This window comes from Phragmitibacter flavus, assembly GCF_005780165.1.
Classification (GTDB): Bacteria; Verrucomicrobiota; Verrucomicrobiia; order Verrucomicrobiales; family Verrucomicrobiaceae; genus Phragmitibacter; species Phragmitibacter flavus.
The window spans coordinates 115,343-162,494 of the sequence record NZ_VAUV01000014.1 but is presented as its reverse complement, the minus strand read 5'-3'; the positions used below and the strand labels follow the sequence as shown (position 1 = coordinate 162,494).

The following is a 47,152-nucleotide window of genomic DNA, read 5'->3' as shown; positions in this document are numbered from 1 at the left end:
CATCAAGGCGGGGCGGCAGCAAAAGGGTTTCATCGCGGTCATGACCTTGGATATGACTCATGGAGAGTTTAAATCTCGACAAACCCGCCCACGTCAACCCAAAGCCGGGAGTTTTTACACAGTCTGGTATCGTCGGTCTACCAAACCAAAGCGCCAAAGCCTCATCTCTGCATCACTTCCCTGTAGCAGCTGATGTGAGTCCGTTTTAACCTTAAGAGATCATGCGCGACACTCCTGAACTCTTGAGCTTCGCGGCCCCCCCCCCGACCCCCCCCCAGATCCTCGCCTGCGACCCCACCTCCGCAGAGGCCCAATCACTCGCCGCCTTCGCCGCTTCTCACGAAGCCACCCGCTCTCTCTACTTTTTCCAAACCAGCGGCAGCGAAGGCCATGCCAAATGGGTCGGACTCAGCCACGCCGCCCTCGTCTCCTCCGCCCAAGCCGTCAACCATCACCTCGAAGCCACCGCCAACGACCGCTGGCTCATCTGCCTTCCCCTTCACCACGTCGGCGGCTTCTCCATCCTCACCCGTTGCCAGCAAAGCGGCGCCACATTTTTCCACGACACCGAAAAGTGGAACCCCACCCGCTTCGCCCAGCTCTGCGCCGAACAAAACATCACCCTCACCTCCCTGGTCCCCACCCAGATTTTCGACCTCGTTCAGCAAAAACTCGAAGCTCCCTCGACTCTCCGCGCCATCGTCGTCGGCGGAGGTGCCCTCAATTGCCAGCTCGGCCAACAAGCCCAAACCCTCGGCTGGCCCGTTCTGCAAAGTTATGGCATGACCGAATCCGCCTCCCAAATCGCCACCGCTCCCCTTGCCCAACTCCACCAAGGTTTTGATCCTGACAGTCTCGAAGTCCTCCCCCACTGGCACCTCACCACCGAGTCCGATCACCGACTCATCATCCGCGGTCCCGCCCTTGCCGACGGCTACGCCATCTTTAATCACTCAACCCAAACTTGGAACTGGCAGCCCCTCAACGGCGAACTCCGCACGCGCGACTTCGTCCACCTCTGGCACCACGGCACCCGCCAATTCCTGCAAATGCTCGGACGCGAAAGCGCCTTCATCAAAATCAAAGGTGAACTCATCAATCTCGCCATTCTCCAGAAAAAAATCGACCTCCTACTCCCCGGTGCCATCATCTGCCCCCTGCCCGATCCCCGACGCGAAACCAAACTGATCCTCGTCTCGGAAAATCACCAATTCACCTCTGCCCAAATCGAAACCGCCTGGCAACAATACCACGCCGACTCCCCCCCGACCGAACGCCTCCATCAATCCGTCTCCATCACCCAAATCCCCCGCACCGACCTCGGTAAAATCAACCTCCCCCAGCTCCAGCGTGAACTGCAAAGCCTTTAGCCTTTAGCCCTTCGCCTTTATCCTTTCTCCTTAATGCTTTCTCCCTCCACCCACTCGGGAGGAATCGAAATCTGCCTCGGCACTGTCGGCACCCCACGCTCCCGACGCATCATCTGCATCACCAAAAGATCCACCGCCCCCTCCGCGATGTAATCCCTTCGGTGATTGATCGCCGCCCACCCCGTCATGCCCGGCACCCAGTCGTGCACCACTAAGCCGATATCTTCCGGAATCCGCAACCCCATCTTCCTCAGCCACTGCGGCACAAACTGCTCATACGAAATGATTACCTCCGGCCGGTGTTCGCGAATCCACGCACAAAACAAATCCTCATCATGGCGGATGTCATTGTGCGCAAAGTTCAGCATCGGCACACACTCCGCCTGCGGCAGCTCATACTGAAAACGCAACATGCTGCTGCTGTAAATGTTCTGCGTCCGATCATCCACCCACTTCGCAATCGCAATCCCGATGCGCCGATACCCACGCTCCAGCAAACGGTCAAAAACGAACTTCATCCCCGGCACCACATTCGTCGCCGAACGATGCAACGACGGCTCCTTCAACGCATAACCCACCGTCACCGAGGCAAATTTAGAAAAATCCAGCTTCGAACACGGCATGCTCACCGACTGCGGCGACACAATGATCCCCTCAATCCCCCGCGCATGCAAAATCCCCGACAACCGACCCGCCGTCAGCCCGTCTCTTCCCAACCAAAACTCCTCCACGCGATACCCATGACTCTCCGCCGAACGCTGCAAAAACTCCATCGGCATGAAATGACACGCACCATCCAATAAATCGTCCCCCGGGATCTCCTCCCTCACCACCGCAATCACCGCCGCGTTGGTCCGGCTCTTTTTTGACCTCACCAACTGCATGGCCCTCGTAAGGTCTGGATTCGGCGCATACCCCAACGCCTCTGCCGATTCCATCACCTTTCGTCGCGTCTCCTCCCCCGCCCCCGGCAACCGACGCAAGACACGCGACACCGTCATCGCCGTCACCCCCGCGTGTTTGGCAATATCATGAAGACTGACGGCGGACTCAGACATGATAACGTTACTATAACTCAACCCTATATCTTTCAATCCGTCCGATTTCCGCAAATCATCATGCCCCGCTTCCGTTACCCACATCATGAAACGCAAATTCTACCCCGTCGCCCTCGCGTTCCTCATGGCGCAACTCAGCCCCACCACTCTCCAGGCCGTCGTCCTTGCCTCGGAGGACTTCGTCTTCGGTGCCGCTGCTCCTGCCTACACCACCAACACATCCCCCGCCAATCGCTCCGGCACCGACAATCCAGGCTTCACCGGCGCGTGGACCAACAACGGCACCGGCTATTTCAACACCAGCACCACCAACCTCAGCCTCCCTGGCTATGCCAGCCCCGGTGGCAGCATGCTCGTCACCCCCAACTCCAACGGCGAATACTCCCGCAGCATCTCCCGCACTTTCACCGCCGACACCACCGCTTCTACCACCATCTGGACCAGCACCCTCTTCCGTCCCTCCACCCTTGCCTTCGATGCCGGACGCGAAAGCATGATCCACTTCCTCTCGGGTGGGAGCGGGTCCGACAGCCCCACTTCGGTGCTCAGTTCCATGAACCAACCCACCGTTGGGGCTAGTTATGGTGCCCTCTGGGGTGGTCAGAACGGCACTTCCTCCGGTCATCAACTCCAAGGCTTCGGCTACGGCATCTCCACCTTTGCCGACACCTCCACCACCATGTCCCTCAAATATCAGACCGGGGCCAATACCGTTGCGCTCGTCGACACCAACATCAATCTTAGCCTCAACACCACCTATTTCGTCCTCAGCAAACTCAATCTCAACGTCAGCGGCACCTACGACACCCTCGACTTCTGGGTGCTCACCTCGCTCCCCACCAGCGAAGCCCTCCTCGGCGCCCCCAGTTACAGCATCACCGCAGCCGACCAAGTCAACCTCCTCACCGCTTCCAGCAACCTCAACAACGTCGTCTTCGCAGCAGGCACTCTTTTGGACGCTCCCTCGAGCTCCAGCCTCACCAACTTCGATGCCATCCGCATCGGCACCACCTTCGCCGACGTCACGGCCATCCCGGAACCCAGCCGCGCTCTCCTCCTCGGCACCGCTCTGGGCCTCACACTTCTCCATCGCCGTCGCCCCATGACCAACATAACGTTACAATAACGTTCGCCGCCTTTTCTTCATTCGGAAGGAACCTCACCCCACTCACGTCTTATTGTCATCATGAACCGCCGCCGCTTTCTCCAAACCTCCACCGCCAGCCTGGCATTCGCCGGAGTCGCCCGCGCTCAGACCCCGGCCTTCAAGCTCAACTACATCCTCGGCTCCGCCATGTATGGCGAACTGCCGCTCGAAACCGTCATCACCGAAACTCCCAAAACCGGCGCTTCCCTTCTCGACGTCTGGCCCCGCAAACACGGCTCCCAGCGGGAACAAATGGACGAACTCGGCCACGACAAAGTCAAAGCGCTCCTCGACCAACACAACGTCAACATCGGCTGTTTCACCCGCTACGACCTCGGCCCCTTCAACCTCACCGAAGAATTCGCCATCGCCCAAAAATTCGGAGCCAAACTCATCGTCACCGGAGCCAAAGGTCCCAAAGGCCTGCAAGGTCCTGAGCTCAAAACCGCCGTCAAAATCTTCAGCGAAGAACTGAAACCCCACTTCGCCAAAGCCGCCGAACACGACATCGCCATCGTCATTGAAAACCACGGCAACAACCTCGTCGAATCTCCCGATTCCATCCGCTGGCTGCTGGAATTCACCCAGGATCAACCCCTCGGCATCGAACTCGCCCCCTACCACCTGCCTCAAGACCCCGCCCTCCTCGCCGGCCTCATCAAAGACCTGGGCAATCGCATGAAAATGTTCCTCGCCTGGCAATACGGCAAAGGCTGCATGAAACCCATGCCCAAGGACGAAGAGCTCCAGCAAATGCCCGGTCGCGGCCCCCTCGATTTCAAACCCCTCCTGCAAGCCCTCAAAGACATCCAATACACCGGTTATACCCAAATCTTCATGCACCCCACCCCCCGCGGCATCCCCATCCTTCCCACCGCCGAAGCAACCACCCAGGAAATCAATCAGTCCCGCACCTACCTCGACAACCTCGTCTCCCAACTCTAAATCCAAACCTTTTCACTTACCCCTTTTCACTTTTCACTACTCTTATGTCCAAAGGCAAAGTTCTTATCATCGTCGGTGACGCCACCGAAACCGTCGACACCCTCTATCCCTACTACCGTCTCATCGAAGGGGGCTTCGAACCCGTCGTCGCCGGCCAGGAGCGCAAACGCTACCAGATGGTCATGCACGAAGTGAAACCCAACTGGACGATCACCAAGGAATGGGAAGGTTACACCATCGAAGCCACCGTCGCGTTTTCCGAAATCAATCCCGCTGACTACATCGGCATCATGTTCAGCGGCGGTCGCGCCCCCGAATACATCCGCGAAGACGAAGATTTATTAAACATCACCCGCTGGTTCTTCGACCACAACAAGCCCATCGCCAGCGTCTGCCACGGCGTCGAAATCCCCGCCCGTGCCGACCGCGTCCGTGGCCGCAAAATGGCCACCGTCGCCAAATGCAAATTCGACCTCGAAATCTGCGGCGGCATCTACGTCAACGAAGCCTGTGTCATCGACGGCAACATGGTCTCCGGCCGCACCTTCCACGACAACGGCCATTATATCGGACCCTGGATCAAACTCCTCGAAGAAGAAGCCGCCAAGTAAGAAGGAGGAGGGACATTCCTGTCCCTCACTTTCACAACCAGAGGGACAACCATGTCCCTCCTCCCATTTCCTCTCTCATGGCGAATTTCCCGCTCACCACCGCCCTCACCCTGACCCTCGCGTTGCTCACCGCGACCCTCCCGGCGGCTGAGAAATCCCACCCCCTCATCCCCGCCTTCGAACGTTTCTTCTCCCCAGAGCAAACCCAACCCAGTCTCGAAGCCGGCCTCCTTCTGCTTCAGGAATTCAACTGCACCACCTGCCACAGCGCCCCCGAAGCCTGGCATTCCGAACTCGGCCAACGCGCCACCATCTCCCTTGCCAACGTCGGCAACCGACTCCCCGACTCCACCCTCAAAACCTTCCTCTCCAATCCCCACGCCCACAAACCCGGCACCCTCATGCCGCAGCTTCCCCTCAAGCCCGACCAGATCGCCCCCCTCGTCACTTACCTGAGCAAACTCAAATCCAACGACCCCACCAAGACCAAAACCTTCCCCCAAGGAAACCCTCACCACGGTCGCGAAATTTTCCACACCATCGGCTGCGTCGCCTGCCACGCCCCCGACTCCCCGGAAAAATACCACCCCGAAGAAGTCGCCAAAGGTTTGCCCGTCGAAACGCCCAAACTCCCCTCCATCCCCATCCGCCTCGCCCACGACTACCCCGCCCAACAACTCGCCGCCTTCCTCCAGGCCCCGCTCGCCATCCGCCACGCCGGCCGCATGCCCGACTTCGCCCTCAACGACCAGCAAGCCTCCGACATCGCCTCCTATCTCCAGCAAAACACCCAACGTGCCGACTGGTCAAAAACCAACCCTTCCGCCGACCAACTCGCCAAGGGCAAAAAAGTCTTCACCGATCAACGCTGCAACGCCTGTCACGACACCGGCAAATCCGACCCCCTCGCGCTCGTTCCCGCCAAAACCCTCACCAAACTCAATCCCAAAAACGGCTGCCTCTCCACCAGCCCCAACGAAGCCCCCCACTTCTCCCTCAACGCCGCCCAGCGTAGCGCCCTGCAACTGGCCCTCACCACCATCCAGCAAACGCCTGCCCCGGCTCCCCTCAACGCCACGCAAAAATCCGACCGCTTCCTCGCGCAAATGAACTGCTACGCCTGCCACGAATGGAATGGCAAAGGCGGACTCGAAAAAGCCCGCGCCCAATATTTTACTGTCAACAACCCCACCGCCCACTCCCTCGGCGAAATCGGCCTGCTCCCTCCCAAACTCAACCACGCCGGACGCAAACTCACCCGCGCCTGGCTCGAAAAACTGCTCTGGGGCGAAAACGGCGGCGTGCGCCCTTACATGACCGCCCGCATGCCCCGCTTCGGCAAAGAAAACGCCGAATCCTTCATCGCGCCCTTCGCCGAAGCCTGCAAAAGCGATACCAAAATCACCATCGACACCTCCGGGCTGATCCGCCATCAACGCGCCGAAAACGGCCGCATCCTCCTCGGCGTCGGCGAAAAAGACAGCCTCGGCTGCGTCTCCTGCCACGGCATCAAAGACCGCAACTCCCTCGGCGTCCCCGTCATCAATCTCACCCACACCGTCGATCGTCTCCAGCCCGAGTATTTTAAAGAACTTCTCCTTAATCCCCAAGCCGTCCAGCCCGGCACCCTCATGCCCCCCCTGCTCATGGGCCGCAAAAAAGCCGATAACGAAATCGAGCAAATGTGGATCTACCTCAAGGAAATCGACGGTGCCCGCCTCCCCCCCGGCCTCCTCCTCGAAGGCGATTACGAACTCAAACCCAAGCCGGAAGAAAAGCCCATTGTCTTCCGCACCTTCCTCGAAGGCGCCGGCACGCAAGCCATCGCCGTCGGCTACCCTGGCGGCATCAACCTCGCCTTCGACACCCTCGAAGTCCGCCCCGCCCTCGCTTGGAAAGGCCGCTTCATTGATGCCATGACCACCTGGGAAGAACGCGCCATGACCCCCGCCAAACCACTTGGCGACAATCTCCTCACCCTCCCCACCCACATCCCCTTCGCCCGCCTCAAATCCCCCACCGACCCCTGGCCCGACACCCCCGGCAACCGACTCGGCTATCAGTTTAAAGGCTATCGAATCCAACCCGACGGCACACCCACCTTCCTCTACACCATCGACGACCTAAAAATCCAAGAAACCCTCACCCCCACCAAAGACGGCACCGGCATCCAACGCCACCTCGTCGTCGAGAGCCAGGCCAACTCGAAAGGCTGGCACTTCCTCGGCCTCAGCAAAAACGCCAAACCCCAGTCCCTCCAATTCAAAAACAACCGCGTCGAACTCCAAGACCTCATTTCCTGGCCCACCACATGACGACCATTTTCGAAAAAAGCGCCTCCCCCCGTGACACAGGCTTTCAGCCTGTGGGTGAGACAGGCATTTTGCCTGTCATCTCGAACGACTCCACGTCCTCGCTCTCCCGAACCACTCCCACCTCCCAGCCGGGCAACATGCCCGGCGCACCCACAGGCTTCAAGCCTGTGTCACTTTTCCTCCTGATCCTCCTCCTCCTCCTCACCCTCGCCCCCCAACTCCCCGCCGCCTCCCCCTCCGACGACTACTACACCGTCACCCCCTACGTCCTCCCCAACGGCCTCAAACTCGAAGCCAGTGGCCTCGCCCTCCTTCCCAACGGCAAACTCGCCGTCTCCATCCGCAAAGGCGAAATCTGGATTCTCGACAACCCCACCGCCGATCCCACCGACCCCAAAGCCGTCGGCTACCGTCAATTCGCCACCGGACTCCACGAACCCCTCGGCATGTTCTGGCACGAAAAAGAACAAGCCCTCTACACCGCCCAACGCGCCGAACTCACCCGCCTGCGCGACACCAACAACGACGGCATTGCCGACGAATACCTCACCGCGGCCAGCGGCTGGGGCGTCAGCGGCAACTACCACGAATACGCCTACGGACCCGCCATGGACCGCGACGGCAACCTGTGGATCACCCTCAACACCAGCATGGGCGCCGGCGTCAAGATGCCCGGCTTCCGCGAAACCGAAAAACCCTGGCGCGGCTGGGCCATGCGACTCACCCCCGACGGCAAATTCGAACCCATGGCCGCCGGTCTGCGCTCCCCTGCTGGCGTCGGCACCAACGCTGAAGGCGACGTCTTCTGCACCGATCAACAAGGCAACTGGATGCCCACCAACCCCCTCTTCCACCTCCGCAAAGGTGCCTACTTCGGCCACGCCGACGCCATTCCCGACATGGCCCGCCCCGGCTCTCCGGTAAAAGATCCCAGCCCCGTCCCCCAAGGCATCACTGTCGCCGAAGCCGCCAAAACCGTCCCCGGCTACGCCCTCCCCGCCATCTGGTTCCCGTATGTCAAAGCCGGACAAAGCCCCACCGGCCTTACCTGCAACACCACCAACGGCAAATTCGGTCCCTTCGACAACCAGCTCTTCGTCGCTGAATTCGTCCTCTCCGGCGTCATGCGCGTCTACCTCGAAAAAGTCGACGGCGAATATCAAGGCGCCTGTTTCAACTTCGTCAGCAACCTGCAAAGCGCCGGACTCAGCCTCGCCTACCTGCCCGACGGCTCCATGGTCGTCGGCGAATCCAACCGCGGCTGGAACTCCCAAGGCATCCGCTCCTTCGGACTTGAACGCATCCAGTGGACCGGCAAAACCCCTTTCGAAATCCAAAAGATGGAAGCCCAACCCACCGGCTTCAAACTCACCTTCACCCAACCCGTTGACGAAAAAATCGCCGCTGATCCTGCCACCTACGCGATGACCAGCTACACCTATTTGTTCCACCAAAAATACGGCAGCGATGAAATCGACACCCAACCCGTAAAAATCACCAAAGCCCAGGTCTCCGAAGACGCATTCACCGTCCACCTCACCTGCCAGGGCCTCCGCGAAGGTTACGTTCAAGAACTTAATCTCCCCAATCTCCGCTCCCAATCCAACCTCCCCCTCCGCCGCCCCGCCGCGTATTACACGCTGAACAAGATTCCCAAGTGATTATTTAGATTACCCCATCGGCAGCCCCGAATGCGCCTTTGCCAGATCATCATGCAATCGCATCACCCGCTCGGCCTCCAGATGAAGCTGCAGGCTGCCTAATTGCTCAACAAATCGGCACGAAGAAAAAACCGCCGATCTCGCTTCATATTCCTCCACCCATAGTTTCCTGCGCGGCATCAATTCAGGCTTCACCGGCCAGCCCCCACGCTGTGGCGGCAAGTGGTCTTTGATGCCAATCCTCCAAGGCTTCGGACTCACCCTCGCCCGGAAACAATGCTGCCGCCGACACATCCGCACATACACCTCGTCCGCACGGAGCGACTTGAAGCATTCCGCCACCCGTTCATCAACCGGATCAAACACCTCATGCAACACCATCACGCGGAACCCCGCTGGGGTTTCATAAATCCGCAAATGCCAGTCGGGATGGGCGGATGAAAATCGATGCATGCGTTTCCGGGCGCGTTTCGCAGCCCCTCCCGCAAACCATTCATACAAACGAAACAACCAACCCGCCATCCACCATCCCAGAATCAAAGTCCCTGCCACCCCCATCATAAAAGCCGACCAGGAACCCTGCACGAGACCGTAGCCAATTGAAACCAGCAGTAGCACCCCCAGCACCGAACACGACATGGTCCGGGGCACCCCTTCCTGCACATCCACATCAACGAAAAGCACATTGGGCGTATTGATACACAACGCCCCATAACCGTTGCGCGTGATCACCACCTCGCCGTGACGCGAAACGATCTCCTCTCGAATCGGCACCCCTTCCGCCCCGTTGTAAGCCACCTTTGGCTCCCGACGATCAAGTTTTTCTCCCGACCAGATCCGCTGCATCGCTTCCTGCGCCCGCGCATTCGCACGATCCTGCGCTTCTTCCTGGCTCACATCCGACCACCCAAATCGGCGCACCGTCACCTGACGCCCATCCGCCTTGTGCTGAACCCGACCTTCGGCCCAAAATTCTGGAACAATCATGTGGCAATCTACCGAATTTCTTCCCGTTGCGTCCAACCGAATTTGGCATCTCAACAGAATGTCGCGAACTACAACATGCCGATGTGTCTAATACTCAACCACTTCCGCCCCCTCAAAATGCGGCTTAAAATTATTTTAAAAGTTTTCATCAAAAGTTTGAACAACCCATCTCGGAGGGGGACTAAACATAGCGAACAGTGATGCATGAGTTGAGATTCTACATCCTGTGTTTTTGAGAGTGATTGGTTGTTGTCCAATTAGTTGCGCCTGTAAAGCGTAACGTGTGTTGAGGTTGATGCCAGGGCCGGTGGAATGGGAGTTCCACCGGCCCACTTTTTTTGCCCGCGACAAACAAAGTAGAAGGCTCGTCTCGAGCCTTTTCATTTTACAACCAAGGCTCGGGACGAGCCTTCTACTTTCTTGTCCTCGTCACCTGCACCCAGGTCGATTCCCCGCAAAATTTCCTCGTGCTCTCTGCCAGCACCGCCGCATCCGCCTCACTCCGGGCCACCGCAAACATCGTCGAACCTGAACCCGACATCAGCGCCGCCACGGTCTCCTCCTGCTCCAACAACCAGTTCTTCATCGTCGGCAGCCAAATCCATTTCTCAAACACCGGCCGTTCCAGATCATTGATCATTTCCCCCCAAGGCTGCGTCTGCACCCCGTAAAACACCCCCGCCAACTCCTTTGAATCCCGCCAATTCTTGTAAGCCCAAGGCGTCGAGATCCCAAATCCCGGTTTGATCAACACCACCGGCAACTCCCAGTCGAAAGTCTCCACCGGTTCAATCACCTCCCCGCGTCCCGTCGCGTCGCAAGTCCGGCCATACAAAAAGAACGGCACGTCGGACCCCAACTCCGCCGCAATCTCGTGCAAATCCTCGTCGCTCAGCACCCCGCCGTTCAAGCGATTCAACCCCAGCAACACCGTCGCGGCATTGCTGCTGCCACCGCCCAAACCCGCCCCGTGCGGCACGTGTTTTTCCAAATGAATCTGCCAGGCCTGCGTCGTCCCACTGCGTTTTTCATATCCGCGCAACGCCTTCATCGCCAGATTCGATTCATCCACCGGCAGTTCTGGATTCGAACACGTCAGCTTTGCCAGTCCATCCACCGACGGCTCCAGGGTCACCTCATCCGCCAGATCCAGCGGACACATCCGCGTGTCCACGTCATGAAAGCCATCGTCCCGCCGACGCAACACGCGCAGCCACAGATTGATTTTTGCCGGAGATCGAAGCGTCAGGGTCATGATGATTTCAGTCACCCATAAATCGGGACTTCTACTCCGACAACCACAATGCCCGTTCACAAATCGCACGGACAAACCTGCAAAAGGCTTGTCAACCGGCGACTCAATTCTGTAGCTTTGTGGAAATAAACAAACCCGGTCAGCCAAGCCGGACCCGACAGGTTTTTACGCTTTGCCTCTTTCTCCCATGAAAAAATCCAAGCCGTCCGCTTCTTCCAAACCCGTCGCCAAACCTGCGGCCAGCGTCGTCAAAAAAATCGTCAAGCCTCCCGCTCCCGTCCCCACCAAAAAAAGTGCAAGCGCCCCACCGACCACCAAACCTTCCAGCTCAAAAAGTCTGATCGCTGTCTGGCAAAACGATCCCGAATCCGGCCTCAAACCCTCCAAACGTCCAGCCCCTGCCCTCTCCGTCGGCCTCCTCCCCTTGCAAATCGAAGGCACCGCTCCCAAAGCCGGGCTCTTCAACCCTGGCACCCCCCACTTTCGCTACTGGAACTGCGCCGACGCCATCCAACGCGCCAAAAACGTCTGGCATCCCTGTCTCCCCGAAACCCTTCAGTGGCAAACCGGCACCGGCAATCCCCTCGAAGTCGTGCTCAACGGCCACGAAGACCTCAACGCCTTCTACGACCGCAAAACCCTCACCTTCCACCACGCCACCATCAAAGGCAAAACCGTCCACACCGCCGACAGCCCCGATGTCGTCGCCCACGAAATGGGCCACGCCATTCTCGACGCCCTGCGCCCCGACCTCTGGGATGCCGCCCTCGACGAAGTCGCCGCCTTCCACGAATCCTTCGCCGACCTCACCGCCCTGCTTAGCGCTTTGCAAAACGAGACCATCGCCGCCGCCGTTCTCAAAGAAACCGGCGGCATGCTGTATTCGAACTCCATCGTCTCCCGCTTCGCCGTGCAGTTCGGCAAATCCGTTCACGCCGTCAACCCCGCCTCCGCCCCCGCCGACTGCCTGCGCAACGCCGTGAACTCCTTCTTCTACCGCGAACCCATGTTCCTCCCCCCCATGGCCCCGCACTACGAACTCTCCTCCGAACCCCACTCCTTTTCCCGCCTGTTCACCGCCGGATTTTTCGAAGGCATGGCCGCCATGCTCAAAGCCATCTCCTCCAAACCCACGCCCGCCGATATCGTCAAGGTCAGCGTCGATGCCGCAGCACTGCTCGGACGCGCTGTCCAATGCGCCGCCCTCACCGCCGCGTTTTACAGCGAGATGGCCGCCCAAGTCATCTGGGCCGACGCCACCCTGTTCGAAGGCAAATTCGAAGAAGCCTTCCGCAGCGCCTTCGTGCGTCGCGGCCTGCTCAGCCTCGAAGGAGCCCGCAGCCTCAAAGCCGAAGCCGTCCGCGTCTTCGCCACCGGAAAACCCAACGCCGGCGGCGACGATATCCCACGCGGTCGCGACATCATCCTGCGCGCCAGCGCCTATGGCCTGATGGAAGGTGCCCTCGTCGTCCGCACCGCCTCCTTCTCCCGACGCGGACTCATCGCCCCTGCGGCACCCGATACCGGTTCCACCCCCGTTCCCGGTGTCGAACAAGCCACCCAAAGTTTCTTAGAAACCCTCTTCCGCCGCGGCCGCATCGACTTCAGCCAATGCAAACCCGGCCTCTCCAGCGTCCCCCACACCGGCATCAAACGCAAAACCCACTACCTCATTGAACAAAACGGCCAGTATCACCTTCGCCGGCGTTGTTTTGATGAGGGGATCGATTGGTGAGCAGGAGGGTGGACATTTCTGTCCACCTCAGTTTTGGCCCCGCTGCGGACAGGAATGTCCGCCCTCCGTAATGGACCTATACCCTGCCGTCCTCAGAGACACTTTATACAGTGAACACCATTGCCCGGTTCCAAACTCCCGAAGACGCCCATCTATTTCGTCTTTTTTTGGGAAGCCATGAGATCGAAGCCTTCGTGTTCGACGAATTCACCGTGCAAACCGTTTGGAAATTCAGCAATGCCATAGGCGGTGTGCGGGTTGTGGTTCATCACGAGGACGTGCCTGCTGCTGCAACCTATTACCAGGAATACTGGCAGACAGTGCTTTCGAGCTACCATCACACTCCACCTGTTAGAGCCTGGCCACTGATCTTGATCTTGAGCCTGCTGATAGGTGCCCAACCATTCATCGTCTTTGGCCGCCAACCCCTAATTGAGACCGACTAACCTTCTCCAATGCCAGGTAACATTCCACCAACAAACGAGTATCCTGCGTGGCTTTGAGTATTCTTTATTGATACACAATGCAAGCAGGCCGACTCGCCTCACCCTCCGCGCTCACCACTTCATCACACTGCGCCAAAAGTCATCGCCATACTTCACAGCAACCACGCCACTTACAACCGCCATCCCTCCAACCACCAGCCACAAGGTCAGGCCCGAAGCATCAAAATCCCGAAGTGCCACAAGAAGCCCGACCCCAGCGCCCAGAACAAACCCACACACAAAGCGCACGCACTTCTCAAAAAAATCCGGCTCATGGGGCGGAAGAATCATTCGGCATCATTGCACTGACCATCGCCCACCGCAAGGAAAGGCGGTCTCCAGACCGCCTCCAGAAGCGCGGAGAAAAAACGGCGGACTGGAGTCCGCCGCTCTCAAAAACTCCCTACTTCGTCTCCTTCAAAATCACGTCCTTAAATTGCACCACCATCGGCGGGCCCACGTGAATCTGAAAACCCAACAAACCTTCTTTCGGTGCGTTCCCCGCATCTTCATCGGTCACCTCCGCCGTCTTCAGTCCATTGATAAAATGCTGCACATGATTGCCCTTGGCGACAATCTTATACTCATTCCAGTCTTCCGACTTGATCGCCGCTTGAATCGCCGCCGAATCACCCACTGAACCCGTCACTTCCACCTTGAACGGCTTGCTCTTTGGATTCGCCGCATCCTTTTCCTGTGGTTTGATCACCGTTTGCTGACCACGTTCCGCCAAGATCCCGCGCCCTTTTTCTTCATACAAAATCCCGCTGTATTTCGTGCCCGCTTCAAAATCCGCCTGGTAACCACTCATCACCGGCCCCGACTCCCCGGCTTCAAGCTCCTTGCTGCGATACTGCAATCCGCTGTTTCCCCCCACCATGCGGTATTTAAACGTCAGTTCGAAATCGCCCACCTTGCCATCGCGCCAGATGAGGAACGTGTTGTGTTTGATGTGACCTTTTTTCGGATCCGCCTCGCTTGGTTTCGTTTTGCCGGTGATCGCCCCATCTTCCACCGACCACAAATCCGCGCTGCCTTCCCAGCCACTGAGGTCCTTGCCATTAAAGATCGCCTTCCCCTCCTCCGCCTGGGCTCCACCCAACCCAAACGCCAAAGCACCGACAGCAACAATAAAAGAAACGTGTTTCATCAGACCACGATAAACGGAACTCCCCGCCCCTTTCCAGCATTCAATCCAGAAAAAATCTCCGCAGCTCCCTTCCTTCATCCCTCCTCCTTCATCCCTCCTCCTTCATCCCTCCTCCTTCATCCTTCATCCTTTCAAAGACTTACCCACAGGATCTCCGCCGAAGCCGACTCCCCGCGCAACCGCCTCGCTTCTCCCCGCGCCAGGGCTGGCACCAGGAAAAAATCTCCCGCTCGCAGCGTCGTTTCATCAAATGAGATCTCGCCCGACACCACCGCTCCGATCACAAACTCCCCAAACCCCGGTGCCCGGCGCTCCTCAAACTTGCTCACCGAAAACCGGTCCAGCTTAAAATACTCCCAGTCCAAAATCCGCGACCCCACCTGACGCTGCCACTTCACCGGCCCCCCCTCAAAATCGGTCACCTTCATGGCCGCCTCCTGATGCAGCTCGCGCGGTTTCCCATCCAACCCCACCCGGTTCCAGTCGAACCCCCGATACGTCGTGTCGCTGTTCTGCTGAATCTCAAAAATTACCAACCCCGCCCCAATCGCATGCATCACGCCACCGGCGATCGCCACACAACCACCATCCACAGCCTCGTGCACCTGCACCTGCGCAGCCAGCGATCCGTCGCCCATCGCCTTCTCAAACCCTTCGCGAGTCACCCCTTCCGCCAATCCTGCATACAATTTCGACCCCGAGTCCGCCTTCGCCACAAACCACGCTTCGCTCTTCGCCTCACCACTCACCAGCTCCGCATTGCCGTCATTCGGGTGCACCTGAATCGACAGATCCTCCGAAGCATCTAAAATTTTCAACAACAGCGGAAACCGCTCCGCCTTGTGATTCGCAAACTTCTCCCCAAAAACCTCCACGCGCGACCTCATCCACAAATCGTGCAAACTCCACCCCTGCAACGGCCCTTCCGCCACTTCACTCTGCGCCTCGACCCGATCACAAATCTCCCAACTCTCCCCATACGGCGTGCCTTCCTTCGGCAACTGACGTCCATACAACGTTTCCAAACGCCGACCACCCCAAACCCTCTCCTGATACACCGGCACAAAACGCAAAACAGACCAATCAATAGACAACATGTCCCAAACTTAGACAAAGCCACTCCGCGACGCAACCTTTACCACCTGACGGAATCTTCGCATGGTCCGGGAAAACCGCTCACACACCACCTGTCCGGATCAAATCCCACTCGACACTTGAACAAATCTAGAAATTCTGGTAGTCTTATCTGTTCAGCGTTATCAGAATTCTACTTGTGCAGATAATCTGCCATCTTTTCCACTCAGGAGTCTCCCCAGCGATCACCACCAGCACATGCCCGCCCGCGCCCTCAGCCGACCTCAGCGCAAGCTCTCAACCGAGCAAAAGGTGGAATCCCCCCACTGGCATGCCGCCTGTGGGTTTATCTTCTTACTGATCGCCCTCTTCTATTTTCTCGCGCTGATCTCCTACGATCCCGCCGACCTCCCCGCCTGGGCTCCCTGGCTGCCTCTCTCTGACACTCCCACCCCGCTGGCCCGCAACCTCATCGGGCGCTCCGGTGCCGTCCTCGCCGGTTACACTTTTTGGATGTTCGGCGGAGCCAATTACGTCCTGCCCATCTGCTTCACCTGGTTCGGCGTCTGCAAACTTACCTCCCAAATGCGCATCACCCTGCGTGCCTGGATGGGTTTCGCCCTGATGGTCACCAGCGCTGCGGCTCTACTTTATTTGCAAACCCTCTGGGAATGGGACGCCCCACAAATCACCCCGCTCGGTGCTGGTGGCGGACTCGGTTACGTCGTCGGCGGCATGCTCCTGCTCGGCATCCTCGGCGAAGTCGGCTCCATCATCTCCCTCGGCTTCGCCTACCTCATCGGCATGATCTTCGTCACCGGAATGCACCCCATCCAGGTCGCCGTCCACATTCTCAAAAGCAGCCGCGACCAGTTCGTCCAATACTGGATCAACCGCCGCCTCAAACGCGAAGCCGCCGAACGCGCCGCCCTGCAACCCTTCAACGCTCCGCCAGCCGACCTCAGTCGCGGCAAAGGCAGCGCCAGCGCCACTGGCAAACGCAAGGACCTCATCGAAACCCAGCTCGACCTTCCTCCGGTCAACCCGATCCCCAAAATCTACGACTCCACCGTCCCCAAAACCCCCAAACCCAAACCGCTGCTCGCCGAAGTCTGGCAAAAACGCCAGGAACAGAAGGAGCAGCGAGCTGCCTTCGCCAAACCGCAGAGCCTCACCTCCCTGTTTAAAAATTACGTCATGCCGCCGCTGGACATCCTCAGCTGGCCGCCTCCCACCGAGCGCGATCCCGCCGACGACTCGCAGCTCCGCGAGATGCAAAACACCATCATTCGCACGCTTGGCACCTTCGACATCAAGGTCACCGCTGGCGACATCACCAAAGGCCCCGCCATCACCCGCTTCGAGGTCTACCCAAGCGACGGCCTGCGCGTCAACCGCATCGTCAACCTCGAAGCCGACCTCGCCCGTGCCACCAAAGCCGAGCGACTCAACATTCTCGCCCCCATCCCCGGCAAGGACACCGTCGGCATCGAACTCGCCAACCGCGAAAAAATCGTCGTCCCCATCCGCGAACTTCTCGAAGACGACGCCTTCCAGAGCGGCAAAGCCAAAATCCCCATCGCCCTCGGCAAGGACGTCTACGGCAAAGCCATCATTGCCGACCTCGCCTCCATGCCCCACCTGCTGGTCGCCGGCGCCACCGGATCCGGCAAATCCGTGTGCATCAACAGCATCATCACCAGCCTGCTCTGCCGCTTTGCCCCCGATGAACTGCGTTTCATCATGATCGACCCCAAATTCGTCGAGATGCAGGGCTACAAAGACCTCCCCCACCTCGCCCTCCCGGTCGTCACCGATCCCAAACTTTCCCTCCTCGCCCTTCGTTGGGTCGTCAACGAAATGGAAAAACGCTACCAGGTCTTCGCCAAGGAAGGCTGCCGTAATTTTGACGCCTTCAACGCCCGCAAACGCGGCGGCACCATCACCCGCGCCGCTTCCGCTGCCTCTGCCGCCCGCAGTTCCACCACCAGCCGGCTCGGTGCCGGAGCCGCCACTGCCGCCGTCGCCATCGCGCCCCCCATTTCCAAATCCTCCCCTCCACCCACCACAAGCAACAAACGCGGACGCGACACCCTGCCCCATCCCGACAAATACGACAGCTCCAACGTCCTTGATGAACTGGACGCTGAAGACGGCTACAGCCCCGGCGGATTCTGGGAAGGCAACAGCGAACCACCTCCGCGCAAAGAACCCGAACTCGAAGTCCCCGACACCTTCCCTTACATCGTCGTGATCATCGACGAACTTGCCGACCTCATGCAAACCGCCCCCGCCGACATCGAGGGCGCCATCCAGCGCATCACCCAAAAAGCTCGTGCCGCCGGCATTCACATGATCGTCGCCACCCAAACCCCTCGTGCCGATGTCGTCACCGGCACCATCAAGGCCAACATCCCCTGCCGCATCGCCTTTCAGGTCTCCAGCGCCCTCGACAGCCGCGTCATCATGGACCGCAAAGGTGCCGACAAACTGGTTGGCAAAGGCGACATGCTTTATCTCCCCCCCGGCACCAGCCAGCTCATCCGCGCCCAGGGCACCATGGTCACCGACGACGAAATCCAGCAACTCGTCGATTTTGTCTGCGAACAAGGCCAGCCCGTTTTCGAAGCCACCCTCGGTGACGACTCCGACAACTGGGACGACGACGAAGACGAAGGCACCACCACCCCCGAGGACGAAGCCATTCTCGAAAAAGTTCTCGACATCATCTCCGCCGAGAAAAAAGCCTCCACCAGCCTCATCCAGCGCCGGTTGCGACTTGGCTACACCCGCGCCGCCCGGATGATGGACATTTTGGAAGAACGCGGCATCATCGGCCCCGGCGAAGGCGCCAAGCCCCGCGAAATTCTTGTAGAACTATAGGCGCATTCGAAAAGCTTGAAACGTATCACAGTATCTAATAGACTGTTCATCCGCCTAGTTCCGCCCGGTTTCCCACAAACCACCTGCCATGTCCCTCTCCCTCGGTTCCCAACTTCGTCAAGCCCGCACCAAACGCGGTCTGAGCCTGCTTGATGTCGCTCACAAGACCCGCATCCCCGCAGCCCGGCTGCAGGACCTTGAGGACGACAATTACAACAGCCACGGCGGGCTGACCTACGCCAAGAGTTTCCTGCGCACCTACTCCGCATTTTTGAAGGTCGATGCCAGTGCCATTCTCGACCAGCTCCAGCCCCCGCCCCTCGCCGGAGCCAAGGACTACCGTTATCTCGTCTCCAACCTCGGCCCATGGATTCGCTCTCGCCAATTCCGCGCCCGTCGTCCCGAGCGCAGAGGTGCCGCCCGACGCGGCTCCTACGTCACCACGGCGATGGTCACCGGCGGAATCGTCCTGCTCGGCGGTGGTCTCATGTTTGCCAATGCCATGTTCAACTTCGGTGCCAAAACTGAAGAGGCTCCTGTCGCATCCCCTCCATCGGCCTCCGTTCGTTCTCTCCCCGCCATCTCCTCCGTGGAAACCGCCAAAGTCAGCTGGATCGTCCCCGCTCATACCTCCGCTTTGACGATCCCTTCTGAAACGACGGACACGGCTGCCAACCATCCTATCCCGGTCGCCATTCCCGTCGACAGCAAAACTGGAGAGTTGCTTAAACCCAGCCAAATCCTCCCCGCCCCGGTCAAGGCTATTCCGGTCGAAGATTAGGCAGCCTGCACCCAAAAACTGACACCTCCCCGAGTCTCTCACGAGGAGAGTTCGCGCTGGTCATCGCAGTGGAATACTTTTGTATTGGCAAGCCATCAACCAATCGCTAAACTGGCAGACTATTCCCGACCGCAACCTGCTCAACCTCATGGCTTTCAAACCCTCCTCCATCAGCATCTCCATCCTGCGAGCGCTGCTCTTCACCGGACTTGCTTCCGCAACTCAAGCCGCCATCCAAACGCGCGACGGCGACGCCATCACCATCGACCAAGCGGGCGCATGGAGTGGCCTTCCAGGCACCAACGACATTGCCCGCTGGAACAACACCAGTTCTCTCGTTAATGACCTCGCCACCAGCCGCACCTGGCTGGGCATCGAACTCCTCAACACCACTGGAACGGTCGTCATCAGCGGCGTCGGCACGCTCACTCTCGGCGGCGTCAACCAAGGCTCTGCCAGCGGTGGATACCCGAACAACGACTCCACCATCGATCTCAGCAGCGCCGACCTCACCAGTCTTACCATCCAGACCAACCTCGCGCTGCTCGCCAACTCCGGACAAATCTGGAACATCAACACCGGACGCACCTTCACCCACAACAGCGGCACCTTCACCCGCAATGCCGGTGCAACCCTTAACATTCGTGGCGCTGGTTCCGTCATCGCCCCCAACATCGCCGTCGACGCCAGTGGCATCATCGGTCCCTGGGCCACCTTCGGCACCGCAGCCAGCACCTCCTACGCCACCCGCAACCTCACCACCAACCAGATCGAGGCCTACACTTACACCACCGCCAATTCCGCCCTCGACACCCTCACCAGCAGCACCACCAATTACCAGACCGGTGCCAGTGGCGCATTCGGCGCAGCCACCACCTTCAACACCCTACGTTACACCGGCGCAGCCGCCACCATCAGCGGCGACTACACCGCCAACGGCATCCTCAACGGCGGCACCGGCATTCTCACCCTCAGCGGAAATGCCACCATCGGCAGCACCAATGAACTTATCCTCAGCGCACCGGACAGCACCCGCAGCATCGTCATTAGCGGCAGCATCAGCGACAACGGCGTGAACCCCTCCAAGGTGATCAAGGCTGGCGACGGCACCGTCACCCTCTCCAACGCCAACAGCTACACCGGAGAAACCGTCATCAGCCGCGGATTTCTGAACGTCACCCACAGCGAGGCACTCGGCTCCACCGGTGTCGGCGCAGGCACCACCGTTTACACCGCAGGCGGAGGTTTCCTCACGCTCGGCAACAACGTCACCATTGCGGAAAACTTCACCTTTGTCGGCGGCGACCCCACCAATCTCTACGCCCGCATGCTCAGCACCAGCTCCGGCAACAACAACACCATCACCGGCACCATCACCCTCCAGGGCCAGTTGCGCCTCGGCACCGGCGGCTCCGGTCAGGTGTTGAACATCAATGGCGGTGTCACCGGCAATGGCAACCAGATCGTCTTCAACCTCAACAGCGGCACCGTCAATTTCAACACCACCCCCATCAACCTCGGAGGAGGTTCATTCTACAGCGACCAGGGCGGCACCATCAACGTCAATGTCGCGGGCAACATTTGGAACGGCACCACCTTGGGAAGCGGAAGCAGACTCGTCCTTGGCGTCGACAACGCCCTGCCCGTCACTTCGCTGCAAATGGGCGTCAACTACGGAACCGCCGCCTCCACCCTCGATCTCAACGGTTTCAATCAAAGCGTCACCCAGGTCAACCAGGCCAGCATCAATCCCGGCATCATCACCAGCACCGTTGAACGCGCTGGCGGCGGCCCCGCCACCCTCACCATCAACCAAACCAGCACCACCCTTTTCAACGGCACCTTCGCTGGCAGCCTCGCCGTCACCAAAAGCAACACCGGACGCCTGCGCCTCGGCGGAGCGAGCACCCATACCGGCGACACCAACCTCACTGGTGGCGTTGTGGAAATCCTTCAAGCTGCCGGTGCCACCCTCAATGCCGTCACCCTCAGCAACAGCACCAACACCATCAACCTCACCGGCTTCGACGTCTCCGGCCTCTCCGTCGGTCAAAGCATCGCTGGCACGGGTCTGGATGGCAACACCTTCATCACCGCCATCAACTACGGCACCAAAGTCATCACCCTCAGCCGCAACACCCAGGGCACCGCAGCCGCCGAATTGAGAAATCTCACCTTCGGCTCCCTCACCGGTTCCGTCGCCAGCAGCACCGTCAATCTCGCCACCCCCGGCGGCATCGAATTCGGCCACGCCACCACATCCACCAGCTTCGGCGGCCTCAAAGGCAACCAAAACCTCTCCCTCAACAACCTCGCCACCAACGCCGTCGCCCTCACCCTTGGTGCCAACAACCAGAACACCGTCTACACCGGTGCCCTCTCCGGCAGCGGCTCCATCACCAAAGAAGGCACCGGCATCTCCGAATTCGGCGGCAACAGCACCCACACCGGCAACACCACCATCAACGCCGGCACCTTCCTCGCCACCAACACCGCTGGCTCCGCCACCGGCGCCGGCAGCGTTTTCGTCAACAACACCGCCACCCTCGGCGGCACCGGCAGCATCACCGGCGGCAACGCCCAATCCATCAGCCTCGGATCGACCAGCCAGCTCATGATCGGCAGAAGCCACAATCTCCTCAGCGACGGAGCCCAAACCCTCACCCTCGGCAACAGCACCGCCGTCAACAACGTCGGCATCACCGTCAGTGGCGACATCCTCTTCGACCTCTACGGCACCGATAGCGACCAGCTCGACCTCTTCACCACCGGCACCACCGACCTCACCTCCGCCACCATTCTCCTCGCCGGGTTCGACTCCGCCAGCTGGGTCGAAGGCCAGACCTGGAAACTCATCGACTGGTCCGGCACCGCTGAAGCCAACCGCGCCACCGCCGGCATTGCCCTGGGCACCACCGGCCTCAACGGCTTCAACTTCACCCAGGACATCCGTGCCGACGGTTATTACATCACCGCCTCCGCCATCCCCGAACCGTCCCGCGCCCTTCTTCTGCTCGTCGGCTCCCTCCTTCTGGCCTACCGCCGCAAACGCTGAGAAGCCAGCGGTGGAAAATCCCTTGAAAACCACCGCCTCCGCCGACAAACTCCCCCCTCCTATGAAAACATTTCGGCTGCCTCTGCTGGGCTCACTCTTGCTGATCGGCACCATGCTGGCCAATCAACCGTCCCTTCAGTCGGCCATCGTCATTCAGGACGACTTCGACAACAGCAACCCCACCACCGGCGCGACCACCCTGCCCGTTGCCAGTTGGAGTCGATCAGGCAACCTGTCAGAGAGCGGTGGCATCCTCACCATCAGCACCGACGCCATTGGCGGTGGTAGTGCCATGCCCAATCAGTGGAGCGGCAGTGTTCTCTACACCAACAGCGCCCACGCCCCGCTCAATCTCTACCAAAACACCATCAGCGTCGCCATGCGCGAGTTAACCCTGAGCAGCAGTGGTGACCACGCAGGCACCCAGGCCCGCTTTCGTTTCGGATTTATCCCTCGCGACAATCAAACCTACACCAATGTCGGTGCCAACCCCGCCGCAGGTGGCAACTCCTTCGGACAGTTCTATAATAACGGCAACGACGGAATCTCCATCGAGCTCACCAACAACAGTGCCCTCACCGCCACCGTCTTCAGCGTGCGCTCCAAAAAGAACGCAAGCACCTCTGCCACCGACCCCAATGTCGTCGCCCCCAATGGCAGCGGCACCCTCAGCTTCATCGCCACCGGGCTGGACTTCACCGCCACCGCCACCGAATGGAGCCTCACTTTCTACGGCGCCGACTCCGCCACCTCCGTCCACAGCGGCACCTGGTCGCTCGGCGACATGGAAAGCTGGGGCAACGCCACCGACGGCTGGGGCAACTCCTCCTTCATCATGGGCGTGCAGAACATGGGGGCAATCGGTGCTTCGGCCCCTACCGACTCGTTCAATGGCTGGACCACCGCCACCATCGGCAGCCTCTCCGTGACCTCCGTCCCCGAACCTTCCCGCGCTCTCCTCGCTTTTGGCGGACTGCTCCTGCTCGCCGCCCAACGCCGCCGCTGAAGCAATCTCCGTCCGGTCCGGTCCGCCCCCCTTTCCCCTTTCGCGGTTGCCCTTCGCCCAGATTGAGCGACGGTAACTGCCGTGCCCACGTCGTCTTCCCCTTCCCCTTCATCACCCGCACCGATGCGCCTTCCTTCCCAACTGATCGGCCCCATCGTCTGCATCCTCGCCGCCATCGCCGGCCTGGCAGCCCTGGTCAGCTTCAACCCCACCGCGCGCGAGGTGGTGTTGAATACCTCCATCGCCATCTTCACGGTTTTCACCACCCCGTTCATCCTGGAAATCACCAGCGTCATACTCTTCTTCACCGCCCTCCTCACCTACAACAGCTGGCGGCAGCACAAGGACGGCAACGACTGGGTGTATCTCGTCACCCAGGAAACCGAAGACGGCGACCGGCCCCTCTCCCCCTCTGCCTCCCAACGACTGCAAAGCCAGGTCCTCAGCGAGAAACCCGAATTCGCCAGCGAAACCGAAACCGTCATCACCGTTCTCGAAGGTTACCTCGAACTCGGCATGCCCTCCCAGGCCCTTGCTGAACTGCACCAACTTCCTGCGGACAATCCCGACTTCATCCCCCTGCGAGTGCGCATACTCAGCGCCAATTTGCAAACCCAGGAAGCCGTCGACCTTCTCCACCAAACTTTCGAAGCGCACCCGGAAACCTGCCCTCAACTCGTCCAGGCCGCCTTGGAAAACGCCCGCTGGCTGTTGAACCACCTTTCCCGCCGTGACCTCGCCACCCAATGGATCGCCGAGGCCCGGCAACTGCATCCCATCCTCATTTCGCCGGAAGATCCGCTCTTCCCTCTGGCGAACGCGTAACTCATCCTCCAGTTTCCACCCAACTTTTTGCTTTCCGCCGCTTCAATTCTGACTTAACTAACGCTCCCTTACCCATGGCAACCCATCACGACACAAAAGAACAAGAAACCGGCGGCATCTGGAAAGTCATCAACCTCCTCTTCGGCGCAGGATTTGCCATCTTCTCCCTCGTCGCCGGCACCGCTCTCATCTATGGCGGCATCGTCATTCGCAATGGAGGTGACACCGCCCCCGCCAAAGTTGAAGCGCCAGTCGCTGCCGCCGGAGTTGCCGACCCCACCGCCACGGTCGCTGGAGGCACTCCCGTCGTCGACGTCGCCGAAATCCTCATCAAACCGGACACCGTCAACCCCATGGCATTCGACCTGAAAACCTTCAGCGTCAAAGCCGGACAGCCCGTCAAACTCACCTTTGAAAACAAGAGCCCCGTCCCCCTCCCTCACAACTGGGTCCTCGGCGTCTTGGGTAGCAAAGACAAACTCATCGTCGGCGCCAACGCCATGATGGCTGCTCCTATTGAAAAAGGCTACATCCCCGAGATTCCTGAAGTGCTCCACCACACCAAACTACTTCAGCCCGGACAAACGGAGACCATCGAATTCACCGCCCCCGCCGAAGCTGGCGACTACCCCTACATCTGCAGCTTTCCCGGCCACGCCATGCTGATGAACGGCGTCATGAAAGTCGAGTAGCCAGCCGAGCAGCCGCCTCGACTCCCGCTGGCTTTCCCTCTTCCAATTCCGATCGATCTCGATGAACTCGTCCGCCCCTGTTCGCGGTCTCATCTTCGACTTCGACGGTCTCATGGTTGACACCGAGACCGCCATCTACCAGGCCTGGCACGAGCTCTATCAGGAACACGGACACCCGCTCACCATTGAAACGTGGGCCCAGTGCGTCGGCAGCGACTTCGGCCACTACGACCCCGCCGTCGAACTTGAACGGCTCATCCAGCGCACCCTTCCCTGGGAATCCATCACCCAGCGTCGTCGTCAGCGCGTGACCGAACTTCTCCAACATCAGGACACCCTTCCTGGCGTTCGTGAACTTCTCCAACAGGCCTGCGATCACTCCATTCCCTGCGCCGTCGCCAGCAGCAGTTCCTCCAACTGGGTCAACGGCTGGTTGCAAAAGCTCGATCTCCTTTCCTTCTTCCAAAACGTCACCACTCTCGACGACGTCGGTCGCGCCAAACCCGACCCCGGCCTCTTTCTCCACGCCTCAAGTCAGTTAGGCCTTCCTCCCGCCGACCTCCTCGTCATCGAAGACTCCCAAAACGGCCTCCGCGCCGCCACCGCCGCAGGCATGCGCTGCCTCATCGTCGCCGGTGAAATCACCCGCCACCTCGGCTTCGCCCAAGCCTGGCAACAACGCCAATCCCTCCAAGGTTTCAACCTTGAGAGCATCATCTAGGGACCGCGAAGTTTCACTTCGCATCATTCAGTCGCCCCTCACCCATTAAACCAATCCCTCCCCCACCTGTCACAACACCGTCGTTCCTTACCTGCACCACGCAGGAGAACTACCGTGAACCAAAACCTGATCGTCAGCATCGAACAAGCCCTCGCCACCGTTCAACACTTTGCGAACCTCGGATTCTGGCCCGCCACCGCCCTGGTTGAACAACTCGAATGGTGCCTGCGCCGCGCCCGCCGCGAAACCCTCGAACCCTCCCCCTTCCCCCTCTGCATGGCCGCCCTCATGCACCAGCAACACCTCAATCGCGACAGCTACTGCGTGCTCACTCATCAACTGCGCGACATCGAGCAGGAGATGGAACGCTTCGAGATGCAGTCGCTGGAATACGTCGCCCTCTGCGCCTGAACCTCCATTGCATCCTTCCCCCACGGGAGAGGCCCCAATGCAATAGTTTGCAATTCCACGAAAATGGTGGATATAACCCGTCCTACCCCGCCACCACCATTCCCCGCAAAACCTAGTGTCTCCTCATCGTCAAACGGAAGCCCCCGAAAAAGCCAAAGCCAAAAGCAGCCTCTTCGGTCGCATCAAAGCTGGCATCAAGAAACTCACCGGAGGACTCAGCACAAAACCCGTCAGCGAGCCAGCGGCGAAAAAGCCTGCCGAAGCAGCCCCTCCTGCCCGTGAACGCGAACGTGAGCGGGATCGCAGCTCTGATCGCCCACGCGGTCGCAGCGAATCCAGCCGCGCCCCCCGCACCGGTGAACGTGACCGTGAACGCGCTCCACGTCCCGAACGTTCCGAACGCTCCGGTGACCGCGACCGCAACTCCCGTGGCCCGCGCAATGATCGCAACGAACGCTCCGGCCCAAGCTCAGGCTCCGGCCGCCGTCCCTCCCGCAGTAATTCCCAGGACGACATCCCCCGCGAACCCCGCGTCCGTCACGATCCCGAGCCACCCCCACCCGCTCCTCCCGTCCCTGAAGGCCCTTATCCCGCCAACTTCGAAGCCCTCGGTCTCAGCCCCGCCATCCTCGCCGGCATCCGCGACTTCGGTTACGAAAACCCCACCGAGATCCAGGTCAAAGCCGCCCCCATCATCCTCGCCGGCAAAGACCTCATCGGTGCCTCCCAAACCGGCACCGGCAAAACCGCCGCGTTCGGCATGCCCACCATCAGCCGACTCGGCCCTCCCGGCAAACTGCGCTGCCTGATCCTCGAACCCACCCGCGAGCTCGCCGCCCAGGTCGTCGAAAACTTCGAACGCCTCAACAAATACACCGGCCTCCGCACCCTCCTCGTCCACGGCGGCGTTGGTTACGGCAAACAACGTGAAGGCCTCCACAAAGGCGTTGACATCGTCGTCGCCACCCCTGGTCGACTCCTCGATTTCATGGGCGAAGGCGACATCGACCTCAGCGGTCTCGAAGTCCTGATTCTCGACGAAGTCGACCGCATGCTCGACATGGGATTCCTCCCCGACGTGCGCCGCATCGTCGAAAAAACCCCTTCCAACCGTCAGACCCTGTTCTTCTCGGCCACCATGCCGCCACAGATCAAAGGCCTTGCCGACTGGGCGCTCAAAGACCCTTCCACCGTCGAAATCGGCATCCGCTTCTCCCCTGCCGAAACCGTCAGCCATTACCTCTATCCTGTCGCCAGCGACCAGCGCGAAGAACTCATCCTCGAGCTCCTGCGCCGCACCGATTTCCACAGCGTCATGATTTTCACCCGCACCAAGATGGATGCCGACCGCCTGTTCGGTTCCATCCAGCGCGACGGCGAGCACAAAGCCACCGTCATGCATTCCGACATCGGCCAGAAGGATCGCGAAAAAGCCCTCAAAGGTTTCCGTGAAGGTGAATACGAGATCATCGTTGCCACCGACGTCGCCGCCCGCGGCCTCGACGTCAGCGGCGTCACCCACGTCATCAACTACATGGTTCCCGAGAACCCCGAAGACTACGTCCACCGCATCGGCCGCACCGGCCGTGCGAAGCAGGAAGGCGACGCCTTCACCCTCTTCGCCGCCGACGAAATCGGCAACGTCGCCAGCATCGAGCGCCTCATCGGCCAGACCATCGAACGCCGCAAGCTCGACAACTTCCCTTACAAATACACCACCGTCCTCAACAACGAAGACAAAGCCCGCGCTATTATGTTCGGCCGCAAAAAGAAAAGCGGCGGCGGCAAACGCCGTTAGCCCCCATCGGACCACCGACGTGTCGTCGGTCATCATTCATTTCTCTCCCTTCCCCCAGCCACGAGCCCAAGGGACCAGACGCCATGGCATTCGTCTGGGTAATTGCGCCCTCTCCAACGTAGCAGCCGACGTAAGAAGGCTCGCTTTCCCCGGTCGGACCACCGACGTTTCGTCGGTCTCAGCTCTCTTCCTTACCCCCGAATGTAGGAAACTTAAACCCCAATCCTGCCCTCCCACATACTCAATCTGCGCACCCCAAGGGACATACACATGATCTCCCAAATATCCGTGTGGTTTTGCAGGTGAAATCGGATCAGAACTCGAAAAATCTTCAATATTGAAGCATATAGGGTGATATTATTCTTCACAACGTCGTTTTAACCGCCTGTTCGATCAAGAAAATGAAAAGCCACTTCGTCGGAATCTCCATGTGTTTACTGGTTTTCTGTGCTTCGGAACAGGCGCGCGCAGCGACCGACCCTGAACTTGATCGTGTTATCGGAAAGGTCTTTTTGATCTTGGCTGAGCAATACACAGTATCTGGACAGAGCCACGGCCAGCTCAGTCTCTGGGCCAATGCGAAATTAGGGTCAGTGGCCTACCCAGAGTCCAAGGCTAAGGATGCAAAAACAAGATGGGAGACGGAGATGATACCCACAGAATCAGGAATCGTCTTGAAATTCAATCCGCCCTTCAATCCTGATGAAATGCCTATAGAGTGGATGAATTATCATGACGATGAAGCCAAAAAGTTTGTGATTCTCGTTCCCCTTCCAGGGAGAGAAGTCATTTCGATCATGGGAAACTACGGCCCCTCTTTTCCGAGGAAATATGTGGATCAACTGATTGAACTTTCTAAATTCGGTAAGTAGACGAATAAAAGTCGAACAAGACGTGGCTGGCAAGGGCGGAAAAGCCCCCTCGTTCGCTTCGCTCTGTGAGCCATGGGCCGCCGCGCCACCACTTTTGACGTTCGCCCAAAAAACGGAACCCAAAGCCATGAAAACCAACCGATCGGCCATCCTCATCGTCACGGTGCTGCTCGTTATCGCTACAGTCTCTTGCCTTTCGGCGCCGCCACCCGATCCCGCAATCGAAATGAAAGGTTCGGGCATCATCCTTGTCGACGGGACGTCTTCCTACATCTTTGCCAAGGACGGGACATTTAGATCAGACCCACTCGGAATGAGTGGGCGAACTTTCACAGGGAACTGGAAAATTGAACAACCTTCAGCGGGGTCTGCGGCCAAGGTAGTCGTCGAAGCCAAGTGCGGTTGGATCAATGGCCTGAGTCCTAACGACGACTACCGCCGCATCGTATTTTTCATTTATTCAGGAAATACCACCGTATTTGAGCGACCAGAGGTTGTTGGCGGCTGGATGCCACAGAACTATTACAAATGCTATTGGCTGATCGATGAGATGACTAGGCTTACGAAGCCAGCAACTACCAAATAGAAACCATGACAGACACAAACAAGAATGGCGAACAAACGGACGCAGGCTAAGACTTTTAAGGCTTCTGCGCCGTCATCGACACCTCCCGCAAGCCTAGCCTATAGCTCTTAGGAACAACACACTTATGCGCCCTGTTTTTATCCTGTTCCTTCTGTGTTGGGCCCTTAGCCTGCACGCCGATTCCCATATTCCTTCTAAAGCGAAATTTGATGAGGCATTAAAGAATCTAGACGTCAATCCGTCGAAAGATACTTTCAACTCAGCTAAGAAGGAAGTCGACGAATGTATCTGGATAACTGGCGATCAGGGATGGCAGGAGATCCGAGATGAAAAATTAGGACGATGTTCCAAACTTGCTGCTGTTCTGTTCAAGCATTCAGATGTCACCCTCAAGAACAGCATGTCTGCCTTAGAACGCGAAATGATGGCGGTTGGAAGAAATAACATAGACAAATTCAATAGGTTATATGAAAAATATAAGGAGCTGCAGACGAGATTTGATAGGCAACGCCCGATAGAATTGGCTTTAGAAGAGACAATATTCGAAATTAAGTTTAACTTACGGCGATACTATAAATCACCGGAAGACCAACTCGCAGGCATTGAGATAATCGGTCAACACATATCAGACGAGACATTGATGAGGCTTATCCGCAGTGATCAGGGAATTCAGCAACCTGAAAACGAGGTGAAAAATTAGGTTGGGTTGCATTAATACACCCCAAGGGACAGACCCATGATTTACTCACGTTACCAGACTTTTGGAAAGCGATTCTTCGCGGGCATCGTGGATTCTATCGTTTTCATTCCTCTCGTGGTCGCAGACTCATTGATCCTACAGGAAGGTCGCCCTGTTCTTCTGTTGGCAGGATGGACGGTGATTTCATTTATGAGTTACAGTGTGTATTCAGTAATCGTTCCAAGGGACAGACAAATGATTTAGCACCAACTTCCATGCGCTTCCTCATTCCAGTTTTGTTCGTTGCAGGTTCATTGGCCTTCGCAGATTCTCCCGGAGACGCCACCGACACGCCAGACGTTGTCGCCAAGATGGTTCAGGGGCTTGCGGCTTCGAAGCTCGATCACTTGACCTCGAAGACTTACAAAGACGGAGATCGGGAATTTTCGTATCACCTGAAGACGATTGATTACCTTGGCACCGTTCAGCGAGACGAACATCGCTACACGATTGCGGCCGCAAAGTTTCTCCGATCATCAGCCAAGGGCAGTGCGTATCCTCCTGCCAGAGGCCACGGGTTTATTATCGTGTTTGATGAGGCTTTCGATGTCGCCACGCATGGACGGATGGACTTTGCCGACTATTACATGGATGGCCACGTCTTGAAGGTTGGTGAGACCGTAGTCGCTGACTTCGGCAGCACAGATCCAGTGATTCGGCATCATGGATGGCTGCTTGACTCGGCCTTTATGCCTTATCCATTCGCGGACCGGATTTCCGAGGCCGATTGGCAGTCCGGAGCCTTCCGCAAGGAACCATGACGATGACGCCGCCACCCAGACCAAAGGCGAACCCTCAAGTTGGCTTTGGTCGCGAGTTCTACGTAGTAGACAACGCATTTTCAATTGCCATCGCTGAGCCTGGTCATTAACAATTCCAACTCTCATGCGTTTGGTAACCTTTTTCATCGGCACGTTTGTTCTGCTCACGCTTGCCGACGCAGTCACCACCCGCCTTGGAATCCAGGCAGGACATTCCGAATTGAATCCGTATTCTGACACACGATCCCTATGGACATTATTGCGCCCAGAACTCCTGATTGCCGTTATCGGAACTGCCTCGGTCGCCCTCGGTTCCTTTCTTTTGCATCGCAATGCCTTGCTAACAAGCGCCCGGGATTCGCAGACCTTTCGCACCCAGTTCTGGCAGGCATCAAACCTTCCCTGCGCCATTCTCGTTTTTCTACCCATGGCAATCGCTGTCGGTCGCCTGCTTCCCGTCACCAGTAACCTGCTGTTGCTCACATTTGGCTACAGCCCATGGATCTCCTTCATTCACAAGGTTTCCCGCCTGGTCGATCTTCCCCTTCACAACACGATGTTTCTCGTTCAAGGAGTCCTATTCGGCCTTCTCGCGATGCCGCTCACCGAACTCATTCGACGCCTGATGAGGACCGGCTCAAATGTTCAGTGAGATCGCCAAGGGACAACCTCCACCTGTCCATCCCTTTCCAGTCTATTCCCTTTCACAAACTCAAAAATTCCTTGATCGTTGCCACCCGCCACTGCAACGCCCGCACCAGTTCATGTTCAGGAGTTCCTTCTTTACGTCCGGCCTCCGTCCAATTCTCTTCTCTCACCTCCAATTCCTTCCTCGCCTCATCCAGCAATTCGCGAGTGCGGGTCCATAGCTTGCCCTGATCCCGCGTCGATCTCACCTCATCCATCAGCTGGGTCAGCTCCATGATCTGCTGGCGGGTTTCGTGATTTATTCTATCCGCAACACGCCCCGTCGACACATTCATCCACCCCCAAGCCATCCACATAAAAAAGCCGATCCCAACCAAGGTCAGGATCAGCCAACATCTTCTCAATCCGCTCATTTAATCACTTACTTCAGTTCCCAGCAGCCACCTTCGGTGGTGCTGCGGGCAAAGATGCGATTGTAGGCCAGCACCGGATAACTCCACACCTTGCCGTCCACCAGGGTCTCACGCTTCAATTCCTTGTAAGCCTTCGGGTTCGCCTCGATAAACACCACCTCGCCCTTGTCGCTCAGCGCGATCACGGTGTCGCCGCTCAAGATCACTTGTCCAGGACCAAAACCCTTCTCCTGCCACATGTCCTTGCCGGTGCGGATGTCGACACAAGCCACCGGGCCATCGCCATATTCCTTGAAGCTGAACATGCCGTAAAGATAGCCATCCTTCACCACTGGAGTGCTCCAATGATTGAAGCACTCGTTCTCACGACGCCAGATCATCTCGGCACTCAAACCCGTTCCGCTTTTGTTCACCTTGAAAGCGCCCGCTCCCACGCCATAACCGGCCGAGCAATACACGATGTCTTCAAACACCACCGGCGAGGCCGCCGTGCTCACCTTGTAAGGGAAATCACCGCGCCACAATACCGTGCCCTTGGCTGGATCGACGGCCACCAAACCTTTTTGCGTGAAGAAGATGCACTGCCTCACTCCGTGAATGTCCGCCATCACCGGAGTTGCATGAGTCATCTCATCGTCCTCGCCCTTCCACACCACCTTGCCGGTCTTCTTGTCCAGCCCCAGCAAACCTTCGCCCTTGCCGCCGCCTGCCATGAGCAACACGTCACCTTCAATCAATGGCGACGCCGCATTCTGCCAGCGGATGTTTTTACCGCCGTTCTCCTTCATCACCTCGTGCTTCCAAACTTCCTTGCCAGTCTTCGCATCCACCGCCGTGACGACCAGATTGGCATCGATCACGTAAACCATCCCGTCGCTGAAGGCCGGGGTCGAACGTGGACCGTCACCACCTTTGTTGTCCGCCGTGCCTGAATCGCCACCGCCATCATACTTCGTCACAATCGACAAAGGAGCGGCCCACAATTCCTTGCCGGTGCGCACCTCCAACGCCAGCAACACTTCGGTCGGGTTGCCCTCAAGCTCGCGTTTCACCACGGTAAACACCTGCGTTTCTCCAACCGTGAAGGAACTGAATCCCATCGGCGTCTCCACCTTCCACACTTCACTCAACTTCGCCTTGGACACGTCCGAGACCGTCAACGCAGGCGCAATGCCATTGTTCACGCCACGAAATCCCGGCCAGTCGGCCACCGACTTCGATGGCAACTCCGCCATCAAAAACGACGAAGAAGCAGAAGATACCAAAACACTCGCAGTCACAAGACCGCCCAGCAATGAGGATTGAACCGATCGCGAAAACATGGTGATTAAAAAATTTACAGGGTCTTTTATTCTATCTAACAACGCAACAACACCCGACAAACTTAGATCTGGCAAGGTCGTTTCAGGCAAACAAATCGCCTCTTTTTCTGCCAGCAAGGTGGGCTGCTGGCAATACAAAACGCCCCGCTCTCCAGCTTTCTATCCCTGGCCTGCCTCCGCCCAATGTTCTTCATTTTGTCACCTCATCGAATAATTATCTGCCGGGAAAAAAGTAAATCCACCACACCTTTTCATCCGAATCACTCCCGCGCCCCACCGCTTCAATGGAACCACTTGCTGGCACTGCCCCCCAAATGCCCGCAAACACCTTATCAAAAACCAAACAAAACAAACACAACCATGAAGCTAACCACCTCTCTTGCGGCGTTCACCTCCCTGCTGGTCGCCTCGGCCATCAGCACCACCACCTTCGGCGGCGAAACCGCCTCCGCCAAAATGGAAGCCATGACCATGGCCCCCACCGAACCTCCGTTCTCCTGGACCGGATTTTATCTCGGTGTTCAAGTCGGAGCCGCCTTCAACCCCAGCGATGATGACGGCGTCCTCGACTTCGACACCGATCTCGACGGCAGCTACGGCGACCGCATCGCCGCATTTGGCGACAACTTCGAAGGCAACTTCGACGAAAGCCTCACCTTCGGTGCCCATGCCGGTTACGACTTCCAGATCGATCGTTTTGTCATCGGCTTCCTTGCCGACATCAACAAAACCGACGTCAGCCAGGAACAAAGCGGCTTCTCCAGCACCCCCGCCTTCTACACAGAAAAGCGTGAACTCGATTACCTCGTCACCGGTCGCCTTCGCGCCGGTTATTTGATCACCGATCGTTTCCTTGCCTACGTCACCGGCGGTCTTGCTTATGGTGATGTTGAATACAGCTATCTCACCGACACCCCGGCGACCGTTCGTTCCCGTAACGAACCCAGCGACAGCGACAACATCGGTTATGCGTTCGGTGGCGGCCTTGAAGCCCGCATCACCCGCAACATCTCGATGACCGTGGAATACCTCTACACCGACCTCGGCGACAGCGACTACGTCACCAACCTCAGTGGCCCTGCCGCCTTCTCCGCTCGCGCTGGATCAACCGATTCCCGTGGTTCCGACCGCGACTTCGACTTCCACACCTTGCAAGTGAAGTTGTCCTACCGTTTCTAATCAATCACGGAAAGACCACCGGTAATATTTCCCCCAAAACCTACTAAAAACCAACAAGTCGGCGTTCCTCAAAGAGCGCCGGCTTTTTTGTTGTCCAGCCAAGACCGCGAAGTAACTTCTTCGCATCAGTCATTTATCCTCACCCCTCAAACGTCTTCGCGCGAGGCTCACGTTCAATGGTATTCGCATCCATCGGTGACGTTACAAACGGTCCACCTTCCAGCGGTGCAATCCCGGTAAATGCCACTTCCGGCATCTCACTCGCTTTGCCTGCCAGCGGGAACTCCTTGCGCAGCGGGAAGAACGGATAGCCTTCCCACATCAAAATGCGCCGCAGATCAGGGTGACCCGCAAAACGAATCCCCATCATGTCAAAAATTTCGCGCTCATGCCAGTTCGCCGTCGCCCACAAATCGGAAACCGTCGGCACTTCGTGCTCCTCATCCACCAAAGCCTTCACCCGCAAATGCGCGTGATGGGTCAGCATCCCGTAGAGCTCATACACCACTTCAAAGCGCGGCTCCATGTCGCCATGATCCACGCTTGAAGCATCAATCAGAAAATCAAACTCCAGCGTGTTCTTGCAGAAGCTCATCACCTCTTTCAAGCGGCCCAGCTCCACCGTCACCCACTGCTCGCCACGAAACTCGCCCGAAGTCACCATCGCGGGACCAAACTCCTTTTTCAACGCCTCAACCAGTTCTGCAGCGGTCTTCATAACATCACATCAAGTCAGACTTTCAACCATCAACTCAATCTCTAGCCCATCTCCGACACCATCTCTTTTTTCTGTTCCAACAGCGAGCTCTCGCCTTCGATCTTGCGCTGCAAACGAAAGAAGCCTTCCAAAAGCGCCTCAGGCCGTGGTGGGCAACCTGAAATGTAAACATCCACAGGAATCAACCGGTCAATCCCCTGCAACACCGCATAACTGCGATACATCCCGCCGCTGCTCGCACAGGCACCCATGGCAATGCACCACTTGGGCTCCGGCATCTGATCCCAAATCCGCTTTACTGCCAGCGCCATCTTGTAAGTCACCGTTCCCGCCACCACCATCACATCCGCCTGACGCGGTGAAAACCGAAACACTTCCGCCCCAAAGCGCGAGATGTCATACCTCGAAGACGCCGTCGCCATCAGCTCAATCGCGCAACAGGCCAGCCCCATCGGCATCGGCCAAAGTGAGTTTTTGCGCATCCAGTTGATCGCCGCATCCAGCCGCGTAACAACCACGTTGCTCTCGATTTTCGAATCGTAGCCAAAAGGGGTAATCGTCGTTTCAGACATAAGCCGGGCAAGTTTGCAGAGGGTGAGGGCTGCGATCGCATTCTACGCCCTCCCCTCAGGGACCAGCAACCAGTTTGTGAAAATTTTCACAAGCCCGGCACCGAAGGGCCACGAACCTGCACTTCACCTTCTTTCTTCTCCGCATGGTTCGGGACGACCCTTCCACACAATTTCCTCGCTTCACCCCTCGCTGTTTGATAGAACATTTTTTAGCTCATGAATTTTAAAACCGTTCCGACTCGCTTTTTCGTCACCCTGAGCGTTTTGGCGACCCTTCCTTCCCTGCCCGCCATCCCCTACACCTATGACACCGACGGCGTAGGCGCGGGCGTCATCACCGAAGGCAGCGGCACCGGTTGGAACCTCACCGACGCCTTTTGGAACAACGCCGACACCCTCTCCGTGTGGTCCAACCTCAGCACCGATACCGCCATCTTTGGAGGCGGCGCGGCCGGAACTGCGGGAACCGTCACCGTCGCCACGGGCATCATCACCAACGGCATCACCTTCAACACCCCCAACGCCGGTTCCTACACCCTCACCGGCGGCACCATCTCTCTCCAAGGTGCCACCCCCACCATCACCGCCAACGCCACCGCCGTCACCAACAGCAGCCTCCTCGGCTCTGGTGGCATGACCAAATCCGGCGCTGCCAACCTCACTCTTGGCGGCTCTGCCGCGAACACCCTCACCGGCACCACCTTCATCACCGCGGGAACCCTCACCCTCGCCAAAAACACCAGCGTCACCGCCCTCAATGACGACGTCAACATCTCCACCGGCGGCACCCTTGCCTGGAACACCACCAACCATCAGATTGTCGACAGTGCCGACATCACCGTCTCCGGCGGACTCATCAACTTCAACAACCGCTCCGAAACCTTCGCCTCCTACACCCAAACTTCCGGCGGTCTCACCGGCGGGAACGGCGGTGCGGTCACCGTGGACGGAGCCTTCAGCATCAGCGGCGGCAACCAGTTCGTCGTCAACAGCGCCGGCCAGCTCACCGTGAATTCCATGAGCCTCACCGGCGGCAACGGCCTCCTCGTTGGCGGCAACAACACCAGCGTCGTCACCACCGTCAACATCGGCACCGGCGGTCTCACGCTAGGCGGACGCATCATTCAGCTCAACCAGGGCACTGCCGTCAATGCAAAAGGCGCCCTGCTCAACCTCAACGGCACCCTCACCTCCACCGGCAGCAGCTTCATCCAGTCCGACACCCCGGCCTCCCCCACCTTCACCCCCATCGTCAACCTCGGTGCCGACCGCACCATCGACGTCACCAATGTCGGCGACATCCTCACCTTCGATGGCCGGCTCGACATCACCGGCACCGGCACCACCCTCAAAACCGGCGCCGGCACCCTCAATCTCAGCGTCACCCCTGACACCAACTCCATCAACTTCACCACCCTGCAAATCGCCGCAGGCATCGTCAGCCTCGGCGACCACGGCCAGCTCGCTGATACCACCGCCATCACCAACACCGGCGGCCAGTTCACCGGCAACGGCAGAACCGAAACCATCGCCAGCTACACCCAAAGCGGTGCCACCAACGGCATCACCTCCGGCCTCAACGGCAACCTCACCATCACCGGCACCACCGCGCTCTCCGGCACCGGCACCGGACTCGTCGTCAGCAGCGGCTCCACCTTCACCACCAACACCCTCGACACCAGCGGCTTCAGCACCAGCCCCGCCGTCCTCGTCGGCCAGAACAGCACCACCGCCGTCACCCGACTCAACATCGGCAGCGGCGGCCTCATCATGAACGGCCAAAACATCACCCTCAACCGCGCCACCACCGCAGGCACCTTTGGCAACGAAATCCTCCTCAACGGCAACGTCACCACCAGCGGCATCAATTCCATCGCGTTCAACACCGACGGCACCCTCGTGGACAACGCCATCGGCCAGCTCAACCTTGGCAACGCCACCCGCACCTGGAACATCACCGGTGCAGTCACCGACGTCACCACCCTCAGCCTGCCGGTCGTCGGTCTCGGTGGCCTCACCAAAACCGGCACCGGCACCCTTCGCCTCGGCGGCGTCAATGCCAACACCTACAGCGGCGACACCAACGCCAATGAAGGCAAAATCAGCCTCGCCAAGTCCAACAACGTCAACGCCATCGCCGGCGACCTTTTCATCAACAACGGCGGTGCCGTGGAATGGATCACCAACGAGCAAATCGACGACCAGTCCGACATCACCCTCAGCACCGGCGGCTTCATGAATCTTGCCGGCAGGAACGAAACCTTCCAGAACTTCACCAAAACCGGCGGCACCATCCAAAGCACCGGTGGCTTCATCAACATCACCGGGCTCATGGCCATCTCCGGCGGCGGCAGCAACTCCTCCACCGTCATCGAAACCGGCTTCCGCTACATCATCAACTCCAGCGGCGTCACCACCGCCCACACCTCCACCTTTTTTGGTGCCGGCAACGATGGACTCTACCTGGGCGGCAACTCCGCCACCCGCATCACCCGCTTCATCGCGGGCAACGGCGGCATCACCCTCGAAGGCAAAAACGTCCGCCTCGACCGGGCCAACGCCATCGCCAACCAAGGCAGCGAATTCGTCCTCCAAGGCACCCTTACCGCCTCCGGCAACACCAACTTCATCATCGGATCCAGCCTCCTCGGCATCTCCAACTTCAACCTCAATGGCGCCGAACGCACCCTCAACATCACCAGCGGCACCACCACCATCAACCTCAACATTGTCAGCAACAACCTTGAGGAAAAAGTCGCCGACATCACCGCCACTGCCACCCCCGGCGGCGTCCAAAAAACTGGCACCGGCACTCTCGCCCTCAACAATACCAACACTTACACCGGCAAAACCACCGTCGAACAAGGCACCCTTCGCCTTGGCACCGCCAGCTACGGCACCGCCCCCGACATCGTCAACACCAGCGGTTCCATCGACGACTCCATCTGGCTCGATGTCCACACCGCCGCCACCTTTCACAACAACACCGGCGGCACCTATCTTTACGATGGCACCATCTCCGGCACCGGCAGCTTCACGGGCAACTTCACCCTCGGCGACAACGTCGGCAGCGTGCAAAGCACCGGCATCCTCAGAGCCGGAGGCAGCAGCAACTCCAACATCCTCGCCAGCGCTGGTGACCAGATCGGCACCATCACCTTTGCCAACAACCTCGAACTCGGTGCCCCCACCCTCCCTGCCACCAGCACCCTCCGCGCCGAACTCCAAATCATCAGCGCCACCGGCAATGCCTCCTCCAGTTTCACCGGCAACCTCACCACCTGGGCCGCCGCCATCGCCACCAACCACATCACGCTCGTCACCGGCACCCCTGGCAACCACGACCATCTTCAAGTCGACGGCACCCTCACCCTCAACGCCGGAGGCACGATTGCCGTCACCGACTCCCTCGGCACCTATGTCCCCCAATTCGGCGACGTCTTCAACCTCCTCGACTTCGGTGGCACCCTCGTCAACAACGGCTTCAATGTCGGCACCAATTTCCGCACCGGCGGCGACGGTGGCGGCGATCTCATCCTCCCCGACATCAGCGCCTACGCCGGACTCTACTGGGACGTCAGCGAGTTCACCAACACCGGCATTGTTGTCGTCAGCGGCACCGCCGTCCCCGAACCCACCCGAGCCCTCCTGCTTCTCTTCGGCTTCAGTCTCGCCCTCAATCGGCAAAGACGCTGTCGTTCCTAGCAAAAAAACGTTGCTGCTGCCGGTGTTTGGGGATGGATATCCTGTCCGTCACTCGTCGGTTTAAGGAGATGTGAGGAACGTCAGGCAGGCGGACCTTGGGGGCCCAGGAGAAAGATCCTTTACGAATTGTCCAATGCGGTCCGTCTCGCCATGGCTGGCATGCACCTCTCTGTTGGATGAAGACGGTGCTCAGCTTGCATCAACCCGTGCAACCGTTTCACGACTCCGAGGATAAATCTCGTCCTGCGCATTTTTTTCGACATTGCACGCATATGTTGGTAATGCGGATTTTTTACAGGTGCTAATGAAACCGCCTGCTACGCTCCGCCCATCAGTGGCCTTAATACGAGCATCAATGGAGCCACCTTAACAACCCAACTTCTATCACATTTCCTCATGCATAGGCTCTGTCTTTTCTCGATCTTGCTGACTTGGGTCGCCCAGTCAAACGCCGTGGCGCAGCCTTTGGAGGTGGCATTTTCCATTCAGGACGACCTGTTGACTTGGTTTTCAGTCGACGATCCCAACATCCAAAACACCATCACGGTGATAGGCTTGCCCTCTACGTTAGAAGGCAACGCCCTTGCCTATGATTCCGACAACCAGAGACTCTTGTTTGTTCACGGAAACACCCTCGTAAACCGCACCATTTATTCCGTCGATCTCAGTGGCATCACCCTCTCCGCCACCGGAACCGTAAACGCCGGTTGGGCCACCAACCTCGGCACCATGTCCTTTGATGGACCACGTGAAGTTTATGGCGGCAGCTTTTACAATGGTTCTTACTATGTGCTGATCGATGGGACCGACAGCTTGCGCCGGGTGAGCTTCGACGCTGCAGGAGTGATCAACAATCAGACCAACATCAACCTTCCTGGAGTTCGTGACATGTTTCTAGGCGACATCGCCTTTGCCGCCAACGGTGACCTGTGGATTGCTGGCTTTAATCAATACGGGGGCACTCCCGACCATGACCGCCTGTGGCGTTACTCCACCACCGATGGGGGTGACTCCTTCGAGTATCAACAGACCATCGAACCCGCAGGAGACCGATACAACGGCATCTTTTTTGATGTCACCGGCGTTGATCTCTACGGTTACCGCTATAACACCACGCAGGGTCACTATAGCAGCATCAACACCACCACCGGTGTTCCGGAATTCATCTATAGCGGATCCCCCTTCACCCAAGGCGGCGACCTCACCAACGGTTTCTTCATTGGCGTCGTAGTTCCAGAACCCACCAGCGCCCTCATGTTGGTCACCGGTTTAGGTTGTCTCTTCGGCAGACGCCGCCGCGCACAAGCGTGAAGCTTGGTCACATCTGCCATTCCAGTTATCTTCACACCGCGCCAAAAGCGTGGTATGTGTATAGGGGTTGCTGCCCTCAAGGCACGTAATGGCGGCCCATGAAGGCGAGGATTTTTTCGCGCAGGACATTGCCGTCGATTTCGCCGTTGTGCCGCCAGATGACGGAGCCATCGGGGGCAACCAACACGGTGTGGGGCACGACGAGACCTTCCCACCCCTCGGGATCGAGGGCTTTGACAATCGGCTCCTGATCTTCGCCTTTGAAAATGTAACTGTTGGTGGTGCGACCCTCCGCTGCCAGGGATTTTTTGATCTTGTCGGGAATGGCGGCTTGCTGCTTTTCAAGGAAAGCTTTCACTGAGTCTTTGTCGGCGGCATCGTCGAGGCTGATGCTGATGAATTCAAAATCGCGCAGGCCAAACTTCCGCGCGGTGTTGGTCAACTCGGGGAACTCGGCCACACAAGAACTGCACCAGGTCGCCCATACGTTGATCAAGCGCACTTTGTTGGTGCCGTTCTTGCGCAATGCGGCCACACCTGGGGCGTCAATGAACTCGACATCGACCTTGGCCTTCTCCCACTTTTCATCGTCCTTGGCCACCTCATCTTTTTTGGTCAACCATTTCGTCGCACAACCATGTGGTTTGGTCTCGGCGAGAGTTACTTCCTTACCATTGACCAAGGCCTCGACGGCATCGCGCGCACCATGCACTTTTACCGTGGCAGGGTCTCCGTAACGCGAATCATCGAACGAACCCTTGTAACGTAGTTTGCGGTCGGCATCAAAGATGAAGACATGTGGCGTTGTGAGGCAGCCATAAGCGCGTGCCACCTGCTGTGTCTCGCCGTCATACAGATAGGGAAAATTGAAGCTCTGCTCCTTGGCGTGCAGCTTCATGTCTTCGAATCCATCGTTGTAGATGGAATAGCCCAATTCGTCGGGACGAAGCGCATCGGGATGGTTGGGATTGATGGCCACCAGTTGCAGCCCTTTGTCCTGGTAATCCTCCACCAATTTTTTGATGCGTGCTTCAGCGCCTTGGGAAGTCGGGCAATGATTGGAGATGAAGGCGATCATCAACACTTTCGCATCTTTGTAATCCGCGAGCGTGTGGGTTTTGTCATCGATCCCTGGCAATGAAAAATCCGGTGCGGCATCGCCGATGTTGAGGAGCTTTTTGGACTCTTCGGCATTGGCAAACACTGAAGCGGCCAGCCAGCAAGAGAGAAGGAGTGCGATGGATTTTTTCATGGTGAGGAAGGGAAGCTTAAATGGATGGATGTTTGAGTTACACTTCGAATTCGTCCGCCGGATCAAACGGCGGCATGGGCACGTTGATGATGCGCAGATTGCCTACGGCGCGATGCACAGCGCCAGGACGGATCATCACGGTGGTCATGGGTTTTAGTGGCACGATTTGACCGTCGATTTCCAAATGACCCTCGCCTTCAAGGACGATGTAGATCTCCGTCATCTTCTTGTGATAATGCGCCCGGGAATCGGCGCTGATGTCCGTCAAATGCACCGTTGCCAGGATGTTCCAATCCTCCTTGAAGGCCCGGCGCGCCTGGCCACAAGGGCAGGGCGTGGGGGTGATCTCATCCAGTTGGGCAACAGCGAATCGTGGTCCGGACATCATAGTGGTTAAACGTAGCCGCAACGCGGTTTTCAGCACCAACCTGCGCCGCACGGATGGCGGAAATCAGAGGTTGCGACTCACCGCTGGACCATCGTAGTTGACTTCGGGGAGTTCATGGATGGCTTTGCGAAGGGCCTGTTCCCAGCGCATGTGCAGTTCCATCCAGTCGCTGTCGTGTCCTTGAAAACGTCGGCGATGGGTGACTTCGAGGGTGTCGTTGCGATAGAGCATCAAATCGACCGGTGGACCCACCGTGGCGTTGGAACGCATGGTGGAATCGAGCGACAGGAGGGCATACTTGGCCGCTTGTTCGATGGGGGTGGTCTCGTAGCTGATGCCTCGATCAAGGATTGGCTTGCCGTATTTGCTTTCGCCAATTTGCAAAAAAGGCGAATCGGGGGTGGAACGAATGGGATTGCCCACGGGATAGATGAGGTAAAGCTCCGGCTCGGAACCTTTGATCTGACCGCCCAAGATGAAGTGGACGTTGAAACGCAGCTTGGCTTTTTCCAACGCCTCCTGATCCAGCTCGGCCACGCGGCGGATTTTTTCACCGACCTCGCGGACCGCGTCATAGAAGGTGGGCGCAGCGGCGAGTCCGCGACCCTGGTCGAAGTCCTGACGCAGCAGGGTGAACACGGACTGGCTGAGCGACAGGTTCCCGGTGGTGACGGCCACCAGCACCCTTTCGCCAGGGATGACGAAGGAGTGCATTTTCTGACAGGTGTTGACCTGATCGGCCCCGGCACTGGTTCGTGAGTCGGAGGCCAGGACAATGCCGTCGCTGGTTTTGATTCCCAAACAATAGGACATGGCGCTAACAGGTGAGGTTTTGGACCAAATTGGTTTATCTGACGGCGGTCACGGTGGTGGTCATCCCGTTGAACTGAATGGACCCGAAGATGGTGGAGATGGCGACATCGGCGGCATCGCGTCCGTAAGCGACCACGATGCGGTTGCCTTTGGGGAAATCTTCGGTGGCGTCAATGGTGAACCAGCGTCCACCGACATAAGCTTCGAACCAGGCGTGCAAATCCATGGGTTCGAGTTCATGAAGGAATCCGACCACCATGCGGGCGGGCACGTTGATCGAGCGGCAAAGGGAAATGCCGAGATGGGCGAAATCGCGACAAACGCCGCGCAGAGTTTGCGCGGTGTCAACGGCCGAGGTGCTGGAGTCGCTGGCACCGGATTCGTAGGTAACCTTGGCATGGATCCAGGCGCGGATTTGGGCGACCTGTTGATAGGTGGTGGGATTGGTGCCAACGATGGAGGTGGCGAGATCACCCAGTTGATCCGACTGGCAATAGCGGCTGGGAAGCAGGTAATGTAACACATCGGGCGGGAGATGGGCAACGGGCAGGATCTCGGCGCTGGCGTCGACGTCGATGTCGTCGGGCACATTGGCGCGGCTTTTGGTGGCGATGCTGAAGGGGCCTTCGGGAATCACCAGTTTCTGGCAAAGATTGCCGTAGAGATCGGTGAACTCCACCACCTGAACCATGGGAGTGATGAGGTATTCTTCGCGGGCGATCCATTGCGCCCAGCCGCTGCGAGGACGCAGCATGAAGATGGCGGGAACGGGGGCTTGTGCGTAGTAGTCGAGGGTAACGCTGGAATCGAGTAACATGGAGGGATGGATGGATTTTGGCGGTGGGTGTTTGGTAGATCGAATGCGTGGGCGCTTTCGGCCGGACGGATTCAGCTTACGAGGGCATTTTCCGAAAGAAAGCGACGAACACGCCAAATGAACTTCTTTGTTGAAGCAGCCGCCGATTATTGCCGATGAACCCAACCCGCTGGGTCAGTCCTGGGATTTGGAAGGCGAAGGTGACGAAGACGTTTCCTCGGCGATGGATGGCTCGGGTGGAGCAGGGGTTGGGGCCGGAACAGGATCTGGTGCCATCGACAGCGGTTCTTCGACGATCGGCTTGTCTGTCTCAATCTGGGGAGACGCAGGAACAGAGGTTCCCACTGCTTGGCGGAGGATTTGCGCGACGGTCTCGGCGAGGTCGCTGCTACCGCGCGGGAAACGTAGGATGGCGCGGACGTTCGGGGTTTCCAGGAGAAGGTTTTCGCTGAGGAAACGGGATTCGACTTCAGCGGTCAATCCGATGAGGGGCACCCGAAAGAGCCGGATGCGCAGGCCTTTGGAGGCGGTGAAATAAAGGTGGGTGAGATCGTGGGTGAGGATGAGCAGGCCGTCGAGATTGGGGATGAGTCCACGAATGCCTTTGCTCTTGCCGGTGAGGCACGGAATGGTGGCGCGGATTTCCTTTTCGGAGAGTCCGCCTTTGTAGAGCAGGACATCGCGCAGGGTGGCGTCCATGTGCAAAGGGAGTTCGACGGGAGAAGTCAACGGCTGGCGACGACCGGGCATTTGCAGCTTGTGCCAGGCGAGTTTCCAGGTGGCCTTGGCCCCGCGTAGAAGTCGGGGAAAGATCAGCCAGGAGAGCAGCAGGATGCCGGCAAAAACAGCGAGTCCGATGGCGGGATGCAGCAGCGTGAGTGCCACGCCTCCGACAACGGCGGCATCTTCCGCCAGACTCACCGAGACGTTGGACACGGGTTCGGGAGAATGATTGATGAGCAGTCGGGAGCTGGCTTTGACGCCGTGGGTGGTAAGGGCGGCTCCGCCAGCGACCAGCCCGGCGACCACCTGCATGTAGGCGGGCATTTCTCCGAGCGATTGGAGACTGAGGAGGATGCCGCCGAGGGGGCGGATGAAGGTGTGAACCGTGTCCCAGAGCGTATCGAGCCAAGGGATTTTGTCAGCGATGAATTCCATCACGAACAGCACCCCGGCGACGGCGAGCACAATCGGATGGGCGAGGGCGTCGAGGGCCTGGTAATGAGTGGCGAGTTGCAGGACGTCAAAACGGATGGCCAGGCCGGTGAGCAGCACGGTGAGGTAGAGGTTCACCCCTGCGAGCGAGGCGAGTCCGAGGGCGACGCCGAGTTGTTCGAGAATGGACATGTCGAAAGGATAAGGGATAAAGGGTGGGGGCGAAAGGAGAAGACTTGTGTCTTTTTGGGGTTTGGGCATGATGGAGACATGCGCCGGTATGCCCACTATTCGTTTGCGATCAGCTTTTTGTGGCTGGGATTTGTGTGCGCGTTGAGTTTTCTCGAAGCGCCGCTGAAGTTCAAGGCGCCAGGGGTCGAGCTGGCGCAGGCGTTGAGCATCGGAAGACTGGTTTTTGATTCGCTGAACCGTGTGGAGTGGGTCTGTGCGGGTTTTTCGTGGTTCTTCATGTTGAAGCTGAAATTGGTGCGGGTGCGCGGGAGTTTGTGGGTGCTTGGGGCGATCACCGCGATTCTGGCGTTCCAGACCTGGGGATTGCTGCCGGTGCTGGACGAGCGGACCTTGCGGGTGATGGCCGGGCAGGAGGTTCCGGCATCGTGGCATCATCAGGCGTATATCGCCGTAGAGGTGGTGAAGGCTTTGCTGCTTGCCGTGCTGGCTTCGCTGCAGGTGCAGGGGTTCGCGAAGGCGGTGATTTCGGAGTGAGACGAGGCGAGATCAAGCCTCGCTGGCAGGAGAAGGTTCCATGCCGTCGAGAAGGAGGGTGCCTTCCTGTTCTGCGGGAGCGGCGGGAGCATCGGCGGATTGATTGGCAACGTCCTCCGGCGTGGGGAGTTTGACGCGGCGCAATTCAGCGGCGTTGGGGAGGTCGTCGAGATGGCGGATGCCGAAGTGATCGAGGAAAAGATCAGTGGTGGCGTAGAGGAGTGGTCGGCCGGGAAGATCGGCGCGGCCTTCAATTCGGACAAGATTGCGGTCGAGCAGTTGCTGCACCATGGCGTCGACCGACACGCCGCGGACGGCTTCAATGGCAGATTTGGTGATCGGCTGCCGGTAGGAAATGATGGCCAGGGTTTCGAGGGCAGGACCGCTGAGCCGGGAAGGTTTTTTGCCGGGATAGAGCGCGCGGCACCATTCGCCGAATTCGCCTTTGGCACAGAGTCGCCAGCCAGTGCTGCGTTGCACGATGGTGAAGGAGCGGTTGTCTTCGTCGTAATGCCGGACGAGTTCTTCGAGGGCAGCCAGAACCTGCTCGTCGGTGAGGGCTTCGAGCGCAGCTTTTTCTTCGTCGAGCGGAGTGCTGCTCTCGGTGGCGTGCTCCTTGGCTTCGCGCACGGTCTCGCGGATGGCACGTCCAATATCCGTCACCGACAGGGGATCCTGGGTGGCGAAGAGGAGGGCTTCAACGATGGCGGTCAGTTGCATGTGGCGGGTGATGAATGTGGGGAGATGCCAGCAAAGTGCAAGCCGCAAGTCATCCCGGCGCAAGCTCGCGAGGGAACGACTTGACGAACGGGCATGTAAAACATAGTATTACACATGATCAAGACCATCACCAAAGTCGGCAATTCCCATGGAATCATTTTTGATTCGGCCTTGTTGCAACTGGCGCGATTGAAGCCCGGGGATGAAGTGAATGTGGAGGTTCACGCGGGGGGGACGATTACGATTGCCAGCATCCGGAAACAGCCGAGCGCGAGCGAGGTGAGTTCGCTCATCCAAGAAACGATGACGGAGTATGCCACGACCATGAAGAAACTCTCATGAGTGCGGAGTTTACAGGATGTCTTCACTTGTCAGTGGAGATGGTTTCGGAGATTCACGAGGTGGCGATCGCCCGTTTTGGTGGATCGCAGGGCCTGCGGGATCGTGCGTTGCTGGAGTCGGCGGTGGCAGCGCCGCAGGCCGAATTCGG

Annotated in this window: 44 protein-coding genes (1 of these 44 only partly in view); 28 read left to right on the top strand and 16 right to left on the bottom strand. The window is 58.4% G+C overall.

Features of this window, described 5'->3' with window-relative positions:
* Window positions 1-221: 221 nt before the first annotated feature.
* Complete coding sequence (locus FEM03_RS18560; RefSeq protein WP_138087791.1) at window positions 222-1,370, top strand: AMP-binding protein; 1,149 nt, start codon at window positions 222-224, stop codon at window positions 1,368-1,370.
* A 17-nt stretch (window positions 1,371-1,387) separates the two neighbouring features.
* Here FEM03_RS18560 and FEM03_RS18555 read toward each other — a convergent pair whose 3' ends face one another.
* Window positions 1,388-2,428 (bottom strand): LacI family DNA-binding transcriptional regulator, encoded by a 1,041-nt coding sequence (locus FEM03_RS18555; protein ID WP_138087790.1) that lies wholly within the window; start codon window positions 2,426-2,428, stop codon window positions 1,388-1,390.
* A gap of 85 nt (window positions 2,429-2,513) precedes the next feature.
* Here FEM03_RS18555 and FEM03_RS18550 point away from each other — a divergent pair, with 85 nt between their 5' ends.
* The 5 genes from FEM03_RS18550 to FEM03_RS18530 all read left to right on the top strand — a co-directional run bounded on the left by FEM03_RS18550 (window position 2,514) and on the right by FEM03_RS18530 (window position 9,107).
* A complete protein-coding gene (locus tag FEM03_RS18550; RefSeq protein WP_138087789.1) occupies window positions 2,514-3,554 on the top strand; it encodes a PEP-CTERM sorting domain-containing protein in 1,041 nt (346 codons plus the stop codon).
* A gap of 60 nt (window positions 3,555-3,614) precedes the next feature.
* On the top strand, window positions 3,615-4,520 hold the full coding sequence (locus FEM03_RS18545) for a sugar phosphate isomerase/epimerase family protein (protein ID WP_138087788.1): 906 nt from the start codon (window positions 3,615-3,617) through the stop codon (window positions 4,518-4,520).
* Between the two features lie 44 nt (window positions 4,521-4,564).
* Window positions 4,565-5,131, top strand: coding sequence for a DJ-1/PfpI family protein (locus tag FEM03_RS18540; RefSeq protein WP_138087787.1), 567 nt, complete (start codon window positions 4,565-4,567; stop codon window positions 5,129-5,131).
* Window positions 5,132-5,208: 77 nt separating this feature from the next.
* Window positions 5,209-7,446, top strand: a complete 2,238-nt coding sequence (locus FEM03_RS18535) for a c-type cytochrome (RefSeq protein WP_138087786.1) — start codon at window positions 5,209-5,211, stop codon at window positions 7,444-7,446.
* Complete coding sequence (locus FEM03_RS18530) at window positions 7,443-9,107, top strand: DUF7133 domain-containing protein (protein WP_138087785.1); 1,665 nt, start codon at window positions 7,443-7,445, stop codon at window positions 9,105-9,107. The genes FEM03_RS18535 and FEM03_RS18530 overlap by 4 nt, the downstream gene beginning before the upstream one ends.
* A 9-nt stretch (window positions 9,108-9,116) precedes the next feature.
* Here FEM03_RS18530 and FEM03_RS18525 read toward each other — a convergent pair whose 3' ends face one another.
* Both FEM03_RS18525 and ispE read right to left on the bottom strand, forming a co-directional pair.
* Window positions 9,117-10,094, bottom strand: a complete 978-nt coding sequence (locus FEM03_RS18525) for a hypothetical protein (RefSeq protein WP_138087784.1) — start codon at window positions 10,092-10,094, stop codon at window positions 9,117-9,119.
* 412 nt (window positions 10,095-10,506) lie between these two features.
* A complete protein-coding gene (gene ispE, locus FEM03_RS18520; protein ID WP_240772833.1) occupies window positions 10,507-11,349 on the bottom strand; it encodes a 4-(cytidine 5'-diphospho)-2-C-methyl-D-erythritol kinase in 843 nt (280 codons plus the stop codon).
* A 187-nt stretch (window positions 11,350-11,536) separates the two neighbouring features.
* On the opposite strand from ispE, the gene FEM03_RS18515 reads away from it, so the two are divergent.
* Complete coding sequence (locus FEM03_RS18515) at window positions 11,537-13,084, top strand: gluzincin family metallopeptidase (RefSeq protein ID WP_138087782.1); 1,548 nt, start codon at window positions 11,537-11,539, stop codon at window positions 13,082-13,084.
* A 110-nt stretch (window positions 13,085-13,194) separates the two neighbouring features.
* Window positions 13,195-13,530 (top strand): DUF2007 domain-containing protein, encoded by a 336-nt coding sequence (locus FEM03_RS18510; RefSeq protein WP_138087781.1) that lies wholly within the window; start codon window positions 13,195-13,197, stop codon window positions 13,528-13,530.
* 111 nt (window positions 13,531-13,641) lie between these two features.
* On the opposite strand, the gene FEM03_RS24835 is transcribed toward FEM03_RS18510, so the two are convergent.
* The 3 genes from FEM03_RS24835 to FEM03_RS18500 all read right to left on the bottom strand — a co-directional run bounded on the left by FEM03_RS24835 (window position 13,642) and on the right by FEM03_RS18500 (window position 15,816).
* On the bottom strand, window positions 13,642-13,860 hold the full coding sequence (locus FEM03_RS24835; protein ID WP_206171074.1) for a hypothetical protein: 219 nt from the start codon (window positions 13,858-13,860) through the stop codon (window positions 13,642-13,644).
* A 112-nt stretch (window positions 13,861-13,972) separates the two neighbouring features.
* Window positions 13,973-14,719 carry a 3-keto-disaccharide hydrolase gene (locus FEM03_RS18505; RefSeq protein WP_138087780.1) on the bottom strand — a complete coding sequence of 249 codons (747 nt, stop codon included), beginning with the start codon at window positions 14,717-14,719 and terminating at the stop codon, window positions 13,973-13,975.
* Window positions 14,720-14,850: 131 nt separating this feature from the next.
* The gene (locus tag FEM03_RS18500) at window positions 14,851-15,816 is read right to left on the bottom strand and encodes a type I phosphomannose isomerase catalytic subunit (RefSeq protein WP_138087779.1); all 966 of its coding nucleotides are present in this window, start codon (window positions 15,814-15,816) and stop codon (window positions 14,851-14,853) included.
* Window positions 15,817-16,051: 235 nt separating this feature from the next.
* Between FEM03_RS18500 and FEM03_RS25315 the strand changes: the two genes are divergently transcribed.
* The 14 genes from FEM03_RS25315 (at window position 16,052) to FEM03_RS18430 (ending at window position 31,575) form a co-directional block, all read left to right on the top strand.
* On the top strand, window positions 16,052-18,676 hold the full coding sequence (locus FEM03_RS25315; protein WP_138087778.1) for an FtsK/SpoIIIE family DNA translocase: 2,625 nt from the start codon (window positions 16,052-16,054) through the stop codon (window positions 18,674-18,676).
* Between the two features lie 88 nt (window positions 18,677-18,764).
* The gene (locus FEM03_RS18490; protein ID WP_138087777.1) at window positions 18,765-19,457 is read left to right on the top strand and encodes a helix-turn-helix domain-containing protein; all 693 of its coding nucleotides are present in this window, start codon (window positions 18,765-18,767) and stop codon (window positions 19,455-19,457) included.
* Window positions 19,458-19,605: 148 nt separating this feature from the next.
* On the top strand, window positions 19,606-22,512 hold the full coding sequence (locus FEM03_RS25680; protein WP_166442989.1) for a beta strand repeat-containing protein: 2,907 nt from the start codon (window positions 19,606-19,608) through the stop codon (window positions 22,510-22,512).
* Between the two features lie 61 nt (window positions 22,513-22,573).
* On the top strand, window positions 22,574-23,518 hold the full coding sequence (locus tag FEM03_RS18480) for a hypothetical protein (RefSeq protein ID WP_138087775.1): 945 nt from the start codon (window positions 22,574-22,576) through the stop codon (window positions 23,516-23,518).
* A gap of 123 nt (window positions 23,519-23,641) precedes the next feature.
* Complete coding sequence (locus FEM03_RS18475) at window positions 23,642-24,343, top strand: tetratricopeptide repeat protein (RefSeq protein WP_138087774.1); 702 nt, start codon at window positions 23,642-23,644, stop codon at window positions 24,341-24,343.
* Between the two features lie 74 nt (window positions 24,344-24,417).
* Window positions 24,418-25,035: a plastocyanin/azurin family copper-binding protein gene (locus FEM03_RS18470; protein WP_166442988.1), complete on the top strand. Its 618-nt coding sequence runs from the start codon at window positions 24,418-24,420 to the stop codon at window positions 25,033-25,035.
* A gap of 61 nt (window positions 25,036-25,096) precedes the next feature.
* On the top strand, window positions 25,097-25,756 hold the full coding sequence (locus FEM03_RS18465; protein WP_138087772.1) for an HAD family hydrolase: 660 nt from the start codon (window positions 25,097-25,099) through the stop codon (window positions 25,754-25,756).
* Window positions 25,757-25,870: 114 nt separating this feature from the next.
* Window positions 25,871-26,167, top strand: coding sequence for a hypothetical protein (locus FEM03_RS18460; protein ID WP_138087771.1), 297 nt, complete (start codon window positions 25,871-25,873; stop codon window positions 26,165-26,167).
* Window positions 26,168-26,282: 115 nt separating this feature from the next.
* Window positions 26,283-27,965 (top strand): DEAD/DEAH box helicase, encoded by a 1,683-nt coding sequence (locus FEM03_RS18455; protein ID WP_240772832.1) that lies wholly within the window; start codon window positions 26,283-26,285, stop codon window positions 27,963-27,965.
* A 401-nt stretch (window positions 27,966-28,366) separates the two neighbouring features.
* Window positions 28,367-28,837: a hypothetical protein gene (locus tag FEM03_RS18450; RefSeq protein ID WP_138087770.1), complete on the top strand. Its 471-nt coding sequence runs from the start codon at window positions 28,367-28,369 to the stop codon at window positions 28,835-28,837.
* Window positions 28,838-28,964: 127 nt separating this feature from the next.
* On the top strand, window positions 28,965-29,423 hold the full coding sequence (locus tag FEM03_RS18445; RefSeq protein WP_138087769.1) for a hypothetical protein: 459 nt from the start codon (window positions 28,965-28,967) through the stop codon (window positions 29,421-29,423).
* Between the two features lie 124 nt (window positions 29,424-29,547).
* Window positions 29,548-30,123, top strand: a complete 576-nt coding sequence (locus FEM03_RS18440; RefSeq protein ID WP_138087768.1) for a hypothetical protein — start codon at window positions 29,548-29,550, stop codon at window positions 30,121-30,123.
* Window positions 30,124-30,377: 254 nt separating this feature from the next.
* Window positions 30,378-30,923: a hypothetical protein gene (locus tag FEM03_RS18435; RefSeq protein ID WP_138087767.1), complete on the top strand. Its 546-nt coding sequence runs from the start codon at window positions 30,378-30,380 to the stop codon at window positions 30,921-30,923.
* Window positions 30,924-31,047: 124 nt separating this feature from the next.
* Window positions 31,048-31,575 (top strand): hypothetical protein, encoded by a 528-nt coding sequence (locus tag FEM03_RS18430; protein ID WP_138087766.1) that lies wholly within the window; start codon window positions 31,048-31,050, stop codon window positions 31,573-31,575.
* Window positions 31,576-31,627: 52 nt separating this feature from the next.
* On the opposite strand, the gene FEM03_RS18425 is transcribed toward FEM03_RS18430, so the two are convergent.
* Window positions 31,628-31,846, bottom strand: a complete 219-nt coding sequence (locus FEM03_RS18425; RefSeq protein ID WP_138087765.1) for a hypothetical protein — start codon at window positions 31,844-31,846, stop codon at window positions 31,628-31,630.
* A 146-nt stretch (window positions 31,847-31,992) separates the two neighbouring features.
* Window positions 31,993-33,306, bottom strand: coding sequence for an outer membrane protein assembly factor BamB family protein (locus FEM03_RS18420; RefSeq protein ID WP_138087764.1), 1,314 nt, complete (start codon window positions 33,304-33,306; stop codon window positions 31,993-31,995).
* Window positions 33,307-33,666: 360 nt separating this feature from the next.
* Between FEM03_RS18420 and FEM03_RS18415 the strand changes: the two genes are divergently transcribed.
* On the top strand, window positions 33,667-34,485 hold the full coding sequence (locus FEM03_RS18415) for an outer membrane protein (RefSeq protein ID WP_138087763.1): 819 nt from the start codon (window positions 33,667-33,669) through the stop codon (window positions 34,483-34,485).
* A gap of 139 nt (window positions 34,486-34,624) precedes the next feature.
* Here FEM03_RS18415 and FEM03_RS18410 read toward each other — a convergent pair whose 3' ends face one another.
* Together FEM03_RS18410 and nuoB are read right to left on the bottom strand one after the other, a co-directional pair.
* On the bottom strand, window positions 34,625-35,203 hold the full coding sequence (locus tag FEM03_RS18410) for an NADH-quinone oxidoreductase subunit C (protein WP_138087762.1): 579 nt from the start codon (window positions 35,201-35,203) through the stop codon (window positions 34,625-34,627).
* Window positions 35,204-35,244: 41 nt separating this feature from the next.
* Entirely contained in the window at window positions 35,245-35,775 is a 531-nt protein-coding gene (gene nuoB / locus FEM03_RS18405) for an NADH-quinone oxidoreductase subunit NuoB (protein ID WP_138087761.1), read from the bottom strand.
* 216 nt (window positions 35,776-35,991) lie between these two features.
* Here nuoB and FEM03_RS18400 point away from each other — a divergent pair, with 216 nt between their 5' ends.
* Both FEM03_RS18400 and FEM03_RS18395 read left to right on the top strand, forming a co-directional pair.
* Window positions 35,992-39,480, top strand: coding sequence for a beta strand repeat-containing protein (locus tag FEM03_RS18400; RefSeq protein WP_138087760.1), 3,489 nt, complete (start codon window positions 35,992-35,994; stop codon window positions 39,478-39,480).
* Window positions 39,481-39,876: 396 nt separating this feature from the next.
* On the top strand, window positions 39,877-40,791 hold the full coding sequence (locus FEM03_RS18395; RefSeq protein ID WP_138087759.1) for a PEP-CTERM sorting domain-containing protein: 915 nt from the start codon (window positions 39,877-39,879) through the stop codon (window positions 40,789-40,791).
* Window positions 40,792-40,867: 76 nt separating this feature from the next.
* On the opposite strand, the gene FEM03_RS18390 is transcribed toward FEM03_RS18395, so the two are convergent.
* The 5 genes from FEM03_RS18390 to FEM03_RS18370 form a co-directional block, all read right to left on the bottom strand.
* Entirely contained in the window at window positions 40,868-42,043 is a 1,176-nt protein-coding gene (locus FEM03_RS18390) for a redoxin domain-containing protein (protein ID WP_138087758.1), read from the bottom strand.
* 37 nt (window positions 42,044-42,080) lie between these two features.
* The gene (locus FEM03_RS18385) at window positions 42,081-42,428 is read right to left on the bottom strand and encodes a cupin domain-containing protein (RefSeq protein ID WP_240772831.1); all 348 of its coding nucleotides are present in this window, start codon (window positions 42,426-42,428) and stop codon (window positions 42,081-42,083) included.
* A 66-nt stretch (window positions 42,429-42,494) separates the two neighbouring features.
* Window positions 42,495-43,244, bottom strand: a complete 750-nt coding sequence (locus FEM03_RS18380) for a proteasome-type protease (RefSeq protein ID WP_138087756.1) — start codon at window positions 43,242-43,244, stop codon at window positions 42,495-42,497.
* 34 nt (window positions 43,245-43,278) lie between these two features.
* A complete protein-coding gene (locus tag FEM03_RS18375; protein ID WP_138087755.1) occupies window positions 43,279-44,061 on the bottom strand; it encodes a transglutaminase-like domain-containing protein in 783 nt (260 codons plus the stop codon).
* 174 nt (window positions 44,062-44,235) lie between these two features.
* Window positions 44,236-45,408, bottom strand: coding sequence for a DUF4126 domain-containing protein (locus FEM03_RS18370; protein WP_138087754.1), 1,173 nt, complete (start codon window positions 45,406-45,408; stop codon window positions 44,236-44,238).
* Window positions 45,409-45,486: 78 nt separating this feature from the next.
* On the opposite strand from FEM03_RS18370, the gene FEM03_RS18365 reads away from it, so the two are divergent.
* Window positions 45,487-45,942 (top strand): hypothetical protein, encoded by a 456-nt coding sequence (locus FEM03_RS18365; RefSeq protein WP_138087753.1) that lies wholly within the window; start codon window positions 45,487-45,489, stop codon window positions 45,940-45,942.
* A 12-nt stretch (window positions 45,943-45,954) separates the two neighbouring features.
* Here the strand turns inward: FEM03_RS18365 and scpB are convergent, their stop codons facing one another.
* Window positions 45,955-46,662 carry an SMC-Scp complex subunit ScpB gene (gene scpB / locus FEM03_RS18360; protein WP_138087752.1) on the bottom strand — a complete coding sequence of 236 codons (708 nt, stop codon included), beginning with the start codon at window positions 46,660-46,662 and terminating at the stop codon, window positions 45,955-45,957.
* 114 nt (window positions 46,663-46,776) lie between these two features.
* Here scpB and FEM03_RS18355 point away from each other — a divergent pair, with 114 nt between their 5' ends.
* Window positions 46,777-47,004, top strand: coding sequence for an AbrB/MazE/SpoVT family DNA-binding domain-containing protein (locus tag FEM03_RS18355; RefSeq protein ID WP_138087751.1), 228 nt, complete (start codon window positions 46,777-46,779; stop codon window positions 47,002-47,004).
* Window positions 47,001-47,152 carry the start of a type II toxin-antitoxin system death-on-curing family toxin gene (locus tag FEM03_RS18350; RefSeq protein WP_138087750.1) on the top strand. Its footprint extends 250 nt past the window's final position, so only the first 152 of its 402 coding nucleotides appear in the window; the start codon lies at window positions 47,001-47,003; the stop codon falls past the right edge of the window. Before FEM03_RS18355 ends, FEM03_RS18350 begins: the two co-directional genes overlap by 4 nt.

Coding starts and splice junctions, on each gene's coding strand:
- FEM03_RS18535 (WP_138087786.1), top strand. CDS start 5,209: ATGGCGAATTTCCCGCTCACCACCGCCCTCACCCTGACCCTCGCGTTG.
- FEM03_RS18525 (WP_138087784.1), bottom strand. CDS start 10,094: ATGATTGTTCCAGAATTTTGGGCCGAAGGTCGGGTTCAGCACAAGGCG.
- FEM03_RS25680 (WP_166442989.1), top strand. CDS start 19,606: ATGGCTTTCAAACCCTCCTCCATCAGCATCTCCATCCTGCGAGCGCTG.
- ispE (WP_240772833.1), bottom strand. CDS start 11,349: ATGACCCTGACGCTTCGATCTCCGGCAAAAATCAATCTGTGGCTGCGC.
- FEM03_RS18530 (WP_138087785.1), top strand. CDS start 7,443: ATGACGACCATTTTCGAAAAAAGCGCCTCCCCCCGTGACACAGGCTTT.
- FEM03_RS24835 (WP_206171074.1), bottom strand. CDS start 13,860: ATGATTCTTCCGCCCCATGAGCCGGATTTTTTTGAGAAGTGCGTGCGC.
- FEM03_RS18380 (WP_138087756.1), bottom strand. CDS start 43,244: ATGTCCTATTGTTTGGGAATCAAAACCAGCGACGGCATTGTCCTGGCC.
- FEM03_RS18545 (WP_138087788.1), top strand. CDS start 3,615: ATGAACCGCCGCCGCTTTCTCCAAACCTCCACCGCCAGCCTGGCATTC.
- FEM03_RS18540 (WP_138087787.1), top strand. CDS start 4,565: ATGTCCAAAGGCAAAGTTCTTATCATCGTCGGTGACGCCACCGAAACC.
- FEM03_RS18465 (WP_138087772.1), top strand. CDS start 25,097: ATGAACTCGTCCGCCCCTGTTCGCGGTCTCATCTTCGACTTCGACGGT.
- FEM03_RS18425 (WP_138087765.1), bottom strand. CDS start 31,846: ATGGAGCTGACCCAGCTGATGGATGAGGTGAGATCGACGCGGGATCAG.
- FEM03_RS18420 (WP_138087764.1), bottom strand. CDS start 33,306: ATGTTTTCGCGATCGGTTCAATCCTCATTGCTGGGCGGTCTTGTGACT.
- FEM03_RS18385 (WP_240772831.1), bottom strand. CDS start 42,428: ATGTCCGGACCACGATTCGCTGTTGCCCAACTGGATGAGATCACCCCC.
- FEM03_RS18490 (WP_138087777.1), top strand. CDS start 18,765: ATGTCCCTCTCCCTCGGTTCCCAACTTCGTCAAGCCCGCACCAAACGC.
- FEM03_RS25315 (WP_138087778.1), top strand. CDS start 16,052: ATGCCCGCCCGCGCCCTCAGCCGACCTCAGCGCAAGCTCTCAACCGAG.
- FEM03_RS18505 (WP_138087780.1), bottom strand. CDS start 14,719: ATGAAACACGTTTCTTTTATTGTTGCTGTCGGTGCTTTGGCGTTTGGG.
- FEM03_RS18515 (WP_138087782.1), top strand. CDS start 11,537: ATGAAAAAATCCAAGCCGTCCGCTTCTTCCAAACCCGTCGCCAAACCT.
- nuoB (WP_138087761.1), bottom strand. CDS start 35,775: ATGTCTGAAACGACGATTACCCCTTTTGGCTACGATTCGAAAATCGAG.
- FEM03_RS18390 (WP_138087758.1), bottom strand. CDS start 42,043: ATGAAAAAATCCATCGCACTCCTTCTCTCTTGCTGGCTGGCCGCTTCA.
- FEM03_RS18450 (WP_138087770.1), top strand. CDS start 28,367: ATGAAAAGCCACTTCGTCGGAATCTCCATGTGTTTACTGGTTTTCTGT.
- FEM03_RS18560 (WP_138087791.1), top strand. CDS start 222: ATGCGCGACACTCCTGAACTCTTGAGCTTCGCGGCCCCCCCCCCGACC.
- FEM03_RS18500 (WP_138087779.1), bottom strand. CDS start 15,816: ATGTTGTCTATTGATTGGTCTGTTTTGCGTTTTGTGCCGGTGTATCAG.
- FEM03_RS18410 (WP_138087762.1), bottom strand. CDS start 35,203: ATGAAGACCGCTGCAGAACTGGTTGAGGCGTTGAAAAAGGAGTTTGGT.
- FEM03_RS18430 (WP_138087766.1), top strand. CDS start 31,048: ATGCGTTTGGTAACCTTTTTCATCGGCACGTTTGTTCTGCTCACGCTT.
- FEM03_RS18375 (WP_138087755.1), bottom strand. CDS start 44,061: ATGTTACTCGATTCCAGCGTTACCCTCGACTACTACGCACAAGCCCCC.
- FEM03_RS18470 (WP_166442988.1), top strand. CDS start 24,418: ATGGCAACCCATCACGACACAAAAGAACAAGAAACCGGCGGCATCTGG.
- FEM03_RS18415 (WP_138087763.1), top strand. CDS start 33,667: ATGAAGCTAACCACCTCTCTTGCGGCGTTCACCTCCCTGCTGGTCGCC.
- FEM03_RS18355 (WP_138087751.1), top strand. CDS start 46,777: ATGATCAAGACCATCACCAAAGTCGGCAATTCCCATGGAATCATTTTT.
- FEM03_RS18475 (WP_138087774.1), top strand. CDS start 23,642: ATGCGCCTTCCTTCCCAACTGATCGGCCCCATCGTCTGCATCCTCGCC.
- FEM03_RS18370 (WP_138087754.1), bottom strand. CDS start 45,408: ATGTCCATTCTCGAACAACTCGGCGTCGCCCTCGGACTCGCCTCGCTC.
- FEM03_RS18400 (WP_138087760.1), top strand. CDS start 35,992: ATGAATTTTAAAACCGTTCCGACTCGCTTTTTCGTCACCCTGAGCGTT.
- FEM03_RS18480 (WP_138087775.1), top strand. CDS start 22,574: ATGAAAACATTTCGGCTGCCTCTGCTGGGCTCACTCTTGCTGATCGGC.
- scpB (WP_138087752.1), bottom strand. CDS start 46,662: ATGCAACTGACCGCCATCGTTGAAGCCCTCCTCTTCGCCACCCAGGAT.
- FEM03_RS18550 (WP_138087789.1), top strand. CDS start 2,514: ATGAAACGCAAATTCTACCCCGTCGCCCTCGCGTTCCTCATGGCGCAA.
- FEM03_RS18440 (WP_138087768.1), top strand. CDS start 29,548: ATGCGCCCTGTTTTTATCCTGTTCCTTCTGTGTTGGGCCCTTAGCCTG.
- FEM03_RS18445 (WP_138087769.1), top strand. CDS start 28,965: ATGAAAACCAACCGATCGGCCATCCTCATCGTCACGGTGCTGCTCGTT.
- FEM03_RS18435 (WP_138087767.1), top strand. CDS start 30,378: ATGCGCTTCCTCATTCCAGTTTTGTTCGTTGCAGGTTCATTGGCCTTC.
- FEM03_RS18395 (WP_138087759.1), top strand. CDS start 39,877: ATGCATAGGCTCTGTCTTTTCTCGATCTTGCTGACTTGGGTCGCCCAG.
- FEM03_RS18365 (WP_138087753.1), top strand. CDS start 45,487: ATGCGCCGGTATGCCCACTATTCGTTTGCGATCAGCTTTTTGTGGCTG.
- FEM03_RS18555 (WP_138087790.1), bottom strand. CDS start 2,428: ATGTCTGAGTCCGCCGTCAGTCTTCATGATATTGCCAAACACGCGGGG.